The organism is Quyinboa ferrireducens, from assembly GCF_042436675.1.
Classification (GTDB): domain Bacteria; phylum Bacteroidota; class Bacteroidia; order Bacteroidales; family UBA5342; genus JBHJHP01.
On record NZ_JBHMVA010000003.1, the window covers coordinates 1 to 57,671 of the forward strand.

Consider the following 57,671-nt stretch of genomic DNA (forward strand, 5'->3'; position numbering starts at 1 on the left):
GGGGCTATTCCTGAATAACATGCAAAGCTTTTAGCATTATTTATCCGGGTAAAATTTTCAGTATAGATAATGATATATTTGGCCAGTACAGGACCAATACCTCTTACACTTTGAATAAGTTTATAGTTATTATCCCATTCTGAAGATGATTGAATAACTTCTTCTATTTTGGTCTCTATAAGCTCTATTTCTGTGTTCAGGTGTTCTATCATGCGCTCTTGTGATTCTTTAATTAAAGTTGTTTCACCATTAAAAAATGTATGAAAGAAACTTTTGCTAATGAAAAACCAATGGAAATACTCTTAGAAGCAATCAAACAACCTATTCAACAATGCTTTTTAAGTGCAGAGTTATGCAGCAATGTGCTTCTTCCATTAAAATATAAAATCAGACTTTTAGGTTCGCAATTATAATTCCGAACATTTATGCAGAACATTGCTGTTACTTTTGCTTCAATGAAAAACATAATTATGAAAAGAAGTAAAATCGGAATTAATACCTCCTTGTCACCGCTCGATTGCATCGCATGGTCTGGCCGCAGGATGATAAAACAACGAATTAGAAAAGTTTTGTTTCTGTTGACAGCAATTTTAATTTTCACAGGTTGCAATAGTTCTACAACTAACAAACCAACTTTAAATGATTATAAAAATGGAGAAAAATGGATTTGGAAATGGAGTCGTTCTGTTGAGGGAGAAGTTCGTGCACAAGGAGAAGATTTTCAGGAAGTAGTAGAATATAATGGAGATTTAGGCTTTTGGAATGGCGTTGATACCGTCCCTATTTCGAAAATTTTAGACCAAAAGCAAAGCAGTACACCATTTCGTGACTGGCCTTTATATGTAGGAAAAAAATGGAAATACGAATCGGAATGGAAAAATAATGAAGGAACCGAAGGAAAAACCAGTCAGGATGTTCAGGTCGTTTCATTTGATGAATTAAATGTTGCAGCCGGGAGATTCATGGCTTACAGAATAGAATACAAGGGACTGGTAGTAAATTCCAGAGGTTACAAAGGCGAAATGTCCGATACGTGGTGGTATTCCCCTGATGTAAAAACATATATCAAACATGTCAACGATGATGGATATGGTATTTACACAAATGAATTAACTTATTATTCAAAATCACGAGATAGTTTAGTTACAATTTTAGACACCATCTGGAGAACGGAACAGTATCCTATTCGAATAAGAGATTCTCTTGGAAAGGTGTATGGTTATGAATCTGTAGAGTTTCAAAAACAAAATAAAATATATCATAAGAACCATGATATTAATGAAAAGAAGGTACTTGAAATTTTGGATACGCGAGGATGGCCAGATAAAAATATTATTGGGAAACTGGGGAATTTAACCATCTGCAACGTCCTACAGCATTCAGAACTTGAGGTTAGAATAAAGTACCTGCCAGTGATGCGAAAAGCCGTTAAAGAGAAACAACTAGATCCAGGATTATTGGCACGGGCAAAAGACAGATTAGCTACAGACCGAGGCGATCTTCAAATATACGGGGGGCAGATGAAATACTACCCGGAAACAAAAAGTTTTAATGTATGGCCTGTACTCGACCCAATAAATGTAGATAAAAGAAGAGCTGAAATCGGACTTGAACCTATCGCAGAATTTCTTAAAGACAGATTTGATTTTGAATGGAATCCTGAGGAACAAATTAAAAGAACAGAAGAATTTAAAAAGGAAAAACAGCGCACGGATTAAAATCTTAACAACACCTTTTAAACATCAGATATGATGAAGACCATTTACATACAATTATTTTTGATACTTATTTCTATAAATACTTCTGGGCAAAACATATCGGTTGAAACAGACATGCTGAGCCCCATTAAAATCGAAAATGCTATTATTATTGACGGAAACCTAAATGAACCAATCTGGCAGGAAACAATCCTTACAAAACAATCGTACGATGAAAATGGTCAATACAATAACACGGAAGCATATTTTACATATGATGCAGACAATCTTTATGCCGGCTTTATATGTAAGGTGAACAACCCTTCTGAATTGAATAAAAAACATCTGGATAAGGATAATCAATTCATGTTAAGTAATGATTGGATTGCCTTTTGTGTCGACACGTATCACGATGGAATCAATGCCTATGCCTTTCTTTCAGATGCTGCCGGCAATGAATTGGATGGTTCATTGAACCCACCAACCAGGGATTTGTCCTTTTCCTTTTCTTCAAAATGGACCTCTGCCGTTAAAATAAATCAGGATAGATACACTGTAGAAATGAAAATTCCACTTGAGAATCTGCCTCTGAGATGGAATAAAGACAGTGTTTCCATGGCTATACAAATTATCCGAAATGATAAACAAAACAAGCGAATGGTTCAATGGCCAGCCACCAGGGATATAGGAAAGTTTCAAACTATAGTTCTGCATGAAATAAATCAAACACATCCACAAAATTTGTCAGGTGTGAATATTTCAGAGAGGTTGGCTTATAAAGAATCGAAAATTGATGTGTCCACCATGTTAGGAAGATGCCAGGGAGGTGATGCTTCCGTAATGGACTATTTAATCTTCAAGAAGAGAGATATTCACGGGACTGAACATCCCAGAATGCTTTATTATAATATGCAACCCGAAAGGGTTAGGAGAATGTTTGAAAATACCTCGTATTTCAAAAATCTGAATACGGATATCGATTTCGAAACCCTGTTGGAAAGATCCCAGTCCACGGCATTTATTGTATTGCGAAATGACACCATTCTATACGAAAACTATTTTAATGGCTTTAATAAAGATTCAATCTTCACATCCTTTTCGGTTGCCAAATCATTTGTCAGCACATTGGTAGGATTGGCTATTTCAGATAGGTTTATTAAAAGCGAAGATGATAAAATAACCGAGTACCTGCCAGAGTTGATGAAAAAAGATATCCGTTTTTCAAAAATTGCCATCAAAGATTTGTTAAGTATGAGTTCAGGATTAGCCTATTCACATGATGGATTTCCCTCTGATGATGAGTTTACTTATCAATCTCCCGATTTAAGAAATGCAGTTTTAGAACATGTTCGAATCTCAGATCAACCCGGCAAACATTGGCTTTACAATAACTATAACCCCCTATTATTGGGAATGATTCTGGAACGAACGACTGGCAAGTCGGTTTCAAAATATGCCGAAGAAAGACTCTGGAAGAAAATGGGAGGAAGCAATGCCAGTTGGAGTCTGGATGAGCACGGTTTTGAGAAAATGGAAAGCGGTATCAACTGCCATGCTCACGATTATGCACGATTCGCTTTGCTTTTTTTGAATAACGGTAAATACAATGGTAAACAAATAATACCTGAAAGCTGGGTTCAAAAAGCCACACAACCCCTGGAAAGGCCAAAGGAATATTATGATTATCTTATAGAAAATAATACGTATTACAACTATCTTTGGTGGGGTAAATTTCGAAACGGACAGAAGAATGCCAATGACTTTTTCGGTATGGGAAATAAGGGCGAATATGTATATATATGTCCACAGAAGAAACTTACGATAATCAGATTGGGATTTGAATATGGTTTCACTCCTGCATCAATGTCCTGGCCGGAAATGTTTTATGAATTTGCATCCGATTTTAAATGACGTAATATTGCATTAAAGAATAATAACGTTACCGCAACAGCAATACGAAATAGCGTTGGATCTTGAATGAAATATTAGGATCTGAGTTATATAAAGATATAACAAGAATGTTTGGAATTGAAAATTATCTTGGATTTATCGCTGCTGGGATTATTTTAAACCTGACACCAGGAACAGATACTATGTATATTTTAACGCGAAGTATATCACAAGGTCGAAAAGCTGGTATTTATTCAGTGCTTGGAATAACAACAGGTGGATTGATTCATACAGTTTTTGCTTCCCTTGGATTATCAATAATATTAGCAGAATCTGCAACAGCTTTTGCCGTTGTAAAATATATTGGAGTAACTTATCTGGTTTATTTAGGGATAAAAATGATTCTTGACAAAAAAAACTCATTCGATAATGATAATCAGAAAATTGAACAACTTAATTTAAAAAAGATTTATAGACAAGGAGTAATAACAAATGTGCTAAATCCTAAAGTCGCTCTATTCTTTTTAGCCTTACTTCCTCAATTCATTAATCCTGATTATGCATCGGGGACTTTACCGTTTATGATACTTGGAGTTACATTCATGACAACCGGAACTTTATGGTGTTTGTTTTTAGCCTTCACAGCTTCACTGATAACAAAGACTTTGAGAGAAAATGATAAAACAGGAATGGTTATGCAAAAAATAAGCGGACTGATTTTTATTGGATTAGGCATTAAACTACTAGCACAGAAACAATAAAAAGTGCTGCAATATACATTTTGCTAAGAAATCATCTGTAAATACTCACAGATTACATGAGATATGAAAATCGCATTAGACGAACATTCATAAACAGAATTGAATAGTTAAAATTAGTCATAGACTACGGCGTACAACGCACAATATAACGTATTATACTATTTCACAGAAATATACAAAGCTTCTTGAATCACATCGTAGAAAAATTAGTTTAAATTCGTGAAAATATTAACCATAATGAATCATAACCTGAGAAGATTTTGATAAATAAGTTGACAAAGACATCGTTAGCAACCCAACAAATATACATAGCGACGTTGCCTGTTATACTCATTGGCCTGGGGATGACAGGAGGTTGTTTAATTGCAGGTGGATCATGCTATGAGATTCCTGCATGGAGACTTTATTCGGGCATTGCATTTGGTGGGATTATTGCGTTATCTATTGGATTTGTTGGTATTATAGGTTTGATCAGAAAAATTCCTGACTGGAGTGTAATTTGGATAGCGATTTCTGTTATTGGATTCTTGGTGCTGATAAATTATGTTTCTACCTTAGGCTTCGCATCTTTTCCTGAGATATTAGTGTTATTGATTTCGGTCGCGACCGGACTGACTATTTTTTACATAATTTCTATAAAATCGTGGCAAATAGCGGGATTATTTGGGATTGGACTTTCCACTGCCCTGTCCCTGATATTGCTTTTTATGATTACCAATATTTCACATAATGAGATTAAAATTGGATATTTAATAGTTGCATGTGTTGCAAGTGGGTTTATTTATCTGTACTTGAAAAGCAATAATCAAATTAAGATAATCACCCTTTTTGTGTTCATGTTTTTTAACAGCCTTCTTATTTTTATATTTGATAAGAGTATGCTAAAATTAAATCATGATAGTCAGTTACTGTACCTAATTATATTTTCAAATGGGTTACTTTTTAGCGGTATAATTTTTCATCATGCAATTGGGTTCATAAACAGATTGATAAGAAAAAAGTAACCAGAGACAACACAAAACCTTAAAGCATAACAGTTATTTAAACTTTAAAAAGTCTATTTTCTCTGTTTGCTCTTTTAGTTTGAATTAATTCCTCTCAATAAATGCGACAGCTATAACATAAAAAACTACAACATGACTCAATATTTGAAAACCGATTGGGATTTGGAATCAGAAAGTCTTGTAGATGTATTTGACGAATTACCTCTATGGGCTGCACCATTTGGACTAAAATTACTTGATGGAATTCATTACAAAAAAGGAATTAAAGTTCTGGATATTGGTTTTGGCACCGGATTTCCATTAACTGAGATTGCCATGCGGTTAGGTAAAGACTCTAAAATATATGGAATTGATCCATGGGATGCAGCAGCTGACAGAGCCGAGAAAAAAATTGACTTTTATGGCATCAGGAATATTGAAATTATTCGTGGAATTGCAGAGGATATTCCTCTAAAGAATAACTCAATTGATTTAATTGTCAGTAATAACGGATTGAATAATGTGACAGATATAAACAGGTCCTTATACGAATGCGCCCGTATCATAAAAAAAGGTGGACAATTTATTCAAACCATGAATTTGAACAGTACTATGATTGAGTTTTATTCAACCATGGAAAAAATATTGACTGATCTTAAACTTGATAATTGTTTAGAATCAATGCAACAACAAATTTACAAAAAACGTAAACCGCTTGATCAATATATTGAATTAATTAAATCATATGAATTTACTATTAGCTCGGTGGTTCACGATAAATTTGAATACAGATTTGTTGATGGAACAACCATGCTGAACCACTACTTCATCCGACTCGCGTTTATTGATGGATGGAAAGAAATTTTACCTGAAGACAGACAAGAAGAAATATTTTTACTGGTAGAAAATGAATTAAATCTAAAAGCGCATAAAGATGGGATTCTAAAACTAAGCGTTCCTTTTGTTGTGATTGATTGTTATAAAAAATAATTGAACATTTATAAGGTCTAATGCTGGTCATTAATCTTAGTGATTGTATCAGCCATAATCATATTACTAAAAACTAAATAAGATATATGCATGAAAATTGCATTTTAAATAAACTCCTAAGTAGACAAAAAACATCAAATCAGAAAGCTTCAAACAATTAAATTAAATTCAAATCGCCAGCATTCTAAAAAACGTGTAAATAATTAAAATTCAGTATTTTAACAACTATTCGCTTACCAGATATTTTCCATCATCAGTCTCTAACACAGCGAATTGACAAACCATCACTCCAGTGTCCCCCTCTGCCTACATAAACTGAACTGGCATTAACATCTATAATATCATCACCGTTTAAATCCAAATCATTGTTAAAGAACCACCAGGATCCTGTAACAGGATCATTAAAATTTGAAGTTGATCCTTCCCAGAACTTGGCATACTTCCCCAGACCATAAAATTCAGAATCCAGGCGATATCCAGCGGAGAGTACAGAAAAACCATAGGTATCTATACCACTTATACCGGTTCCCCACCCTTCTACAGATTTTAGATATTTACCTATGTTACTCCAGGTATAATTTGATTGTTCATCAACAATAGTTCTTTCACCACCCTTATCAGCAGAAATGAGGTTTGCTAATTCTTCCCATTCAGCATTTGAAGGCAAATGCCAACCATCAGGACAAGCTGTAAAAGCTGCTGGTGCATTATACAAAACACCATATTTTTTATACATCTCTGTTGCCTTTGCATTACTCACACTTGTACCATAATAGTCATATACCGTATAATACGGATCATGGTTGGATGTATCCATTGGTACTTCATTCGGGGGGCTGATGGTTGGGAGGTAAGCTAAATTTTCAGCCATCCAAACCTGATTTCCAATCTTAACGATTCTGTAAGTATGTCCGTCTCGTTCGTCTGTGAAATAATCTTCCACAGTAAACTTAAGTGGTGCATTTTTAATGTAACTCCCATCGGCCTTTCTCGCATAAACATCGAGTACATTTTCAACGTCTTCGTCATCTGCGGGAGTCCAAATTGTTTCAGCAATCCCTTCTCCGTCTGTTAAAACGAATTCATCAGCAGTCGTCCCTGATCCGGTTTCCGGGACAAAATATACCCTGACATTGGCGACTCCACTGCCCATGTTGCTTAATACTCTTACCTTAACAGATACCGGATCAAAGATGCTTAGGGATTGTATAGTATTGTCAACCATTTCCATTTCATAGGGTGTAACATAAATATCCTTTTTTGATATTTGAAACGTTTTACTAACATTCAGTAAATTCTTCTTAAAAATAGTATAGTTTAAACCAATCTTAGATGCTGCACCAAATCCCATGCTTAAGTCCCAGTCCCTTGTGTCAGCTGTGGAAAATCCTCCCTTAATTTCACCGTATGCACTGTTTTCAACATATGGTCCTTTTACAGCATATACGTAAAAGGTAGGTTCATAGACCAATGATAATTTTATTTCTCCTCCAACCTGAACGCCTAAGGAGTTATTTACAACTGAATAATTATCAGAGGTTAGCTCGTAAAATGGATTGAACTCATCATTTTCATAAATGGCTCCAAAATCACAGGTGTAATTTGCAACAGAATGATAATTATAATCCAAACCTATATTTGCGGAGCTTTCAAATTTCAGATAAACCTTATGTAAAACCTCTACAACCAAAACTCCAAAAGGTGTAACGGTTATTGTTTCAAATATAGGAACTTCCTTTTTTAAACTTGCCCCTTTAGAGGCTCCACTTATTGACACATTGGTTTCAAAATTGATTGCGGTATTATATGAAGTTAATTTCACGGAGTTTAAATTCCATCCACTAATATCATGCATGTACTGAAAATTTGGAATAATATTAACTGTTCCGTTTGCTATTTTTAAATTTATATTCTCATTTCCGTTTTCAACTTTGAATTCAACGTTGGTTATATTCAGGTTAATACCATCACCTTCAAGTCTTTGAACACCCTGTGCAATATATTCATGTTTTGAATTATTGATTGTTGCACTTTTTAAATCCGAATTAACCGGCAGGCTAAAACTTACCGTTGAATTTTCATAAAGATCTTCCAGTGTTGCCTGTTCCGTTTTCAAAGTAACACTGTTCCCGTTTTTTTCTGATCCCAGAACTTTTCGAAGATACCCTGAGCCTTGTTGGCTTAATAATATATCTCCCGCTGAAAAGTCAGGCGGATCAGCGTCAAACTGAAAAATATATATACCTTCTGCCAGCTGTGCGGAATCGCTTAGCAAATCAGGACTTAGATCATCCACCAAAACAACATAGTCTGAAATGCCATCCTGACTGGAGTTATTCACATTTTTATCTTTTTCACATGAAACCAGTACCAGTAAAGATATTGCCACAGTTAAACTAAGTAGTTCAGATCCTTTTTTTAAATACATCATATTCAATTAAAATTCAAAAAATAAAATATCACTATGTGAAAATGGGAATCACATACACAAATAACTTAATAAAGATTTATTAATATCCTTTGAGAACGTTTAACGCAAAACTTTGTTCAGAATTATTCTAAACAAGGACATATTAGTATCTTTATGTATAAACTACATTTCTTTCAGGAATTTCAAAAATTCACAGTTCTTTTCAGAATCACAATATTGGTATATATTTGACCACAAACAAAACGTCGGATATTTTCATGAAGATTGATAAATTTATACTTGCAATCATTGTAGCCATTGTTCTGGCCTGGTTTTTTCCACAACCTGCCGGTCCCAACAGTGGCATTCCACTGAACCTTATTGCCGGCATTGGTATTTCTCTGATCTTTTTTTTTTACGGACTTAAGCTAAGCCCGCATCAAATTAAAACCGGACTGCGAAACTGGAAACTGCACATTCTGGTTCAACTTACCACCTTCCTTATTTTTCCTCTGGTTGTTCTGCTGTTTTATCCGTTTATCAATACAGAAAACGGACATACCATCTGGCTTGCATTTTTGTTTTTAGGTGCATTGCCATCAACCGTTTCATCTTCTGTGGTAATGGTATCCATAGCCAGGGGAAATATTCCTGCAGCTATTTTTAATGCAAGCATTTCCGGCCTTATTGGAATTGTGATCACACCTTTGTGGATGGGGCTGTTCATGCAACAATCAACAGTTGACTTCAATCTTGGAGAAATCTACATCAGACTAATTACACAAATCCTGCTTCCGGTTGCATTGGGGCTCGCCCTCCACCGGTTCTGGGGGAAATTTGCACGTAAACATTCAAGATACCTCACATTATTTGATAAATCTGTTATCCTGCTGATCATTTATAAAAGCTTCTCAGAATCCTTCGAAAATAATGTTTTCAGTTCTATTAATGTTTATGATCTTTTACTCATTATGGGAGCTGTCATAGTACTCTTCTTCGGCATCTTTTTTCTCACAGGTTATATATCGAAACTGCTACATTTCGATCTGGAAGACAGGATAACCGCACAGTTTAGTGGCACAAAAAAATCATTGGTTCACGGCACCGTATTTGCAAAAATTCTGTTTCAGAATTCTGCTTCAACCGGCATCTTTTTATTACCCATCATGTTGTTTCATCCTGTTCAGTTGCTGATTATCAGTTTTATTGCATCAAGGCATGGAAAGAGGGAAATATAGCAAACAAAAAATCCCCGTTAAAAAACGAGGATTTTTGCTTTATAAGGACCGAACCTATCTTATTTTCTGTGCTACCTCCACGTTCAGTTTTCTGCCATTTACGCTCTGACGTTTGAACGATTTAATAACTGTTGCTTCAAATTTATTATCCACTTCAAAAAAGGCATATTTCTTTTTAATATCTATTTCACCGATTTCGATATTGCGTACCTGAGTAAAATCGTTGATCATACCAATCAGCTTTGCCGGGTTCAGTTTATCGATAGCCCCCACATTAAGAAATAAACGCGACATATTGGAACTGCTCCGCTTACCTCCTTTGGCTCCTTTCCCTCTTCTTCTCTCACTCTTTCCGCCTTCACTTCTCTCCTCCTTTACACCCGCATTCAAATCCGGAGCATTTTTATAGTACTCCAGAAAACGGTTAAATTCCACAGAAAGAAAGCGTTTGATCAGATCCTCACGACTTAACCACTCCAGTTTTTTATACACTACAGGAAGATATTTGTCTATCTGCTGATCGTCAACTGTAATATTCTCTACAGTATCAACCAGATTGAACAGTTGCTTTTCGCAAATGGCCCGACCACCCGGTACCATTTTATGCTCCATCTGCTTATTCAGGATGCGCTCTATCTGCTTAATCTTTCCTTTCTCACGGGTATGAATGATAGAAACTGAAACCCCGTTCTTCCCTGCTCTTCCTGTTCTACCACTACGATGAACATATACTTCCGGATCATCCGGTAAATTATAGTTGATCACATGAGTCAGATCGTTTACATCGAGTCCACGCGCTGCCACATCGGTAGCAACCAGCATATGCAGATGTCCCTGCCTGAATTTATTCATTACGAGATCACGTTGCGGCTGAGACAAATCGCCATGCAATGCATCAGCATTGTACCCATCGTTGATCAAATGATCTGCTACATCCTTTGTTTCCTGACGGGTACGGCAAAAAACAATCCCGTAAATTTTAGGATTCATATCTGCAATCCGTTTTAACGCTGCATAACGGTCACGGGCATGAACCATGTAATACTCATGGATCACATTTTCAGCTCCTGCATTTTTCTTGCCAACAGAAAATTCAATGGCATCTGTCATATATTTCTTTGCGATCCGACTGATCTCGACAGGCATCGTGGCAGAAAACAATAAAGTTTGTTTTTCAGGGGGAGTGGTTTTTAATATCTCATCCAGATCTTCCTTGAAGCCCATGTTGAGCATTTCGTCAGCTTCATCGAAAACCACCCACTGAATAATATCTACTTTCAGCACACCGCGGTTAATCAGATCAAGGGTACGTCCGGGGGTTCCTACCACAATCTGGGCTCCACTTTTAATTGATTTTATTTGCGGACCAATTGGTGCACCTCCGTAAACCGATACAATATCAAGTCCGGGAACATACTTTGAAAAATTCGCCATGTCACTGGCGATCTGAATACATAATTCGCGTGTAGGGCACAGAATAAGTGCCTGAACGGTTTTTAGTTCTGTATGAACCAAATGAATAATCGGCAAACCAAAAGCGGCGGTCTTACCGGTACCGGTCTGGGCCAATGCTACAATATCCTGATCCGAGTTTAACAGATGCGGGATCGTCTTTGCCTGAATAGGCGTTGGGGTAACAAAACCAAGTTCTTCAATCGCACGTAGAACATTTGGCTCCAGCCCCGATTCTAAAAATGTCATATATATTTTTGAATTAAACAGCCTTCTCTAAGACTGCGGAATGGATTAAATCTCAGGCGCTTCAACATTGAACTCTATACGATGGTCACCCCTGAAATTTGAGCCGCAAAGGTAAGCTTATTATTTGAACCTGCAACAGTTTATTTTTTAAGACTTAAGATTAAAGAAACAAGACACAAGATTATATGATTCACTGGAAATTTATTCTCTGGTAAAGACACGTTTAACTCGCTGCGAAATACTGGTAATCACTTCATAAGGGATGGTTTGCATCCAGTCTGCCACCGTATTAATATGCGGATCATCCCCAAAAAGAATGACTTCATCACCTGGTTTTATGTTGAGTCCGGTAACATTCAACATACTTAAATCCATACAAATATTGCCTACATACGGAACCTTATTACCGTTAATGACCGCATATCCTCTCCCATTCCCAAGCAAACGTGCCAGACCATCAGCATAACCAACCGGAATAACCGCAATTTCTGAATCGCGAGACAGAACGCCTTTTCTTCCGTACCCAACTGTTTCAGTTTTGGGAACGGCTTTTACCGCAGATACCATGGTTTTAAAAGTTCCAACCGGCTTCAGCTCATCATTTCCGGCTGCACTTACACCATACATTCCGATCCCGAGTCTTACCATATCGAACTGATATTCAAAAAATCGTTCTGTACCAGCAGAATTCAAAATATGCTTTAGAAATCCGTAACCAATACCATCTTCTATTTTCTCTGAATATTGTTTAAACAAATTAATTTGTTCCAACGTAAAAGCGTCCTTATCCGGTTCATCTGCAGCAGCCAAATGACTGAAAACGGAATGTACTTTTAAATAACTCTGTTCGTTTAAAATACTAATCAGTTTTTCAATATCTTCCGGTAAAAACCCCATCCTGTGCATCCCGGTATCCAGCTTAACATGAACAGGATAATTCATTTCGCCTAATGCCTTTGCCTCATTGATCAGAGCTTCCAGAATTTCGAAAGAATACACTTCGGGTTCCAGATGGTATTTAAAAAGTATATCAAGACTTTGCATTTCAGGCGCCATAACCACAATAGGTAATGTAACTCCTGCGTTTCGCAATTCCACGCCTTCATCAGCAACGGCAACAGCCAGGTAATTAACACCATGGAATTGTAGGTGACGTGCTACCTCAAACGAACCGGAACCATATGCAAAGGCTTTAACCATAGCCATTATCCTTGTCTCTGGTTTTAATAATCGTTTGAAAACAGTAATATTCTGAACAAGGCGGTTCAGGTTGATTTCCAGTGTTGTCTTATGTACTTTATAAGCCAGATGCTCCGCCACGGTCTCAAATTCAAAACGTCTGGCACCTTTAATAAGAATGGCCTCACCACTAAACTGGTACTGTTCAATATCGTTGAGAAAGTCTCCGGTAGATTTGTAAAAATGGCCTGGAATCGTAAATAATCCGGAATGATCCGAAATGGATTCTCCCACACCAATCAACAGGTCTATGCCTTTCTCAACCAATAATTTATTGACCTCATCATACAAATCTTCCGGTTGTTTACCTGACTGAACAATATCAGACAGGATCACCCTTTTAAGGCTATTTCCACTCCCTACCTGTTGTAGCAGAAAATCCAAAGCAATGGCCAGCGATCCAATATCTGAATTATAAGAATCGTTAATCAGGATAGAATTTTTAACCCCCTGTTTCAACTCCATACGCATAGCTACCGGTTCAAGACGTGAAAATGCATCATTGAACTCCTTCGGGTCATAGCCGGAAGCGTGAATCGTAAAAAAACATGTGATGGCATTTTCAATAGATGCCTTGTCTGTATAAGGAATTACAATTTCGTGATTAAGCCTGCCTTTAAAGTTTAAAACCGACTTGCTATCTACAGTCCGAACCGAAACAGAAGCACCGTAACTACTGTGATAAGACCATGCATAATATCCTGTAAAATTATTAAGCAACAACTTCTGAAGCGGCACACAATCTGCAGGTACAACCTTTACTTCCGCATGTCTGAAAAGCACCAGTTTCTCACGGGTTTTCTCTTCATAAGATCCAAAATTTTCCTGGTGCGGCTCGCCAATATTCGTAAGCACTGCCACATCGGGCGCAATAATTTCTTCCAGCCGCTCCATCTCACCAGGCTGAGAAATACCTGCTTCAATAATGTTAATATCGCTCCCCTGTTCCGCATTGATAAGCGAAAGCGCTACACCAAGCTGGGAGTTATAACTTCTTGGTGATCTGTACACGTTATATTTTGTGCTCAACAGCTGAAACAGCCATTCTTTTACCACCGTTTTACCGTTGCTTCCGGTTATGGCGATAACCTTTCCATGAAGTTGTTTTCGCTGATATAAAGCGAGATCCTGTAAAGCTTTCAGGGTATCCTCCACCAACAAATATGTAATATTCTTAGTTGATGGCTTTTCCGAAACGACAAACAGAGTCACTCCTTTTTCCAACAGATCCGGAAGATATTTATGTCCGTTATTTTTGCTGGTTTTCAAGGCAAAAAACAAGGCACCGACAGTATTACTGACAATCCTGCTGTCCGTAAGAACTGAGGTAACATTGGCGGCAGCATCTCCATAAATTTCACCGCCTGTAATTTGTGCAATATCTTTTATTGAAAGGTTGATCATACCTGTGATAAACGTTCGTTCAAGATACGTTTTTCTGCGTAAAAATCAAGATGCGGAAAGTGGTTTTCCAGATCGTGTGCCTTTTGTAACACATTTTCCAGAAACGTTATATAAGTTTCACTGTTAGGATTAAACGGTTTGTGCTCAACAGCTTTAACAATCTCTTCAACCTTTTTCACCACCTGACGAGCATCGCGGCTCAGCCACTTATCAGAAAAACGTTGCCAGATATATTCCACGGTTTGATCGTTCATATGCAGCATATCGGATGCATAAAATCTGTAATCCCTCAGTTCATCCATCACCAGTTCGTATGACGGAAAATAACTGGCCGAATCGAACCATTCGCACAGTTGTTCTACAGCCAGTAACAAAACAGCTTTACTGAGTTGACTCCCATGAGCCCCATCTTTCCAGTGACGAACCGGACTAACAGTAAACACCACTTTTAATGCCGGATTAAACACATTCAATTTTACCAATAGATCTTTATACTGAGCCACTATTTCTTCCTGGTTCAAGCGATAACGGTTAAATTGTGATGCGGGAATTTTGTGGCAGTTTGAAACCACCAATCCGGTTTGCTGATGTTCAAATACCCACGATGTTCCAAAGGTTATAAATAAGCATTCTGCGCTTTTAAGAAACTCCGATGCCCTCAGGCGCTCTTCCTCTGTTTTTTGCAGGCAGGCTTCTTTGGTTTCAGCAGAAAATATACTGTGATGGTAAAAACTGTGCCACATTCCATCGTGTTCAATTATTGCGGATTCAGGTAACGGATCATCGGAAATCATGAACCCAAGAGCACTCGCAACAGAATACGGATTATATATAACACCAAACGGATTGACAACGGCAGGAAACTTACTTTTCACAAAACGTTCACCCACACTGGTTGCAAAGCATGATCCCATAAACATTACCGGATGATGATGTTCAAGCCGCTGAAAGGGCTCAGGAATGGTGACCTTTGTGAGCAGTTCCATTATTCTACATTTCCAATCACCTTCATCAGCTCATCCAGATTTGGGGTAAGAATAATCTCGGTGCGTCTGTTTTTCTGACGGGCTTCGGGAGTGTTAGCCGGATCAAGTGGCACATATTTACTGCGACCTGCAGCAGTTATATTTTTAGGATCAATACCAGGATTTTTAAGCAGGATACGAACAATGGCAGTAGCTCGTTTCACACTCAGGTCCCAGTTATCCAAAATCTGTCCTGTTCCGTTATATGGCACATCATCAGTATGGCCTTCAATCATCACCCTGATGTCAGGATTATTTGCCAACACTTCTGCAAGCTTATTCAAAGCTGCCACACCATTTGGATCCACATCCCACTTACCTGACTGGAATAACAGTTTTTCATCGAGGGACACGTATAACAATCCATCTTTCATGTGTACCTGAAGACCTTTGCCGTGGTAGCCCTTTAATGCTTCCATGACTCTACTCTGCAGACTGTTCATGATAGAATCCTTCTGATGCAGAATGCGCTCCATTTCAAGAATACGCGCATTTCTGGCTTCAATATCTTTCTGAGCCTGTTCCAGATTAGCCACGGCATTTTCAAGGTTCTTCCGCTTTTCAGAAAGCGCCTGCTGTGTGGAATTCAATGCATCTTCCCTGGCCTGAAGATCGTTCTGCAAATTTTGCAACTGTTTCAGTAACTGGGTCATTTCGGCAGTATTTCCTGATGAAGACGACTCATACGCGCTAATCAGGTCATCATATTGTTTCCTGCTCTGATCCAGGCTGTATTGCAGATCGTGAACTTTTTTAGCTAATCGCAATGTATCAGCGACCAGCAGATCCACTTCATTTGTCAGACTGGCATTCTGAGCATTCAGTTCTTTATTGGCTACAGTCATTTCCCTGTTTTCACGGTTCAAACGACTGTTTTGAGCAGCAAAGTTTTTGTTCTGCTCTTCCATGTCCTTGAAGGATTTCAACGGGATACAACTGCTGATCAGTATTGTAGCAGTAAAAAATAAAATTACGTTACGAAGTTTCATCAGTTTTGAGTTTTGATTTACAAATTAACTAAAATAACGATGCCGGGCCCGAATTTAGTGTGTTCAAACTATGACCAAATTATTAACAAAGTAGCTAGCAGTGAGTAATAAGTAATAAGTTGAAAGTTGTAAGTTGTAAGTTGAAAGTGATAAGTTATACTGTCTTGATTCTTGGTTCTTGCATCTTGGTTCTATTATAAAACTATCGCTTTATAATGTCCCGGGGTTACTTTAGAATTCAAAACCATAATCCCCATATGGAATAGATTAAAGGAAACGCGCACGGAAGAATGACCTTTTATCCTCAACCAGCTATCATACATATCATGCGACCAGTAAATATCATCAGCAACAACAATACAATTTTCAGTACAATATGGCAGAATCTGTTCAAAATAACGTTCAAGAGCCTCACCGGTATGATTCCCGTCGATAAATACAAAATCAACTTTTTTAAGCAGCTTTAGTGCCGGCAGAAGTTTATTATCAAACGTATCTTCAATAAGTGTAATATTGGTTAGGTTCAGTTTTTTCCAAAGATCAGCAGCTTCTTTTGCGCAGGCGTGACAGGCTTCGATGGTTACAACCTGTGCTTTAGGGTTTGCCGAAGCAAGATAGGCAGTTGTCAGGCCCAGTGAAGTCCCCAGTTCCAGTATGGTTGAAGATTTCATATGGTTGATCAAACGAAACAACATTTCCTGCTGCCCGGTGGATTTTACAGATTTGAATACAACTTCACAAACCGGACACAAATATCTGCTGTAACCACCGGCGCCAAAATCCTCTACCTCAATCTCCCTCTTTATCCTCAGCATTCTGTTTTTCTCCTTTCTGAGTTCCAGAAATGCATAAAACGAATGATCACCATGAATGGCATCCTTCAATAGATTGTACGCAAACGGAGACTGCACCCCGAAACCTTTGTTGTTCCGAATGGCAGTGACAAGATGTATTATAAAAGATCGTATTCTGAAAGAGGTGTTTCCCATTACGTATGATCTTTAATAACTGTGACAACTACAGACCGTTTATCACGTGGTCCGTCAAATTCACACAGAAAAATATTCTGCCAGGTTGAAAGCCCCAACTTGCCATTTATAATTGGAATCATCTCTGAAGGACCAACCAATCCCGCTTTTAAATGAGAGTCTCCATTGTTGTCTTGTGCGTCGTGTTCCCAAACGCCATGTGGTATTAGTTTACGTAATAAAGTTACGACATCATTTTGTACAGAATCGTCCCAGTTTTCCTGAATCATAATACCGGCTGTAGCTCCCTGGACATAGACAGAAACCAATCCTTGCTCAATGTCCGATTGACGGACAATCTCCTCCACCTGACGGGTAATGTCAAACAGTCCCTCGTGCACATTGGTAGATATGGTAAATAATTGTTGCATACCTGTTTAGTGAACACAAAGATAAGTATGTCAGTGATATTAACAACACTGACAGCCATATCATCATTTAATCCGTGAAATCATGGTTCCGCGAACTGATACAATGAAACCGAAACTATTAAATGGATTATGAAAACTTACTTTACCACAGAAACCCTTACTGCATTGAGCCCCTTGAGCCCTTTTTCTACTTCGAAAGTAACAACATTGCCTTCCTTAATCTCTTCATTCAGGTTATTGGCATGAACAAAAATTTTCTCCTGGGTCTCCTTATCCTTTAAAAAGCCATAACCTTTGGAATCATTAAAAAAGATAACAATACCCTTGCGAACGGGATCAGGACGATTCGACTCATCCATCTTTGGCGTACTTATCTCAATATCGTCCAGTTCTACTTCGGTCTTTTTATCCGGATCAGGTGGTGTGGACGTAATTTGTCCATTCTCATCCACATAGGCAATCATATCATCAAGACTGTTTTTCTTATCACCTTCTTTTCTGGCCAGTCTCTTTTTTTCTTTGTCTTTTCTTTTCTTTTCTTTTTTGTTTCTGACTTCTTTTTTGTTAAAGGTTTCCTGTGATCTTCCCATAAATAATTTTTAAAATGATTATTGATTTAAACTTTTTCTGTTTTTAAATTCTGCTATTAAATCTTCAAATACCTGCTTAACGGTTGATATGCGGTCTACTTTTTCGGCATTAGCACCGGTAAAGGCAAATCCGTCTTTCATATTTCCATGATAAGCTGCCAAAAGAGCGTCTGCAATACAGTATGATGTTGTTTTAGGATCGCAGGTTTTTATGCAATTATATTTGCATGATTTTGGCCTGCGCAAGCCTGCATATGCATCATCAAGAAAATTGTTATTAATTGTACGTCCCGGCAAGCCAACAGGACTTTTTATAATCCGGATATCTGCTTCCCTTGCGTTAATAAATGTATTTTTAAAATCAATGGATGCATCGCACTCCTCAGTGGCAACAAATCTCGTTCCCAACTGAACTGCCGAAGCTCCTCTTTCCATGATTTGATACATATCTTCGCCCGAATAAATGCCTCCGGCCGCTATAACCGGAATATCCACATTATATTTTTCCTTCATGTCCCTGGTCACAACTAACACATCTGACACCAGGTTTTCAAGGGACTGGTTTTCATCGCTTATAACATCAGGTTTAAACCCCAGATGTCCTCCTGCCTTTGGCCCCTCCACTACAAGAGCATCAGGAAGGTAATCGTAATTCTGCTTCCATTTTGAACACAAAATAGATGCTGCCCGTCCCGAAGAGACAATAGGCACCAGTTTGGTTTTAATTCCTTCACCAAGGTATTTGGGAAGGTCAAGCGGCAAACCGGCACCGGAAAAAATAATATCAATACCCTCCTCAATGGAAGTTCGTACCATATCAGAAAAGTTTGTGATCACCGACATGATATTTACACCAAGTATTCCCCGGGTTCTCTCCTTCGCCTTACGTATTTCATTCCGAATGGCTTCAATATGTTTATTTTTAAGGTTAATACTACTATTATCTTCTATAAAACCTATTCCAACAGTAGCTATTACACCTATACCCCCCATATTAGCCACGGCTGATGCCAGGCCGGATAATGAAATACCAATACCCATTCCGCCCTGAATGATTGGAATGGGTATTCTTAAATCTCCTATATTAAATGCTTTCAACGTAATCTTAATTAGCCGATCTTACATTTAACGCTACAAGGCCTTTTTCGCCCCGTTTTGTATCAAAAGTTACTTCCTGTTCATTCTGTAAACCACTATATGGACTATCAAGACCTGAGCGATGTACAAAAATGTCACCATCATTCTCAGACTCAATGAAACCAAAACCTTTGATATCATCGTACCACTTTACTTTTCCTTTCTGCATAATTATCAATTCTTAAAAACTTGTTTTCTTTGGTTTTGCTTCATTTACAATCAAATCTCTGGCCTTAAATGACGAGCCATTTAATCCATCAATTGCTTTTTTAGCTTCTTCATTGTCTTCCATGGTCACAAAACCAAAACCTTTGCTCCGGCCATTATACTTGTCGATAATAACTTTTGCTTCACTAACCGATCCGAATTCATTAAATAACTGTTCTAAATCGTCCTCATTTACCTTAAAATCAAGGTTTCCAACATAAATGTTCATTTTTTCTTCTTTAAATGTGTAAACTGACAGCGGATCAGAAAAATGGAATAATCTAAAGCTAAAAATCCTGTTTTAAAAGATATTCAGGTTATAACATCATAACCAAATGTATAAATCTGTTGTCAAAAAATATACGGATTCAAAAAGGTGAACTGAAATTGACTAAGAGCTAAATGGAAATTAGAAAATGAAAGTACAAATTTTCAAACCTGAAATCTTGACAAATGTACGTTTAATATTTAAGGTGTGTATTATTTCTTTTTGTTTTTTAACGTAATATCAGATTTACAGCACATTAGCCTTATGTAAAAATATATTTATGTCGGTAATTTTATTATTTTGCAGCATGAATTACATTGATATTAACCGAAAATTATGGAATGAACGAACCAAAGTTCATTTCGGATCAGCATTCTACGACAATGAATCATTTCTGCAGGGCAGAAATAGTCTGAACAGCATTGAGCTTGATTTGCTTGGTGATATTGCCGGAAAGAAAATTTTGCATCTGCAATGTCATTTCGGACAGGATACACTGTCACTTGCAAGGATGGGCGCTAATGTTACCGGTGTTGATTTATCGGACGTGGCCATTGAGAAAGCAAGAGAACTGAGCAAGAGCACCAATTTAAGAGCCGAATTTATTTGTTGTGATATTTATGACCTCCCAAATCACCTTAACAAAACTTTCGATATTGTATTTACCAGTTACGGCACCATTGGATGGTTGCCTGATATTGAGCGTTGGGCTGGAATTATTAATCGCTACCTTAAACCTGGAGGATCTTTCTTATTGGCAGAATTCCATCCGGTAGTATGGATGTTCAGTTATGATTTTAAGTCGGTAGAATATGGTTATTTTAACACCGGTTCTATTCTTGAAACCGAAAAAGGATCATATACTGACGGCAGTGAGGCCCTCGAACTGGAATCTGTTTCGTGGAACCACACTCTTTCTGATGTATTTACAGCTTTAAAACTAAATGGCATATCAATAAAAATTTTCAGAGAATTTGATTACTCGCCTTATGATTGTTTTCAAAACACAGTTGAAACTGAACCCGGAAAGTTTATGATCCGGGGACTTGAGGGTAAATTGCCAATGGTTTATGCGTTAAAAGGAGTCAAATCAAAAACATAAAAAAAACCGTCTGAAAATTCAGACGGTTTTAATTTTTTAAGAGTGTTGGAATTAACGGCGAATTCCAAGTTCTTTGATAATTGCACGGTAACGTTCAATATCTTTTGATTTTAAATAATCAAGCAGACGACGACGTTTACCAACGAGTTTTTTCAAAGAACGTTCAGTAGCAAAGTCTTTTTTATTGATCTTTAAATGTTCTGTTAAGTGGGAAATACGGTATGAAAATAATGCTATCTGCGCCTCTGGGCTGCCAGTATCAGAATTAGACTTTCCGTGAGTCCCGAAGATCTCTTGCTTTTTCTCTGGTGTCAAATAACTCATAATTAATTATTTATTTAATCGGAGCGCAAAATAACACATTTTTTCTGTGATTCACAAACATTTAGACTTCAATATGTTCAAAAATTTATTTTTATCCCTTCTTACAAATAGATTAGCACATATCGCACAACAGCAATCCCGTTTTTTTATCTTTTCACGTCTTTTAATTCTATTCCTTTAAGTCCTAAATAGGCCAGATGCAGCAGGATAATTCCCACACCTACAAAACTGGGATAGCTCCATGGCCAGGCAGTAAAGCTTGAAGGTAAAAAGCCTATATCCAATGGATTATGCTTACCCAGATGCATATAGTTAGCGCCGGTTGCCCAATCCAGGAAAAAGATGAACAACGCATATCCTGCCAGACTGGCAATTGAGACCAGAAATTCCCTGTAGGTGTGTTTAAATTCCAAACCTATTTGCATAAAAATCGGGATAATGAAAAGGAAATAATGCCTGATGAGATAATGAATAAACGGGAAACTCATTGGAGCATCATGTATAAAACTTGGATTCACAAAAGATATAAACCCTGCGCATAATGACCAATATGAAAAGAAGCGGAATAAATAGTATCTCCGGGTTAGGATCAGAACAGGCATCAGAATGGATAACGAAGCACAAAGGTGCAGAGGGAATCGTTCAAAATACGGTTCTACTTTAAAAGCCCAGATTAACGTCCAGTAAAATGTTTCGATAACCATATAACCCGTAATAAATCTTACCATAAACTTGCGGTTTCCGGCTAGTTTCTTTATTCCTTTTTTGTTCAGTATCATTAATAAAACCAAAACAACAACACCAGCCAGGGTCAGCAAATGAATTTTTCCATACATTGGAATCAGAATATCACTATGTTCTGCCGGATTAAAAAAGCTTTGCATACGATTTGTATTAGATTAAAATAGCCTCACAATATAATGATTATATGAATACCTTCCGTGTAGCTATCTGATATACTGTATCTTTTGCTCAAAACAGATGCTTGGCAACACAAGACAATTCAAAAAACTTTCAACATATCCTTATTGCCGTATTTTCCATATTTAATGCATGATATAAAATTGATTTACAGATCTATAACAAATTTTTAACTGTAATTCATACTCTAAATTTAGCCATATGGGTTTTTCATATTAAATTTGCACCTGATTTGCTATTAGAGAGAAAGGAACAACACTATGAATATTGTAATTGCAGGAGCCGGACAAGTAGGTACTCACCTTGCAAAAATGTTATCCACAGAACGTCATGACATCGTTCTTTTGGATCAGAAAGAAGAACATTTAAAACCACTGGATGCCAATTTCGACCTCATGACACATGCAGGTAGTCCGGTATCGATTTACGATTTAAAAGACAGCAACATAAAAAATGCTGATCTTTTTATCGCGGTAACACCATATGAATCTGAAAATATAACTTCCTGTATTCTGGCAAAAGACCTTGGTGCAAAAATGACGGTTGCCAGAATTGACAACAATGATTATGTACAGCCTGAAAATATAGAACGCTTCAAACGATTTGGCGTTGATTCACTCATTTATCCTGAGATGCTGGCAGCACGCGAGATTGTGCAGTCATTGCGTATGCCGGGCATTCGTCAGTTGTTTGATTTTTCTGATGGGGAACTGATTCTTATCGGACTTAAGATTCGGGGAAATGCACCGATTGTAAATAAACCACTTGCTTATCTTGATGCACGTGATGAGAATTACCGGATTCTGGCTATCACGAGAGGTTATGACACCATTATACCAACCGGAGATGATGAAATTGAAGACGGCGACATTGTTTATTTTATTACGACAAAAGCACAACTTCCGGTTGTAAAAGAACGGGCCGGTAAAAAGAATTTCGATGTAAGAAATGTGATGATCATGGGAGGATCACGCATCGGAATTAAAACGGCGCAGTTTGTTCCCGACTATTACAATGTAAAAATTGTGGAAATTGATAAAGCCCGCAGTTTTAAAATTGTGGATAAACTTGACAGAGCGCTTGTGATAAATGGCGACGGACGCGACATGGACCTTCTAAGGGAAGAAGGGATAGATAAAATGGATGCATTTGTAGCGCTAACAGGAAATGCGGAAACCAATATTCTGTCATGTATGCTTGCAAAACAAATGGGCGTTAAAAAGACGGTTGCCGAAGTAGAAAACATTGATTATTTTGGATTAGCTGAAAACTTCGGCGTAGGAACAATTATCAATAAAAAGCGTATTGCCGCTAGCCATATATACCAGCTTACATTGAATGCTGAGGTATCTCATGTTAAATGTCTCACAGCATCCGATGCCGAAGTTATGGAATTAGTGGCTACAGATGGTTCAAAAATAACACGGGGTAAATTAAATGAAATGAAACTTCCACGCGATGTAAATATCGGAGCCGTTATTCGAAACGGAGAGATTTTTATTGCACATGGAGATCTTCAGATTCTGACCGGTGATCAGGTAATTGTTTTCTGTCTGCCATCCGGTATCAGAAAAATTGAAAAACTTTTCTAATCCATACTGGCCTGATGATAAATTACAAGTTGATTTTCCGGGTTCTTGGTCTACTTTTGGTGGTAGAAGCATTTTTTATGTTTGTTACCGCGGGAGTGGCCTTATTTTATAAGGAACCGGATATCACTTCTCATATTAAGGCGGCCATTATAACCGGTGGGACGGGAATAATTTTTGGTATCCTGGGGAGACATGCAGGAAAAAAAATCGGAAAGCGGGAAGGTTATATCATTGTAAGTCTTGTATGGATCGTTTTTTCATTTTTTGGTCTTCTCCCATTCTACATTGGCGGTTACATCCCTTCTTTTACTGACAGTTTTTTCGAAACCATGTCAGGTTTTACCACTACCGGATCTTCCATATTAAACGACATTGAAGCCCTGCCACATGGCATCCTTTTTTGGCGAAGTATTATTCAGTGGCTGGGCGGTATGGGAATTATAGTGTTATCACTTGCGGTACTTCCTTTTCTCGGAGTTGGCGGAATGCAGCTTTTTGCTGCAGAAGTTCCGGGTCCAACTCCCGACAAGCTGCATCCTAAGATTACATCAACAGCTAAAAGACTGTGGGGAATTTATCTGGCATTAACCATTGCAGAGACAGTACTTCTGGCATTTGGAGGAATGGATGTTTTCGATTCTGTTTGTCATTCCTTTACAACAATGGCAACGGGCGGCTATTCAACCAAACAGGCCAGCATAGCATACTGGGAATCACCATATATTCAATATGTTATTACTCTCTTCATGTTCCTTGCAGGAACCAATTTCACCCTTACATATTTTGCCATAAAACTGAAGCCCAAAAAGGTCTTTAAGAATGAAGAATTCCGGTTCTATCTTGGTTTTGTGATCCTTTTTACACTCGTTATCGGTGCAGGTTTAATGTATAAGCACGGACTTGGTTTAGAACGGGCATTCAGGGATTCGCTTTTTCAGGTGGTTTCTATCATAACAACCACTGGTTATGCTACAGCAGATTACCTGACATGGTTTCCATTGCTTTCGATCCTGATATTTATTCTGATGTTCTTTGGAGGAAGTGCCGGGTCAACAGGTGGTGGCATAAAAATCGTACGTATTGTCATGCTGATTAAAAACAGTTCATACGAATTAAAAAGGTTGATCCATCCCAACGCAATTATTCCGGCAAGATATAATTCAAGGGTGGTGGCACCTGAAATTGTAACCAATGTACTGGCGTTTTTCGTATTCTACGTCATAAGTATTATTGTTAGTATCGTCGTGCTTTCTGCTCTGGGAATTGATTTTGAAACCAGTGTTGGCGCTGTGGTAACCTGTATCGGAAACATTGGTCCTGGTATCGGGGATGTTGGACCGGCTGCTAATTTTGCCTATATTCCTGACTTTGGAAAATGGTACCTATCATTCCTAATGCTCCTTGGACGTCTTGAACTATTTACAATCATTGTAATGTTCAGCGCAGCTTTCTGGAAAAAATAGCACTTTAAGATATAAGATACAAGGCATAAGAATCAAGATTTTCATGCTATAACTCCCAACTTTCAACTTATTTGTCTTTTACCTTTCTCAATACTGAGCCTTACTCTTTTAAGCCTAACCATAAGTCCGGGCGAACAACCTTTTTCCATATTGGCATCGACAACAGACAGTAGTTCATTTTTAAATTCGGGCATCAGGAGATAAATGTTATAGAGATATTCCAGGGAATGGACCCGAATTGCTGTTGGTATATCATTGGTCATCAACCATGTCATGCATTTATCAATCAGATAACCACCTTCCTCTTCCAACACAGGACAACGCAAAACAAATTTCATCAGATGCCTTATTGTGCCGTCAATCTCTTCACCGGATTCATTCAATTCCTTATAAACTTCCGGCAAAATTGGGTCTAGTAATTCAGGATGATCTTCTGTTGCATGGTCCAGTACCCATGCGGAACGCCACGAAAGTTTTGGTTCCCGTCGTTTAACAAATCCCCATAACTGATTGAATAATTCAGGATCATCAACAGCTCTTTTGCTGAGTTCCGGAACAGCGGACAAAATCAGGTCCGTTTTCATGAAATCTTCAAGCCGATCCAACTCAGAAGTCATGGGCAAAAGCTTTTAAACGTTTCTCCAAATCTTCAAACTGATCTTCCGTAACAAAAGCCGTACAGGCCCTTATACCCTGTTGTCTGCTTCCGGTTGTATCCAGAGAAATGGAACTGATTCCGTAGTAGATCAGCTTATGAGCCAGTTCACCACCAGTCATATTTTTATATCCAATCGTAAAGTAAAAGCCATCAGCCAGTTCCTGATCCAAATCTTTATCATAAACCAGATGAAATCCATTATCCAGAAACATTTTTTTCATCACCCCTGCCCTTTTACCGTATACCTTTACATCGTCCAGAAATCTGAAACGACCTTCATTAGCCGCTTTCAGCATAGCCGTTAAACCATACTGAGCCGAATGTGAAGTTCCGGCAGTCAGCGCATACAGGATACGCGTTACATACGTTGCACCAAATGAGGCTACGCCGTAACGCTCATTCAGCAACTTATATTTGCGCTCATACAACAGATCTGATATAGCCGTAAGCGCCACACGTTGCCCGGCATAACTAAATACCTTTGAGCTGGACATATGAATAATATAGTTTGACGTATATTTAGCGACAGTTAACTGATATGGGGGTTCATACGGATTGCCCAGGTCTTTTCTGAAATCCATTCCGAAATAAGCGAGATCCTCAATAATTATGACATTGCACTCATCCGCTTTTTTTGCTATGATCCGAAGTTCATCCTCGGTAAAACATATCCACGACGGATTATTCGGATTGGAATAGATGATACAGGCAACTTTGCCATCGCGCAACATATCATCCAGCTTATCAGCAAGATATTTCCCACGATACCGGTACACATCAAAGGTGCGATATTTAATACCCATTACCTGTAACTGCTGCTTCTGAACAGGAAATCCCGGATCAATAAACAATACATGATCCTTGCCCGGCATTGCCTGAGTAGCGGTCATAAATGAAATGTAGGTTCCCTGCATTGTGCCCACAACCGGTACAATATGATTAGGTGAAATTACCACATCCAGGAATGCTTCAAAAAACCGCGAAGCTTCCTTTTTCAGCTCAGGATGTCCCTCCAGCATTGGGTATTTCGATGCCACTCCCTTTTTAAGAGCTTCTATCTCCGCATTAATACCAATCTCAGGTGGCGGCAGACTTGGAACGCCCATTTCCATCCGGACATATTTTTCCCCGGTATAGGTCTCTGTTTTATTAACCAGAGAAACGATTTCACGAATAGTTGCCTTACCTAAATCTTTTATTGCAAGTTCATCTGCTATTTCTTCAATGGTTTCCTGTGGTATTAAGCTGTGTGTCATTATTATTTTTTTGGTCATTAAAAATACAAAACACGGATAGATAACCTAATGATAATTGTTATAAAAACTGAATTCGATTTAATATTACCAATTCAGGATAAAATACGTAATTTTGATAGTGTCAAAAAAAACCTCACGCCATGAAAAGACTTTTATTCATAACATTAATCGTAATCACATTAATATCAATTTCCTGTGAAAATCAAACCAATGAAAAATCCGCTAATATTGAATTTATTTCAGTTCAGCCGGGCGGATGCAATCTCCGGAATTTAGGTGCAGATATTAAAAGCACATTGATGGAAGAACCTGACACACTTCACTTTTCACTTATCGGGGATACGTTACATGCCTTTGTCGGCATAAATTATATTTGTTGCGCCCCGTTTATCACAGAGTCAGAATTCAATAACGACACGATATTCATCAGCATTACTGACACCTGTGACCTTACCGAGGGAAATTGTTATTGCCGCTGCAGGTGCTATTATACCTGGGAATTTGAATTCAAAGGTTTTGAACCCAAAACATATAATTATCTCATAACATTATATAATCCCGTTCCTGAAGAAACCCTTATCTTCAGAAAGGGATCTGTTTATCTGAATTAACCTTTATTACTCTACCAGTGTTTTAAGGAAACTCCGAACCGCATTATAATTATCCACTTTGTATTTGGCCTGCGTATTTACAATGCCAACTTTTATAGTGACCGCATTTTCCGGCAGACGTTCAAACAGATACTCATCTGTCCAGTCGTCACCTGCACCCAATATAAAATCGAATTCTTCCTGGGCATTAAACAATAACTTTTCTGCAGCACGTCCTTTATTTACACCACTGTTCTTTATTTCAATCACTTTGCTTCCTTCCATTATTTCCAGGCTCAGATTTGCAATCATACTGGTAAGTTCATCTTTTATCTCAAGAGCACGCATAGCTCCTAATTCATGATCTGCTTTCCTGTAATGCCAAACCAGAGAATAATTCTTCTCTTCTATAAATGATCCCGGGGTTCTGTCCACATACAATTCCATGACCGGTCTGATAAAGGACTTCCAGTCGTTATCCATCTGTTCAATAATTTCCCAAACTCCACCTGGTTTTCTAATCCAAACACCATGCTCGGTTATCAAAGTATAATTATGGCTATCGAACCATTCTGTAAATACTTCCTTATCACGGCCACTGATCAGTACAACCTGATTTTTAGGATCGGCTGCGAGTTTATCCAAAATTTCGTAAACCTCTTTTTCAGGACTGGCTTGCCTTGGATTTTTCTTAAAACCTACAAGTGTACCGTCATAATCCAGAAATATGACGCGTTTCAAGGCTTTATCATAGTCCTTTTTGATGGATTTAATAATAGGATCACTGAGTTTTTTAGCCAGATATTTTTCTCTATAACTTGCCGTATTAATAAGCGATTCCAGAAAATCATTTGCCCAGCGTTCCACATTATAACGTCTTAAACGTTCTTTCAGCATGATATTACGCTCAATCTGCTCTTCTTCAGGCATATTCAAAGCCTCATAAATGGTATCAGCTATCTGTTCAAAATTATTTGGGTTAATTATAAGGGCCTCACCAAGCTCCTTGGTAGCGCCGGCCATTTCACTTAGTATCAATACGCCTTTGTTATCCGTCCGGGTAGCAATATATTCTTTAGCCACAAGGTTCATTCCGTCCCTTACAGGCGTAATCAAAGCTATAGCACTTGAATTGTAAAGTTCTATAAGACTTTCAAAAGGAAATGAACGGTAAAAATACCAGATTGGAGTCCAGTTCACCTTTGAATACTTTCCGTTTATCCTTCCAACCAATTCATCAATTTCACTTTTCATTTCCTGGTAATGTTCCACTTCAACTCTTGATGGAACAGCTAAAAGTATTAATGTGACCTTACCGGTATATTCAGGATGTTTCTCGAGAAACCTTTCAAATGCATGCAACCTGTTTGGAATACCTTTTGAATAATCGAGTCTGTCAATGGAGAGTATAAGCTTTCGCCCCTGCTCCAGCAACAGGTATTTTTCCAGTTCCTGACGAATCTCTGTTTTATCATGAACCGATTTCATGATGCTACGTTCTGCGGCCTTACTGAATTTTTCAAAGTCAATTCCCATTGGAAAGGCGTCCACCTTGGTAATACGATCTCCCAGGTTTATCTGGTTCATTTGCACATCGTAGCCCAGCAAACGTCTGACACAACTGGTAAAATGTCGCTGGTAGTCATACGTATGGAACCCTATAAGGTCAGCACCCAACATCCCTTCGATAAGATCTTCACGCCAGGGCAGAATCCTGAATATCTCATATGACGGGAAAGGTATATGAAGGAAGAAACCAATAGAAATATCGGGGCGCTTTTCTTTAATAATTTTTGGTAATAACATAAGGTGATAATCATGTACCCATACTTTATCTACCCCTTCAAGATTCTGCATAATTACATCCGCAAACTTTTGGTTTACATCTTTGTATGCATCCCAAAATTCCTGGTTGTATTCCGTATATTGGGCAAAGTAATGGAACAGAGGCCAGATTGTGCTGTTACTGAAACCGTCATAATAATCATCCATATCTTTCTGATCCAGATAAACAGGAATACAATTATCATACTTCAGAAGTTTCTCAATTTCAGCCTTTTGTTCGGGTGTTACATCTTCATTATTAAAACCCGGCCAGCCAATCCATTCACCTTCACTGGATTTATACACTGATTTCATCCCGGTTGCAAGTCCTCCAACACTCGGTTTTGTTGAAATTTTGTCCTCTTCGATTGTAATCTGACTAGGTAATCTGTTTGAAACAATTAATATTTTACTCATATATATGTAGTTGTATTTTTTTCTTTAAAATACGGGGATTCCTTGAAATACTAAAGGTTTTTGATTTATTTTACTGCGTACTCTTACAAATATATTAAAAATGGACAACTTAAACTACGGAATAGTTGGCAACTGCCGTAGCGCCGCACTCATTTCGGAGCATGCATCATTGGATTGGTTCTGTCTTCCGGCATTCAATTCTTCTTCTGTTTTCGCATCCTTACTTGATGAAAATAAGGGTGGTACGTTTAAAATCATTACTGATGATTCATACGCGATTTCACAGAAATACTTAAAAAATACTAATATTTTATCCACACGGTTTGATAATGGGGAAAACATCTTTGAAGTAATTGATTTCATGCCAAGGTATAAAAATGAATCTTCGGAAGGTTATTACAGTCCCCCTGACATAATCCGATTTATAAAACACATTAAAGGGACACCTGAATTTAAGGTTAATTATAATCCAAGGCTTGAATATGCAAAACATCCTACAAAAACGTATATTCACGATGGGTATGTAAAAAGCCATACACTAAAAGGGACCTACGACTCTCTTTACCTCTATTCTGATATAGATTTCAACAGCATTTTGAATGGAGAAACCATAACAGTTACTTCTGATGCTTATTTTCTTGTTTCCTATAACCAAAAGATTTTACCACAATCCGTTCAACGAAGTTATCTTAAGTTGCAACGTACTAAAGTATACTGGCTGAATTGGTCAGAGCGGACTATGCTATATACAAACTATAACGATGAAATTATCCGCAGTGCCCTGGTTTTAAAATTACTTAGTTATGATAAAACAGGAGCTGTGATAGCTGCTCTTACCACTTCATTACCTGAAACTATAGGTGAGATAAGAAACTGGGACTATCGTTTTTGCTGGATCAGGGATGCCTCCATGGTTATAAAAGTCATGGCTGGTCTTGGTCACATGAATGTTGCGCAGAAGTACCTGAATTTTATCATTGATGTGATATCAGACAAAGACGATAAAATACAGATTATGTATGGTATTAACGGGGAAAAGAAACTAACCGAAACTACGCTTGATTATTTGGATGGATATGCGGGCTCAAAACCGGTAAGAATTGGAAATGATGCCTATAAGCAGAAGCAGCATGATATTTACGGTGTTTTAATGGACGTTATATATCAGCAGTTCAAGCTTTATGAAACATCTTTACAAAACAGCGAAGAATTATGGACAATAACCCGAAGTATTCTAAGAAGCGTTGAACGAAACTGGAAGAAACCGGATCGCGGAATATGGGAAATCAGAAATGAACAACGTCATTTCACCTTTTCAAAAGTACTTTGCTGGGTTGCTGTTGACAGAGGACTTAAAATTGCAAAACTTATTAAACAGAAGGAATATATTAAACCATGGGAAAAACTGCGTGACAGTATTGAAAAAGATATACACAAGAAAGCATGGAATGAGGAAATCGGTGCTTATACTCAATCTTACGGATCAAAAGAACTTGATGCTTCCACTCTGCTAATGGAGAGCTATGGATTTATTGACGCCAGACATCCCAGATATATATCAACTGTAAAAGCTACTCAAAACCAGCTGGTATTCAACGGACTGATGTACCGGTACAGAAATACGGATGATTTTGGAGTTCCTTCTTCCGCCTTTACCATATGTACGTTCTGGCTTATCAACAGTTTATATAAAATCGGAGAGAAAGTAGAAGCAAAAAAAATATTCGAAGAACTTCTCGGCCATAGCAATCATTTGGGGCTATACAGTGAAGATATTGATTTTAAAACAAAACGTCTCTTAGGAAACTTCCCTCAGGCGTATTCACATCTAGCATTAATAGAGACTGCCATAATGTTATCAGGAGAAGAAATTCACCTGGATACTATGAATGAATTATAACGAAAAAAACTAACAAAAATCATAAATTTGTATAATTGAGGGTTGTACTTTTGCCGCCTCTTTAAAATAATACTTTATACCTGATCGATATGATATTTGAGAATGGAAATGTGAGAGATGGATTTATGCATCATTTTAATACTGAAGAAAATATCTGCAATATTAAGGCTGTAGGAAATATATCAATCAGTGAATCTCTTGAAGCACTAAATAAAGTCATGAACCATCCTGAATTTCACGAAAACCTAAGATTTAACGTTGACCTGACCGAAATAAGATTTAACCCTTCCTATAACGAAATTGAAAGCATAAAAAACAGACTTATTAAACAAAAAGAAAGGCTTAAAAATAAAATCGCCCTGGTATCTGTAGGGTCAGTTTCAATACTTGTGTATCTGATCGCTCAATACGCAAAACACAATGGTTTAATAATAAAATCATTTACAACGTTTGAGAAGGCAAATGACTGGATCAATGATACTGAGGACTCTGTAACTCAGCAATAAGTTAGATTAAGTCATAAAAAACCCGGTCCTTTTGAACCGGGTCTCATTTTCAGGTCTTCTATTTCCTGATGTCTAACCGTAGAAACCTGCTAATTATAATTTGATTCTTACAAATCGCTCTTTGGGGGTCATTGAGATACCACATCTTGCCGGGGCTTCACCTTCGTAAGTATTTCCACAGGTTGTACAAACCATGTACAAATCAGATAATGAGTCTACATTGTTTCCGTTTAACGCATTCAGCGCTTTTTCATACAAGGCTTTATGTTTCTTCTCAACCTGATATGCATAGTTAAATGAGATCATTGCCAGATTAGCACTTTCAGCTGATGCATCCTTTATAAAATCAGGGTACATAGTAGCAATTTCGTAGGATTCACCAGAAATCGCATCACCGAGATTTTCCTTGGTTGTTTTAACTTCAAATTCCGGATTTACTACCGGTACCTCAGCAGCCATTTTTTCGAGTACGGCTTTATGGTTCCCTGCATGTATACTCTCAGCTTTAGAAGCCGCTCTGAACAGCAGGGCAATTTTAGGGTAACCTTCCTTGTCAGCTTTTTCTGCATAAGCTGCATACTTTGCACTTGCAGTAGTTTCACCTTTAAATGCATTTTGCAAATCCTTAACTGATTTCTGATAATTAACAGCCAGCGGTGCTTTGGCTTCAACTGTCAAATTCAATGACAGCATTATAAGAATAAAAAAAGAGATAAATCCTGTTTTCATAATTTTACATTTTATGTTTTTTACTGCTACAAATCTACAGCCAAGAGCATAAAAAGAACCTGAAAGGATTCTTAAGACTTACTTAAAATCAATAGGGGAAAATCAGGGTAAAAGCAGTTCCCTTTCCGGACTCACTATCAACTGAAACTATAATATTAAGCAGATCAGCAAAGCGTTTCACGATTGAAAGCCCCAATCCATTTCCGCTAATACTACTGCTTCGCGACTCATCAGTCCGGTAAAACCGTTCAAAAATCTTCTTTACTTCTTCCGGATTCATTCCTTTACCTTCATCCCTGATAGTTAATGAGAGTTGTTCTGAGCTTTCATGTGATGCAATATTGATGATCCCCTGTTCAGGCGAATACTTAACAGCATTGGTTAAAATATTTTCAATGATTTGTCCCAACATAAATGCATCAGTTCTTATAGTAATCGATTCCGGAATACTAATATCAAAAGTGAGATCCTTTTTATTAACGGGTTCCTCCAATCGCGAGATCACATCGTGAACCAGTTCAATGACAGAAAGTTCTTTAAAATTCAGTGTTTCTTTTCCACTTTCAAACCGGGCCAGAAGTAAAAGCTGTTCAACAAGACCGGACATCCGTTCAATTTCAGCCAATCCACTGCTAAGCTTATCTTCGTAATATGCCACTTCACGCGGTTTTCTGAGCATCAGCTCCATGGTTCCCTTCAAAACAGACAACGGAGTACGCAGTTCATGAGAAGCATCTGACGTAAATTGTTTTTCCCGTTCTATGACACCCTGAATCCTATCCAGCAAACCGTTAATCGTTTGGGTCAAAGTATATAGTTCATCTTTACGGACAGGCAATTCAATACGTTCCTTCAAATTTTCATGCGTAATTTTTTGCGCTGTATTCGTTAACTGATAAATAGGTTCAATACTCTTTCGGGCAATGTAGCTGGAAATTAAAAATAAAATGCCCAAAACAATAGGAAAAGCAAGTATTAATATAATTCTAAGGTTTCTCAAAACCATCAATGTATCCTCCAGGGGCATAGCAACTGAAATATAACCAAGTATTACTCCCTGGGTATTTTTAACCGGAACCTGCAGCTGATAAATTGGTGATCCGGAAATTTCATCTTTAAAGTTCAACTTTCCTGTTACATCCTTCTTAACATGCAGAGCCTCATTTACGAGATTTGGAGATCTTTTTACAACTGTTCCTGAACTGTCGGCATATTGAATAAAGGTCGGATTAACCTCAATCTGGCCGTGTTCGTTTTCCAACCATTCATTGGGATTGGTAAAGTAAATCTGATCACTCAAAACAACCACGCTATTGAAGAGCTCCAGGGATTCGGCGTTTAGGTCGCCATCCAAATGATTATAGACTGTGGAGTGCACCACAATGTAAATGGTAAGAAAAATTACGATGGATAGCATGGCCGAAGCCAGCATAAAATTTAGTGCTACACGGTTACTGTATTTGCTACCTTTCATTGTCTTTTATCAGGTATCCCACACCTCTTATGGTTCTAATGTAACTGGTCTTTCTGCCTTTATCAATCTTTTTACGCAATGCATTAATATAAACATCTATAACTGATGTATCATAATCAAAATGTATGTCCCATACATGTTCTATGATTCTGGTTCGCGAACAGACTTTTTCTTTACTGCGCATCAAAAATTCCAGCAATGCAAATTCTTTTTGTGTCAATGCAATCTCCTCTCCTTTCAGAAAAACCTGATGCGATTCTACATTCATTGCCACATCACCAACTTTTAAAACTGATGTTTCCGATTTATCTTTTCTCAGTTGAACCCTGATTCTGGCCAGTAATTCGTCAAAGGAGAATGGCTTTTTGATGTAATCGTTAGCTCCCATGTTCAGCGCAAAAACTGTATCATCCACAGTATCTCTGGCCGTCAAAAAAATAACAGGAACCTCCGAACCGCTCTTTCTGACCTGCCTGCATATCTCCAGCCCCGTAACTCCAGGAACCATCCAGTCCAGTAATAATATATCGTATTCGCCATCATTTGTCAGTGCAAGCTCCAGACCTTTATTGCCTTCATAAGCTACATCAACAGCATATGATTCTTCCTCCAAACCCTCTTTAAGTAGATTTGCAATTCCGGGTTCATCTTCAACAATCAGTATTCGCATTCAGATTTAATTTTATGCACAATTCAGATTAAAACCCCAGGTTTAATTCAACGCCAGCAGCATGTTTAAAAACCAGTTCTCCTCCATAATATCCGGTTCTTGCAATCGCTAAAACAGAAGCAAAAAACAGAACCATTGACAAAACTTTCAAAATACCTGAATATTTCTTCAAATATACAACAACTATTCTGTATAGTGCCGTAATGCTAACTAACCATATTGTTAACTCTGCTGCTGATTCATGGATTTCGAGTGCCTGCTTCAGCATACCTTCTTCAGCAATGCCACTTCCTGCCAGTTCGCCGGATAAAAGAGCTGCAACAGTTCCTAAAGCACCTAAAATCAACAAAGTAAATCCAGCCCAGGTAAAAAACTCCTTTTTAAAGAACAGGCTTACGATGTCAAATACAAAGCCAACAATAAGTAGAGCGATTGGAAAATGTACAATCATTGGATGCAAGTGAGTTGTGTCAATCATAACTTTGAATTTAATTTAACTGGTTCAAAATTAGAACCGGACTGCTTAAATGAAGGTAAGACTTTCCTTAAAATTCGCTTAAAAAACTGTCTTATACTGTTCTTAACAGGTACACTAACAACTTAGCATGTAAATTCCACAGCTCTGCAAGTAAAATTTATTATAATTGTAGTTATACCTTTATTTTGTTGGTGAATTATAAAAAAACACCAAATGAAACCATCTAAAAAAGCAAAATTCTGGATTACCTATCATGTTGGCCTGCTGTTTTTCAGCTTGTTAGCAGCCATGATTCTAAAATCGGTTCAATACCATAATGCATTTCATCCAACTGCTTTAGCCTCTTTCTTTACAATATTCATTTTGTGTATTTCGCTGGGGTACCTGACCATTTATCTCGTAAATCATTCAAAAAAATATTCCCATAAAGAATTGCGCAAAAAGATCATTCCGGGACTCCTGATTTTTTACCTTGCAGCCTTCATTATTGCCAATATTGCAATTACCATTGGCGTATCAGTATGGTATTTTTTTACAGGAGAAAGCTTTCATGGATTCTGGAACCACATGGTACATCAGGAACTTAGTTTTGGCAACGCAAACTTATTGATATGGTTGCTATTTTTCACCCTTGCCTTTTTCTTTATATTATGGCGAAAGTCATCGAAAAAAGAACAACAACTACGCGAAGAAAATCTACGGTTTCAGTATCGGACTTTAAAAGCCCAGGTCAATCCGCATTTCTTATTTAACAGTCTGAATACACTATCAGAGCTGGTTTACAGCGATGCAAAAAAAGCAGACAGCTACATCCAAAAGTTATCACAAATCTATCGTTACATCATTGAAAACGAAACGAATGATCTTGTTCCTTTAAAAAAAGAACTGGCGTTTGTGGATAAATATTTTGCTCTTCAAAAAGAACGGGACAATGGAAAAATTGAACTGCATTCAACCATCTTCGATGCAGACCAATATCAGGTCATTCCTGTCTCGGTTCAGATGCTGATCGAAAATGCATTAAAACACAATGCAGTATCAATGGATCAGCCACTGATCATTGAACTCAATGTTGAAAATGATGTGATTTGCGTTAAAAACAATATTCAACGTAAATCTACCATGCAGGAATCTACCGGCACAGGACTGAAGAATCTGAAAGAACGTGTACATTTGATCCTGAATAAAACGATGACTTATAAAGAAGAGCAAAATCAATTCGTGGTCTATCTGCCACTAAAAAAGACTGATAATGAACGTTCTGATCATTGAAGATGAAAAACCTGCTGTCGATAAGCTGAAACGCATGCTGGCTGAAGCTGACCCGGAAATCAAAATTCTGGATCAGTTAAGTTCTGTTGAATCTGCTTCCAACTGGCTTTTAGCTCATTCTGCTCCGGAATTGATATTCATGGATATCCAACTGGAAGATGGTACCTGCTTCGAAATATTTGAAAATGTAGAAATTGATACGCCGGTAATTTTCACCACTGCATACGATGAGTTTTCTCTTAAAGCTTTCAAGGTAAATAGCGTTGATTACCTCCTAAAGCCCATTGATCCAACCGAATTAAATCATGCGTTGGATAAATTCAAAAAAATCCATCAAACCCAACCGAAACTAAACAGTATTCAATCACTTCTCACAAAATTGCAACCCAGAACAAAAGAACGTTTTCTGATCAAAACCGGCGATTACTTCCATTCGGTACCCGCATCAGATATTGTCTGTTTTTACATAATGGAACGGTGCAATTTTATCTTTACAACCACGGGCAAAAACTACCCCATAGATTATTCACTCGAAAAAATAGAAACACAGGTGGATAATTATCGCTTTTTTCGCGTGAACCGAAATTACATCGTGAATTATCAAACCATTAAAGATGTGCTTGCATTTTCCAACAGCCGCTTAAAAATTACACTCAAATCATCTCCAACAGAAGAAGATATTATTGTCAGCAGGGAACGCGTTGCAGCATTTAAGGACTGGATGGACCGATAAAGCAATTTCATAACATTTCAGTATTGAAGGACTCTGTAAAATATTTTATATTTGTGGTTCATTCAGAATGAGGTAATGAACAGGTTTAAAAAATATATTGGGTTACTGTTTATTCTACTGTCGGGAATTTTAATTTCCGCACACGAACTGATTCCACATCATCACCATTTTGATTCGGTTTATTCGCACACATCTGAATCACCCTTTAAAAACATTGATGATAATCAGCATAGTGATCACGAGGATTCTTCCACCCATTGTCACGCGTTCAATGATTCGTTTGTTGACCGTATTTTAACAGCACGTTATAATTTTGTACAACCTGAATTTGTTTTTATTGCCCTTATAAATACGGAGACTGAGATTCAACCGGACATATGTAGAACCAACATATTTGCATTTAATCCGGTCGATTTCAAACAGCATAATTTCCCCGATTCCGACCCACTGCGTGGTCCGCCACAATTCATCTGATTTTTACATATTACCAAATGTGATAGCAAAATTTCGCGTTTTCTGCTATTTACCCCACGCATAAAGGGTGAAGCAGAAAACTAAAGATTGTAGTTACTAACAGGTAATCTAAATCGCCTTCATCAAAGGTGTTACAGGACTCTTCCGTCGTATTCAAACGGATCAATTCTGCCATATTATTAATCTTACAAATCAGATGATGTATGATCAATCGTATTATATCATTTTCAATTAAAAATAAAGCCCTGATCGGACTAATGACCGTTGGCCTGATCCTGGGTGGCGTTTATTCGGTGACCCGTATTCCCCTGGATGCCGTACCTGATATTACCAATAACCAGGTTCAGGTCATCACAACAGCGCCAAATCTGGGAACCGAAGACATAGAACAATTTATTACTTATCAGGTGGAACTGGCTGTTGCCAATCTGCCCGGTGTAACCGAGATCCGTTCAGTTTCCCGGTTTGGATTATCGGTCGTTACCATTGTATTTAAAGATAACATGGGAACTTACCTGCCGCGCCAGCTGGTAAGTGAAGCGCTGAATGATGTAAAAGAAAAAATACCAAAAGGCTTTAGTCAGCCATTTATTGCCCCCATCAGCACAGGGCTCGGAGAAATCTACCAGTATACGCTTCAGGCTGAACCGGGTTTTGACACAGCCTATAATGACATGGATCTACGCACCATGCAGGAATGGATTGTAAAACGACAGATGGCCATGGTGCCAGGTGTGGTTGAGGTAAACTCATTTGGTGGCCGCGGCAGACAATTTGAAGTGGCTGTAAATCCGGATCAGTTACGCAGCATGGGCCTGACCATCACTGATATTTTTAACGCACTGGAAGCCAACAACCAAAACACCGGTGGCGCCTATATCGAAAAAAATCACAAAGCCAACTTTATTCGTGGCGAAGGCCTGATGCGTTCGCCGAATGACATAAAAAATACGCTGGTTAAATCCATTGACGGACATCCTGTTTTTATAAGAGATGTAGCCGAAGTAAAATATGGCAGTTTTGTCCGCTTTGGGGCATTCACTCAAAACGGAAAAGGTGAATCCGTTGGCGGCATAGTGATGATGTTGAAAGGTGAAAACTCCAACAATGTCATTCGTGATGTGAAAGAACGGATTGAATTGATTCAAAAGTCACTACCTGAAGGTGTCACCATACAACCGTTCCTGGACAGAAGCCGCTTAATCAAACACACCACTTCAACCGTTGCCGAAAACCTCACCATTGGTGCACTGATTGTGATCTTTGTTCTGGTCATCTTCCTTGGCAACCTCAGAGGTGGACTTATTGTAGCCTCTACCATTCCGTTGTCCCTGCTCTTTGCATTTATCATGATGTATCTGTTTGGGGTATGGGCAAACCTGATGAGTCTTGGAGCCATTGACTTCGGTATTCTGGTGGATGGTGCTGTCATCATTTTGGAAAGCATGATCTACTACCTTCATAAAAAGAAATTCATCGGCACAACACTGACGGCTTCCAAACGGAATAAAATTGCTGAAAGCTCGGCGAATAAAATGATGAATTCTGCATTTTTCGGCCAGTTGATCATCCTGATCGTCTTTATCCCGGTTATGGCGCTCCAGGGTGTGGAAGGAAAAATGTTCAAGCCCATGGCCATGACTTTCGGTTTTGCTGTACTGGGAGTTGTCATCCTTTGCCTGACTTATATTCCCATGATGGCTTCACTGTTTTTACAACCACCCAAAAATGATAAAAAAACATGGGGCGAGAAAGTGGTTAAGCGACTGGAAGAAGCTTACAAGCCCATAATATCGTGGTCCATTCGTAAAACAAAACTCATCACAGTTTCAGCAGTCCTCCTCCTAATTGCCGGTGGATTTGTTTTCAGCCGCATGGGCGCGGAGTTTATTCCTCAACTGGATGAAGGCGATTTTGCCTTTCATGCCTTTTTAAAACCGGGTACATCACTCACAGAGGTAAAAGATGCATCCACGCGTATTGAAAAACTGGTGCTTAAGGAATTTCCGGATGAGGTAGCTTCCATTCAAAGCCGGATTGGCGTGGCTGATGTTCCCACAGATCCCATGCCGATGGACATTGCCGACATTTTTGTGATCCTGAAACCACAGGAAAACTGGAGCAAAGCATCCTCAAAACAGGAACTCATGGACAAAATTAAAGAAGCCGTTGCAGTATTTCCGGGCATTAATTATGAGTTCACCCAGCCCATTGAGATGCGCTTTAACGAACTACTGACAGGTGTACGGGAAGATGTAGCCATCAAGTTGTACGGTGATGATCTGGATGTGCTGGCCGATAAGGTACAGGAGATAGCGGGTCTGGTATCGGGCATTGAAGGCATTGCCGGCATAAAAGCAGAGGCTACCCGCGGTTTACCGCAGATTACGGTTCATTATGACCGGAATAAACTTGGTCAGTACGGACTTAACATCGATGAACTGAATACGGCGGTACAAACGGCTTTCAGTGGCGGCGTGGCCGGCGTTATATACGAGGGTGAACGCATGTTCGACCTGGTAGTACGCCTGGATGAAGCACACCGGAAAAGCATTGATCACATACGGAATTTATATGTCAACCTGCCGGATGGCAACCAGATCCCACTTAAAGAAGTGGCTGAGATCAGCTATCAGCCGGGTCCAATGCAGATCAGCCGCGACAATACAAACCGTCGAACGTATGTCGGCATTAACGTGGAAGGCCGTGATGTAAAGTCGCTGGTGAACGAAATCCGCAGCACGCTGGATGAACAACTGGATCTGCCTCCCGGATATTACATTCGTTACGACGGCGCCTTCGAAAACCTGGAACGGGCAACTAAACGCTTAACGCTGGTGGTTCCGCTGGTACTGGCGCTAATCTTTCTGCTGGTCTTTTTTGCTGTAAAATCGTTTAAACAAACGCTTATGATTTATGCTGCCATTCCATTTGCTGCCATTGGTGGAATCTTCACCCTCTGGTTTCGTGGCATGCCACTGAGTATTTCTGCCGGTGTGGGTTTTATCGTTCTTTTCGGTATTGCCGTATTAAACGGGCTGGTTTTAATCAGCAGCTTCAACGAACTCAAGGCAAAAGGTAAATTTGGCTTGAACGACATCATTAAAAAAGGTACGGTAAGACGCATCAGGCCTATTCTGCTAACTGCATCTACAGACATCCTTGGGTTTCTCCCTATGGCTGTTTCAACATCTGCCGGAGCCGAGGTTCAACGTCCGCTGGCCACAGTGGTCATTGGTGGAATGCTTACCTCTACCCTTTTGACCCTGATAGTGTTACCGGTTCTTTATAAAATGGTGGAAACCGGTAAGCACAGGCTGGAGGGGCCATTTAACGGGTTGAACACAAAAGCAATACCTGTCGTTTTAGTTACCGGACTGATCCTGATAGCCAGTCCGGTCTCGGCCCAGACTCAAACGCTTTCTCTTCAGGATGCTATTGAAAGAGCCTATGCGGTATATCCTTCGGTGAAAACAGCTGACATGGAAATTCAAAAGCAAAAAGCGCTGAAATCCACCGCCTACGATTTAGGATCAACCTCGGTTTACACCGGACGGGAAGAGACCAAAAGCGGAATACCGGGAATTCAAAACCGGATTGGTGTAGGACAAAACGACATCGATCTTTTTGCTGTACCGGCAAAAACAAAACTGGCGAATGAACGCATTCAACTTGCCGAAACACAGAAAGAAATTGCGGTGCAGACCCTAAAACAGCAGGTAAGTTTAGCCTGGTATGCCGCACTGAATGCAAAAAAAGAATGGTTGCTTTACCAGGAACTGGATACTGTTTTTGAAGGTTTTCTTAAAGCAGCGGAACTGCGCTATAAAACCGAACAAACCTCTAAGATTGAATACCTTGCGGCTTCTTCAAAGTACAGTGAATTACGACTGAATAAAAAAACTGCAGAAAGTGATTACAACGCTGCCTTGCAATCGCTGAATCAATACCTTTTGCTGGAAGAACCATTTGTGGTAATCGCTGAAACACCATTTAAGAAACCAGAGGTATTTTCTGAAGATTCTATTCAAAGTAATCCGATACTGAATGCCCTGAGTGCAAAAACGGAGGTCAGTAAAGCTGAATGGAAAGCAGAAAAGTCAGCATTGCTCCCCAAACTTGATCTGAGTTATAAGCTTCAAAGCATTGACGGGGGAAATGGATTTTACGGCTGGGAGGCCGGCATTTCTGTTCCACTGATGGTCTTTTCGCAACACGGTAAAAACAAAGCTGCAGAACTGGATTACAAGATGGCCGGTCAGGATTACAAGATGAACCGCTTAAAGCTTCAGGCTGCCTATAATGAAAAATTTAGCAGGTATAACAGCCTTTCCGAGGTTCTTTCCTACTACCAAAACGAAGCACTTCCATTGGCAGCCGAACAGATCTCTGCCGCAAAACTGGGTTACAGACTTGGAAGCATTGATTATGTCCAGTTTATTCAGAACGTGGAAGCGGCTTATAAAACCAGACGGACTTACATTCAAAAACAAGCTGAGGCATTGCGATTACAAACAGAATTAAACTATTTAACCGGAAAATAAAACAAGATGAAACAGATATATTTTTTTCTCACAGGACTGGCATTCTTAAGCATTTCATGCGGTCCGGTTCAAAAAGAAAGCCACGAAGAAGAACATCATCACGAAGCTGAAGGTGTGGTTGTGTTAACAACGCAACAGCAAAACGCCCTTGACCTGAAGCTGGGTCATATTCAAATGCGCAATCTGACCACTGTGGTTAAAACCAACGGTCAGCTGATGGTACCACCATCAGGTAGCGCTGAAGTCACTGCACTGTTTGGCGGCAACGTGAAAGAAATCGCTGTTTTTCATGGCGATAAGGTAAAAAAAGGACAATTACTGGCCCGGTTGATCCATCCGGATTACATCACCATACAGGAAAATTTTGCAGAAGCTGCCAGTAACCTTGAGTTTCAGAAAAAGGAGCTTGAACGACAACAGGAACTCTATGATAACAATGTAGGTTCAGGAAAGGCATTGCAACAGGCCTCCTCCAATTACAACATCACCAAGGCAAAATACGAAGGACTCAAATCGCGGCTCGATCTGTTGAATATTGATCCTGACGATGTGCTGAACGGAAAAATATCGGGGTCCATTCGTATCCTGTCTCCCATAAATGGTTTTGTAAACAAGGTCAATATCAAATCCGGATCATACGTTGATACCAGAGATATTATGTTTGAGATCACCGACAATGCCGACATTCATGCAGATTTCCTGGTATATGAAAAAGATGTGCCACGTGTTAAACCGGGACAGAAGATTCATTTCGATGTGGCCAATCAAACCGGGAAAGAATACCTGGCTACTATTTTTGCAGTAGGGAAAGTGTTTGAACCGGAAACCAGGGCCGTACACATACATGCCACACTGGATGAACCTGATGAAAGCCTGATTCCCGGGCTGTACATTTCCGGACATATTCATACCGATGCACAAAGCACACCTGCTCTTCCCAACGATGCCATTGTAAGTGAAGGGACCAAATCCTTTATTTTTATAAAAGCAGATGAGGATGGCGATTCACACGAAGAGAAAGGCACGGAATTTAAGATGATTGAAGTTGTTGCAGGACGTCAGGACGGGGACTTCACCGCTATAAAACTGATTGATTCTGTTCCTGAAAATGCAGAGGTAGTTCTGAATGCCGCTTACTATTTGCTTGCTGATATGAATAAGGAAGAAACGGAACATGAACATTGATTAAAACTAAGGTTGTCCAGGATGTAACTGCATTCTGGGCAACCCTGGTTGTATCCTGCATCTTCGTCGTACAGATTAAAATCCATATTATGGGCTAAAACCCAATTGGATTTGTTTTCAACTATTTCTGTTAAATTAATTTGGCAGATTCCATACATTATTTTTCTGCATCCAGCGGAATTGTAAAATAAAACGCAGAACCTACACCAACTTCACTTTCCACCCATATTTTGCCGCCTAACATTTCCAGGTAAGCCTTTGCAATAGATAATCCCAATCCTGAACCCTCATAGACTTGTTTATCTTCAATATCAGCCTGTACAAATCGCTCAAATATGGCTTCAATTCTTTTAGGAGAAATACCAATGCCAGTATCCTTTACATAAAACTTCAGTTCATTCTGCTTATTAGTATCATCTATTGAATACCCAAATTCAATGCTACCGGAATGGGTGTACTTAATCGCATTTTTAATAAGGTTTGTGAGAATGGAATTTAATTTTTCTTTGTCTGAAGTAAAACTGAGCTTTTGGGCGGGCAATTTATTAAGAGATAGCTGAATTCCTTTAATTCTGGCTTCCGGCAAGAAAAACTCATACTGCTCATCCAACAGATCATTCAAATCTATTTCTGAAAAGGAAAGTTCGACCTGACCTGACTCAATTTTTGAAATATCAATTATATCATTAATTGTGTTTAACATCCTATCACCACTTTTTTCAATGATGCTAATGTATTCCCTTTGTTTTTCTCCGCTAAGGTCGGGTTCTTTTAATAACTCTGTGAATCCAAGAATTCCATTCATAGGAGTACGAATTTCATGGCTCATGTTTGCCAAAAATGCTGACTTTAGCAGATCGCTCTCCTGCGCCTTCTCCTTGGCTTTTATGGCATCTAATTCGAGCCGTTTTCTGTCCGTAATATCGAGAAAGACAACAATTGCGGCAATCTGTTCTTCTTTTCTGTTAAATATTGGAGCAGCATTTGCCCAGACGTATCTGTCCTCACTGTTATCTCTTCTTACAATAAACTCTTTACTACTTTTTTCTCCAAATAAAACAGCACGGGCTAATGGAACTTCATCAGTTTTATAAGGCGTACCGTCAAAATGAAGTATTTGCCAGCTCGAAACATACTTGTCTATATCAATTTCCTTTACAATTTCGTCGTACGATTTATCTCTTATCAATAATCCTGCATTATTAACATATCTGAGTTTTCCATCCGGATAATCTGCAATTGCAATACCTGCCTGGCTGTTATCAAGTGCTGCCATCAACATGGATTCGTTTTCTTCTGCTTTCTCTTTAGCTTTTATCAGCTCATTCTCACGGTTCACAAGTTCAGTAACATTCCGGTGTATGCCTAAAATGTACTGCGTGGATCCCAGATCAAGAAAACTACCGTTTATATCCACATTAATAACAGATTTGTCACTTCTTAACAGCTTTGTTCGTGCGGAACTTCCTTTTTTTCTGTCTTTGATAATTTGTTCAAACAAATTAGTGTCAGAACCCTCAGCTCTTAAATCAAAAACTTTTAATTGTAATAATTCCTGTTGAGTATAACCGGTCATTTCACAGAATGACTTATTTACGAACACATATGTTCCATCTAAATCTGTAAGCGCAATGCCGTCCATTGCCTGTTCTGATATTGCTTTAAAACGGATTTCGTTCTTTTCAGCCTTTTCCTTGGCCTGGATTAAGTCTTCCTGCTGTTTAACACTTTCGGTAATATCCCTGTTGATCCCGATCATACGTACAGGCTTTTCATTTTTATCGCGAATAACAATACCATCTGCTTTTAAATGCACGATTGTCTTGTCCGGATGAACAACCCTGAAAGTGGTATTAAACTGCTTTCTACCTTCAAGTGCTAGTCTTAGTTCTGCTAATGTTGCTGCCTTATCTTCAGTATGTAATCCGGATTCCCAGGCCTGAAGACTATTAGTAAACTTACCCGCACTCAGACCATATAATTCATACATCCTTTTATTCCAGACCAATGTATTGTTTCCAATATCATAATCCCATATTCCCAATTTGCCTGAATCCACAGCCAGATTTAAACGGTAATCACTTCCTTCTGCCCTTTCTTTTGCTTTAATTAATTCTTTCTCTGCTAAATTTTTATCGCTAACGTCAGAAAATGCAACAGCAAATTTTCCCTTTTCGGTTCGGTAAGCAATACCATCAAAATACTTTTTATTGTAGTCTGAATAGAAACTGTATTTTTTTGTTATTCCGGTTAAGGCTACTTCTCCAAATATTTTAAGCCATTCATGGAACTCCTTCCCGGGGAGAATATCACTTGCATTCTTTCCTACAATGTCTTTATATGAAACATTGAGATATTCTTCATATTTATGATTTACCAGCACAGTGATATAATCTACAGCTTTTCCTTGTCTATTACATTTTATTTCATGTAAAGCAAATCCCTGCTCCATGTTTTCAAACAATTGACGAAATTTATTCTCACTCCTTTCCATGGACTTTTCGGCATTGTATCTTCTCAAGGCAACAGATATCATATGCGCATAAGATTTAAGCATTTTAACGGAAGGCGTCGTCTGGCCTTTTTTAAAAGCAAGTGTAGTGGTCCCATATAACTCTCCTTCAATAACATGCGCTATTGGAAAAATCAGGTCAATACCAGTTGAGGCACGAATTGTTTTGTCCACAAACTCAGGAATAACTCCGAAGGAAACCTCTGTAAAGCTTTTACTAGTGGTAACCGTGTTGTTAACAATCGTTTGATATGCTTCGTCATCAACCGGAGAAACAGTTTGCAATACCTTTTTTCCTGCAATTTTAAGAATTGTACTTAAAACTCCTGTTTCTGCTTCAATATGGAGAAGTTGAAGTTCCTTTTTCTCAGCATGATAATAACCAAATGAAGCAAGTAAAGCTCCGGTATGTTTGATTATCCCTTTGAGCAGTATTTTGCTGAATTCATCAAGCGTATTTATATCCGCTAAAGGAATTGCTAAGGAATTCAGAAATAGCAGATCTGAATTATGCTCAATGGTCTTTGTTTCAGCAATTTTGTATTGAGTAACATTTTTGCCAATCCAGTACACCTTTTTCTCATTCTGAACCAAAGTTGCATTCCAATCAATATATATTACTGAACCGTCTTTACATAAACACCTGTTTTGGAAACATGCTGAAGTCCTTTTTTCCGAAAATGCGTCAACCTGTTGTTTATATTCTTCCTGGTCGTCAGGATGTAGGATCATGGGAAAAGGTTGTGATAGCAATTCCTTTTCAGAATATCCGGTTAGTTTTTCCCATGCAGGGTTAAGATATTTAAAACTACCATCATAACCCGTGGTACACATTAAATCTTGCGAAAGTTTTAAAAAGAGCGTATTTTGATTGGAACTGTCCAAATTATTCATGCAGGAATGAATTGGTGTATATAACAAATATAGTAAATTAATGCACCAATCTATGTTAACCTGATTTAGATCTAAAATCAGATTGAAAAAGTTAGAATAAAAAATAAACTCCGAATGCTTAACTTTAACCATCCTTAAGAAAACCTGAAGCAAATCTTTAGAATCTCTTTAGATTTTCTTTGTTATTTTGAAGTATGAAAATCTTAGTGATTGAAGATGAGATTGATCTGTTACTTGCCATCAATAATTTCCTGGTAAAAGAAGAATACATATGCGAACTGGCAGAGAACTATTCAAAGGCAGAAGAAAAGCTTTTTATTTATGAATACGATCTGATCCTTTTAGACATCTCCCTACCCGATGGCAATGGGTTGGACCTTCTTCGGATCATCAAACAAAAGCAAATAAAATCGGGTATTATTATTGTTTCAGCCAAAGATTCTCTGGATGATAAAGTCACGGGGCTGGATTTGGGTGCAGATGATTATCTGACCAAACCCTTTCAGTTTTCTGAACTTAATTCACGAATAAAAGCCGTATTACGCAGAAAACACTTCAATGGTTCGGATACCATTTCGTTTAATGAAATAACCATTAGTACCACCGGCAAAACAATAACCGTGGGTAATAATACAGTGGTTTTTACAAAAAAAGAGTTTGAGTTGCTGCTGTATTTTATGGTGAATAAGAACCGGGTGCTAACCAAGGAATCCATTGCTGAACACCTATGGGGTGATAAAATAGACCTTGCGGACAGCTTTGACTTTATTTATACACACCTCAACAATATCCGCAGAAAGATTAAAAACGCAGGAGGTACCGACTATATCCAAACGGTATACGGAATGGGCTATAAATTTTCAGAAAAGTAAAAACACCTCATAAAAAATGAATACCCGTACATCCCGAAATATAAAATTCCTGACAAAAGTAAACAGGAACTTTTTCATTATACTTACGATGGTTCTGATCCTGATTTCTCTAACGGGCTATTTTATACTGCGCATCACCATTATACGCGGAGCTAAAGAAAATTTGCTTTATAAAGCAGATGCGATTGAAAAACTGATCAACGAAACAGGTTCTCTCCCCAACCTGGAGCCGGGTATAGAAACTAAACAGATATCTCATATCGAGACGACACAACCGGAATTCAACGTAATTTATATTTACAACCAACAGGAAGATGAAATGGAACCATTTCTGGAATATTCCACACAGGTTGAAATAAACGGAAAATACTATGCAATCAAGCTTCGCCAGGCAACTTTTGAATTTGAAGATCTCATTATCATATTAACCATAACCTTATTTATCCTGCTTTTAACTGCGTTTTTAATCTCATATTTCATCAGTAAAAAAGTCAATAAAACCATATGGGCTCAGTTCGAAGATAATCTGTATGCCATAGAACAATATAACTTCTCAGATAAATATCAGCTAACACTTAAAAAAACGCACATCGAAGAATTTGACCGGTTGAACAATGTCGTTGAGAATCTAACAGGAAAATTAAGATCTGATTATGATACATTGAAAGAGTTTACAGAAAATGCATCTCACGAATTACAGACTCCTTTGGCAACAATAAGTCTGAATCTTGAAGAGATTTTGCAACAGGATATGGATTCAGAATCGTTTAAAAAAATTGCTACTGCAATGCATGCCATTAAAAAACTTTCCAGGCTGAATCAGAGTCTTTTATTACTTGCTAAAATTGAGAATCAACAATTTACAACAAAATCAACGGTTGATTTCAATGTGCTGATAAAACAAAAGACAGAAGAATTTTCAGTTTTATTTGATACCAGGTCCATTGAAATTACACTTCATGAAACAGGAAAATTCATGCATGAAATCAATGATCATCTTGCAGATATTTTATTCAACAATCTCTTTTCAAATGCCGTAAATCACAACTACAAAAATGGAAAAATCGTGATCAGCATCAGCGATCAACAGCTAAAAATATGTAATACGGGAGAACCTAATACGCTTACAAACAACACTATCTTCAACCGATTTTCCAAGGGGAATTCAAAGTCGTATGGTTTAGGCTTATCCATTGTGAAAAAGATTTGCGATACGCATGGACTTACAATAAAATATGTAAAAAATGATATGCACTGTTTCTTAATTGAAAAGTCAAACACCGTCAAATCATGAAATACATTTATCTGATATTCATACTATTGCTTTCCGCAACTTATACTAATTCACAAACACGGAATTTGTCATATTATCTGGAAAAGGCAAAGGAGAACAGCCCTCTTATTCACGAAACCAGAAACATGAATAAACTGCTTGACCTGAATATGGATCAGATACAAGCCGTATTAAGCAAACCGGAAGTCACTGCAGACATTAACGTATTGTTTGCTCCCATAATTAATCACGATGGAGTATCTGATAAATTTCAGTGGGTTTCGTCAGGAGCTAATAATTACTCGGGGTATGACCTGGCAGGAACAGATGGAGGGCAATACCAGGCTGTTGTAACCGTAAAACAACCTTTGTTCAACAAATCAAAACTTGATGCCTATCAAAATGACAACACCGTCTCTCATCAAATCAATGAGAATAAAATTGCATTGTCGGTGCATGAGGTTGAACAAATAGTTGGATACCAGTATCTGTTATGCATTCGCAGTCAAAAAGAAAAGAAGATACAATTAACACTAATTCGTGTTCTTAAGGACCAGAAAAATACCTTACAAAAGCTGGTGGACAATGGGGTATATAAACAGACAGATCTGATGCTGCTTGATATCGAACTCAAAAATTACGTCATTGAATACACGAATCAGATATCAGCTTATCAGCAAAACCTCTACGATCTAAACCTTCTTTGTGGTATTAATGATACAACGATGGTCAGCCTGACCGATACGGTTTATCATTTGCAACCTGATATCGAAGAACAGTCCGCATTTCTTACATCGTACAGACTTGATAGCATGAAATTATTAACTGAGCAGGATCTGTATGATCTGAAATACAAACCTCAGATAGATCTGTTTGGCAGTGCCGGTATGAACGCAGTTTATTTACCAGGTATAAACCGTCTTGGGTTTAGTACAGGATTATCATTTTCCATAACACTCTTTGATGGGAACCAACGTCATACAGAACATAATAAAACCCAAATACACCTGGAGTCTCTTCAATTCCAAAAGGAACAGTTTTTATCGAAATACCGGATGCAAAACAACGGGATACTGAACCGGATCAGGCTAAACAGAGAGCAACAACAACTTTTAGATGAACAGATCACACAATACAAAACGATCATAGACGCTTACAGCAAGGAGCTGTCTCAGGGAGAAGCATCCATTATGGATATAAAAAATATATACCGTGATATGGCTTCAAAAGAAAAGGATATGCTTGGCTTAAAAACTGAAGAACAATTTTTGATCAATGCATATAATTACTGGAACTATTAAAAACAAGATAATGAAAAACCTATATAAACTGATTCTTTTAATAGTGACTATAACAGTGATTCCGGCCTGCAAAAATACGTCGAAACAACCGGATAATTCACAACAGACTGTTAATGTAAAAGTCACCCGGATCAGGCAAGTGGATATCATAAAATACGCAGAGTATTACGGGAACACTGAGTATCTGAACAAAAACCGCCTAACTGCTCCCGTAACCGGATACATTACAGAGAATAAGTTATTCTTTGGGAAGAAGGTGCATCAAAATGATCTGCTGTTCAAACTTGAAACACGGGAACAAAAAGCGTTGGAAAATTCATCACCTGCAAAACACATTGAAGTCCGTTCAAATGCAGATGGTTACATCTCGGAATTAAAGTTTAACAATACAGATGATTTTGTTTCTGAAGGTGAAATGCTTTGTGTTGTTACAGAAGACTCTCAACCTGTAATCAGGGTTAATGTTCCTTTTGAGAAAGCCGGGAAAATAAAAAAAGATGATAATTGCGAGATAATCCTTGCGGATCAATCCATTATCTCAGGAAATGTTTACCGGATAATCCCAATGATTGAGGGTCAGAATCAAACTCAGGAAATAATGATAAAACCACAGACTAACAGAACCTTACCTGAAAACTTAAATGTAACGATCCGTTTTATTGATGTACAGCATAAAGCCGCGACAGTTCTTCCCAAACAGGCTGTAATGACCAATGAAACACAAAGTGAATTCTGGGTGATGAAGGTTTCTGGCTCAACCGCATTTAAGATACCTGTGAACAAAGGTATAGAAACGGATAGTCTTATTGAAATAACTGAACCGGAATTCAACGACACTGATCTGATCATAACAGAAGGTAGTTACGAACTACCCGACAGTAGCAGTGTACATATTACGAAGTAAAAACATGGAAAAAATATTTGTAAAATATAAAAGTCCGGTTACTGTCATTTTAATTCTTCTGCTGATTGGCGGCGTGTATTCATTTACGCACCTTAAAACATCCCTATTCCCGAATATTACTTTTCCCAAGATAAAGATCATCGCCGAAAACGGAGAACAACCGGTGGATAAAATGATGGTGACCGTTACCAAACCCCTTGAAGATGCTGTAAAAAAAGTAGAAAATCTCAGTTTGATCAGAAGCACAACCAGCATGGGAAGCTGCGAAATCTCGGCATTTATGGACTGGGGATCAGATATTAACCTGGATAAACAGCAGGTAGAATCGAGGATCAACCAGATCAGGGATCTGTTACCTGCTGACCTGCATCTCACCATCGAAAAGATGAATCCTTCCATTTTACCGGTTATGGGTTATTCTTTGCAATCGGAGACTAAAAACCAGATTGAACTTAAAATGCTGGCCAATTATGTGATCAAACCATATTTATCAAGAATAAGCGGTGTTTCGTCGGTTGAGGTTATCGGAGGCAAGGATAAAGAGTACAGAATTGTACTGAATCAGCAAAAACTTAGACAACTTAACATTAGTCCGGCGGATATTGAAACGGCGATCCAAAATACGGGTTTTATTTCGTCAAACGGATACACCAACGATTATAACCGGCTTTATTTAACGGTAACAGATGCAACCATAAAAAACAAGGATCAGCTTGAAAAGCTGGTCATATTTGACGACGCCAAACGAAAAGTTACCGTTTCTGACGTTGCAACCGTTGAGATTGCTGAAAAAAATGAATACATAAAAATAAAAGCTGACGGACATAACGTCCCTCTTTTAGCGGTATTAAAACAACCTCAAAGTAACCTGATTGATGTTGCTGACCATGTTCAGGTCCAGGTTAAGGAGCTCAATAAATTACTTCCAAAAGGCGTTGTTCTGAAACCTTACTATAATCAGTCAGAATTCGTAAGAACCAGTATCCGGAGCATTATCGACGTACTTTGGATCGGACTTTTGCTGGCCATCGTAGTTGTGATTATTTTTCTACGATCGGCAAAAGCGAGCACAGTCATCCTGATCACAATTCCGCTTACACTCGGACTAACATTTACAGTACTAAATGCCATTGGTTTTGATCTGAACCTGATGACCATAGGCGCCATAGCTGCGTCCATCGGGCTGATAATTGATGATGCCATAATCGTGGTTGAGCAGATTCACCGAACACGGGAAGAGCATCCGGGGGAAAAATCCAAAAAACTTGTCGGAAAAGCTATCTCATTTTTGTTTCCTTCCATGGTTGGTTCATCACTCAGTACTATTGTTATTTTAATCCCATTTGAACTCATGTCGGGAGTAGCGGGAACCTATTTTAAAGTCCTGACCCAAACCATGATCATAACGCTCTTGTGTTCATTTCTGATTACATGGATTGGTTTGCCTGTAATTTATCTGTTGATTATCAGGCATCCTCTGGACAAAAACAAGATAAAACCTCATAAAGAAAAGACACATAAATGGATCCGGTTCTTTATTAAGCGTCCGTACATAAGTGTTGGATTTGTACTCTTGCTCATTATTGCTGTTATTGAGATTATTCCAAAACTTTCAACTGGTTTTCTGCCTGAAATGGACGAAGGATCAATTGTTTTGGATTATAACTCTCCTCCCGGAACATCTCTAAAAGAGACAGATCGTATCCTCAATGAAGTAGATCGCATAATAGAATCAGTTCCTGAGGTTAAAACCTATTCGCGAAGAACGGGAACGCAAATGGGATTTTTTATTACTGAACCCAATCGCGGAGATTACCTCATTGAGCTGGAAAAGAACAGAAAGAAAACAACGGATGAAGTTTCTGATGAGATCCGAACCCAAATAGAAGCAACACTACCCATGCTTACGGTTGATTTTGGACAGGTAATTACGGATATGCTGGGTGATTTAATGAGCAGTGTTCAACCTATTGAAATTAAAATATTCGGTAGCGATCATATTAAACTGAAAGAGCTTTCAAAACAGGTGGCTGATTCTGTGGAGAAAGTTCAGGGTACGGCAGATGTTTTTGACGGTATCGTCGTCGCCGGTCCGGTCATCAGGATTCACCCGAAAGAAAGCGCACTCAAACAATTCGGTATGAGTACAACAGATTTTCAGCAACAAATGGAAATGCACATGGCCGGAGTTGTAGTTGGCAGTATACCCGAAAAAGAACAACTTACCGATATCAGAATGATATTCCCCGGAAATAATCAGACATCTGTTGAGAGCATGAAACATTTTAACATCAGTACGCCTGACGGACAATTGCTTCCCGTTACAAGGTTTGCTGATTTTAGTATTGAAAGCGGCGTTTCGGAAATTGAACGCGAAAACCTGCAAACCATGGGTGTTGTAACTGCCCGTTTGAACAACAGGGACCTGGGAAGTGTGATGAGTGATATTCAGGCTAAACTGAAAGGTATTGCGCTTCCTCAGTCGTATCAGATTGTTTATGGTGGTTCATTCGCAGAACAGCAAAAATCTTTTTCTGAATTACTGTTAATATTGCTTTTGGGCGGACTGCTCGTATTCACTGTAATGTTATTTATGTTCAGGAATGTAAGAATTGCTTTTGCCGTCATATTCATCAGTATATTGGGTATTTCAGGGAGTCTTGCAGCTCTTTTTATCAGCGGAACGCCATTGAATGTTGGCAGTTACACCGGCCTTATCATGATCATTGGGATCATTGGTGAGAACTCCATCTTTACCATTCAACAGTTCTTCAGTGAGCTCAAAAAAGCATCGTTCGACAACGCACTTTATTATGCCATATCCACCCGCCTTCGTCCTAAATTAATGACAGCGTCCGGTGCTATAGTTGCACTTACACCCCTGGCCTTAGGTTTAGGAACCGGAGCCCAAATGCATCAGCCCCTGGCAATTGCTGTTATCGGAGGTTTGGTTATGGCTTTGCCCTTGTTATTGATTGTACTTCCATCCCTGTTAAAACTGATTATTAAACATTAATTCATATTTGTAACTCATGAAATTTCTTTACGTTATCCTTTTTCTGTTTTGTGTTGGAATTGTATCTGCCCAGAAAGATTCGGCACAAATAAAGAAACACAACTTTATGACTTATTCTTCTCTTCAGTTCATGTACCAGAACGGACATGTTTTTGCAACCAATGATTTTTTAAGAGGTGCAAACATTGAAGCTGAGAAGATTAATGCCTACCAGGCCTTTGCACTGAAATTAGCCACCCAGACAACCGGAGAAAAACTGTGGCAGCAAATTTTTAATTATCCGTATTGGGGAGCCGGAATCTATACCGCCGACTTTTATAATCCTGAGGAGATTGGTAATCCAATTGCCATATACGGCTTTTTCAACGGCCCTTTTCACCGCTGGGAAAATCTCACGTTTAATTACGAAATTGGCTTTGGAGCAACGTTTAACTGGAAATCGTTTAATCCGGTTACCAATCAGTACAATGTGGCCATCGGTGCAGGTGAATCATTTTTACTGGATGCTGGAATGAACCTGGAATACTATCTGACGGACAAGATTGCTTTAAATGCAGGTTTCAGCCTCACCCACTTTTCAAATGGTGGTATGAAAAAACCAAATTTCGGATTGAACACCATTGCGCCCAGAATAAGCATTAAATATGATCTCCATGAAAGACCTGAGTTTATTCACCGGGAAGTGCCGGATTTTAAACCCAACAGTGAATGGCTGATCTCATTTTATGGTGGAGCCAAAAACGTGGTATTCGATAATGTAGATATCAATATTATGGAAAAGTATGAAGGCGTATTTTTCCCTGAGATAGGCTTTTCATTGGGCTATAACCGTCAAATCAGCTACAAGTCAAAAATTGGCGCTGGTATGTCTTTTTCCTATGATGGTTCTATTGCGACTCAGGTAGCAGTAAACAATAATGAACTTGAAGCAGTAGACGGACCTTTTACCGATAAACTCATGATCAGTATTTATCCAACATATGAACTGGTTGCGAATCGTTTGTCGCTGGTTCTGCAGCCATCCTTCTATCTGTATCGTAAACATATTGATAATTTAACACCTGTATTTCATCAAAAGGTCGGACTTAAATATTACCTGACGGACAAAATATTTGCAGGTATTACATTAAGAGCGTATAAGTTCCACGTGTCTGATTTTGTAGAATGGAATTTAGGATACCGGTTTTACAGGAAGTAACAACACTTCAAATTTCCTTTAGAATCAAGCTTTAAATTTGAGCATTACAAACTAAAATACAAATTATGAAATCAGTCACATTAACGATTGCCTTACTGTCAGCCCTAATGCTAAATGCTTGTGGTCAGCCAAATGTAAAAGTACCTGAACAGGTTAAAGCAGCATTTGCAAAAAAATTCCCCAACGCAAAACATGTTGAGTGGGGAAAAGAATCAGAAACGGAATGGGAAGCTGAATTCAGAATAAACGGAATGGAATATTCTGCCAATTATGATACTTCAGGAAAATGGCTCGAAACTGAATCAGAAATCAGCAAAAAAGATCTTCCTGAAAGTATAAAAAACACTATAACAAAAGATTTCAGCGGGTATAAAACGGACGAAGCCGAAATTTCAGAAACACGCGATGGCGTATTTTACGAAATAAAACTGGAAAGGAAGGGTGAAGCTCTGGAAATAGTTTTTAATAAAAGCGGTAAAGTTATCAAACAAAAGAAAATAGATGAAAACGATGAAGATAATGATTAATCGTTGCCCCTTAAAACCTGAACTTTTTGCATTGTTGACATTTGCTTTACTTTCATTCCATGCCAAATCGTTGGCTCAGGTTAAGGATAGCACTACAATAAAATCACTTATTAAAACCGAAATATTGCCTGCTTCTCTAATTGGAGCAGGTAGTATTATCAGTGGTAGTCTGTTTGAAAAGAATATGCAGACTAACCTCCGAAACACCGTAGGGAATGGCTATGAGTTCAGGATAGACGATTACATGCAATATGCCCCTGTTGCAGAACTTTACCTGGCTGATCTATGCGGCGTAAAAGCAAAAAACCATTGGTTTGATCAAACGAAATATCTTATTATATCCAATGTTATTACAGCATCAATTACACATGGTCTTAAATTTCTGACCCTAAAAACACGTCCAACGGGAGCCAGATTTTCTTTTCCTTCGGGTCACACAACTCTTGCATTTACCAACGCTACCGTATTATACCACGAATTCAACGAAACATCACCACTTCTGGCTTACAGTGGTTTTGCCTTCTCAACAGCAACAGCTTCATTCCGAATGATCAATAATAAACACTGGTTATCGGATGTTATGGTGGGAGCCGGAATTGGTTTACTGGTTACACATTTGGTATATCATTTTGAGCCATTAAAAAATTTCAATCCCTTAAAAAAGGATATAAAGATTACTATTATTCCTCTGTTTGATGATCACAATCCGGGACTTTACGCAGTATACAGTTTCTAATTGAACCATAAACCCTATTCCGATTTTTTACTCTGTATTGCTTTCAACATTTAGGTGATTTCTAAAAAAGTGTTAATTTTGAATTTAGCATTATTTAAATACACCAGCAAAAGATGAATATTGAAAGTTTACTTGACTATAATCCCATTCTACTGGCATTAGGAGCTACACTGTTTACCTGGGCGCTTACAGCACTTGGCGCCATGATGGTATTCTTTTTTAAATCGATAAATAAAAGAGTGCTGAACTCCATGCTTGGTTTTGCTGCAGGAGTTATGATTGCAGCCAGCTTCTGGTCCTTGTTGAAACCTGCCATAGAAATGTCTGAAGCCAATGGCGGATCATCGTGGGCACCGGCAGTTATAGGTTTTTTGGCTGGTGGAGCTTTTCTGCTGATT

At 38.4% G+C, this 57,671-nt stretch carries 48 protein-coding genes (1 of these 48 running past the window's edge); 26 read left to right on the plus strand and 22 right to left on the minus strand.

The window, feature by feature from the left end; all coding sequences use genetic code 11:
• On the minus strand, window positions 1-212 hold a 212-nt coding region (locus tag ACE01N_RS06175), incomplete at its 3' end, for a transposase (RefSeq protein WP_380585894.1).
• A 48-nt stretch (window positions 213-260) separates the two neighbouring features.
• On the opposite strand from ACE01N_RS06175, the gene ACE01N_RS06180 reads away from it, so the two are divergent.
• The 5 genes from ACE01N_RS06180 to ACE01N_RS06200 all read left to right on the plus strand — a co-directional run bounded on the left by ACE01N_RS06180 (window position 261) and on the right by ACE01N_RS06200 (window position 6,321).
• Window positions 261-413, plus strand: coding sequence for a hypothetical protein (locus ACE01N_RS06180; RefSeq protein WP_380585896.1), 153 nt, complete (start codon window positions 261-263; stop codon window positions 411-413).
• A 57-nt stretch (window positions 414-470) separates the two neighbouring features.
• On the plus strand, window positions 471-1,718 hold the full coding sequence (locus ACE01N_RS06185; RefSeq protein WP_380585898.1) for a DUF6624 domain-containing protein: 1,248 nt from the start codon (window positions 471-473) through the stop codon (window positions 1,716-1,718).
• Between the two features lie 30 nt (window positions 1,719-1,748).
• Window positions 1,749-3,608, plus strand: coding sequence for a serine hydrolase (locus tag ACE01N_RS06190; RefSeq protein ID WP_380585900.1), 1,860 nt, complete (start codon window positions 1,749-1,751; stop codon window positions 3,606-3,608).
• Between the two features lie 62 nt (window positions 3,609-3,670).
• Entirely contained in the window at window positions 3,671-4,348 is a 678-nt protein-coding gene (locus tag ACE01N_RS06195; protein WP_380585902.1) for a LysE family translocator, read from the plus strand.
• A gap of 1,136 nt (window positions 4,349-5,484) precedes the next feature.
• On the plus strand, window positions 5,485-6,321 hold the full coding sequence (locus ACE01N_RS06200) for a class I SAM-dependent methyltransferase (RefSeq protein WP_380585904.1): 837 nt from the start codon (window positions 5,485-5,487) through the stop codon (window positions 6,319-6,321).
• 253 nt (window positions 6,322-6,574) lie between these two features.
• Here ACE01N_RS06200 and ACE01N_RS06205 read toward each other — a convergent pair whose 3' ends face one another.
• Window positions 6,575-8,752: an FISUMP domain-containing protein gene (locus ACE01N_RS06205; protein ID WP_380585906.1), complete on the minus strand. Its 2,178-nt coding sequence runs from the start codon at window positions 8,750-8,752 to the stop codon at window positions 6,575-6,577.
• A 257-nt stretch (window positions 8,753-9,009) separates the two neighbouring features.
• On the opposite strand from ACE01N_RS06205, the gene ACE01N_RS06210 reads away from it, so the two are divergent.
• Entirely contained in the window at window positions 9,010-9,969 is a 960-nt protein-coding gene (locus ACE01N_RS06210) for a bile acid:sodium symporter family protein (RefSeq protein ID WP_380585908.1), read from the plus strand.
• Between the two features lie 54 nt (window positions 9,970-10,023).
• Here the strand turns inward: ACE01N_RS06210 and ACE01N_RS06215 are convergent, their stop codons facing one another.
• The 10 genes from ACE01N_RS06215 to ACE01N_RS06260 form a co-directional block, all read right to left on the minus strand.
• Window positions 10,024-11,670, minus strand: a complete 1,647-nt coding sequence (locus ACE01N_RS06215; RefSeq protein WP_375728527.1) for a DEAD/DEAH box helicase — start codon at window positions 11,668-11,670, stop codon at window positions 10,024-10,026.
• A gap of 201 nt (window positions 11,671-11,871) precedes the next feature.
• Complete coding sequence (locus ACE01N_RS06220) at window positions 11,872-14,313, minus strand: bifunctional UDP-N-acetylmuramoyl-tripeptide:D-alanyl-D-alanine ligase/alanine racemase (RefSeq protein ID WP_380585911.1); 2,442 nt, start codon at window positions 14,311-14,313, stop codon at window positions 11,872-11,874.
• Window positions 14,310-15,299 carry a GSCFA domain-containing protein gene (locus ACE01N_RS06225; RefSeq protein ID WP_380585912.1) on the minus strand — a complete coding sequence of 330 codons (990 nt, stop codon included), beginning with the start codon at window positions 15,297-15,299 and terminating at the stop codon, window positions 14,310-14,312. Before ACE01N_RS06225 ends, ACE01N_RS06220 begins: the two co-directional genes overlap by 4 nt.
• On the minus strand, window positions 15,299-16,327 hold the full coding sequence (locus ACE01N_RS06230) for an OmpA/MotB family protein (protein ID WP_380585914.1): 1,029 nt from the start codon (window positions 16,325-16,327) through the stop codon (window positions 15,299-15,301). Before ACE01N_RS06230 ends, ACE01N_RS06225 begins: the two co-directional genes overlap by 1 nt.
• 194 nt (window positions 16,328-16,521) lie before the next feature.
• Window positions 16,522-17,316, minus strand: a complete 795-nt coding sequence (locus ACE01N_RS06235) for an O-methyltransferase (RefSeq protein WP_380585916.1) — start codon at window positions 17,314-17,316, stop codon at window positions 16,522-16,524.
• Window positions 17,316-17,726, minus strand: coding sequence for a secondary thiamine-phosphate synthase enzyme YjbQ (locus ACE01N_RS06240; protein WP_380585918.1), 411 nt, complete (start codon window positions 17,724-17,726; stop codon window positions 17,316-17,318). The genes ACE01N_RS06235 and ACE01N_RS06240 overlap by 1 nt, the downstream gene beginning before the upstream one ends.
• Before the next feature lie 137 nt (window positions 17,727-17,863).
• Window positions 17,864-18,316, minus strand: a complete 453-nt coding sequence (locus ACE01N_RS06245) for a cold-shock protein (RefSeq protein ID WP_375728521.1) — start codon at window positions 18,314-18,316, stop codon at window positions 17,864-17,866.
• An 18-nt stretch (window positions 18,317-18,334) separates the two neighbouring features.
• Window positions 18,335-19,414 (minus strand): NAD(P)H-dependent flavin oxidoreductase, encoded by a 1,080-nt coding sequence (locus ACE01N_RS06250; RefSeq protein ID WP_380585921.1) that lies wholly within the window; start codon window positions 19,412-19,414, stop codon window positions 18,335-18,337.
• Between the two features lie 7 nt (window positions 19,415-19,421).
• Window positions 19,422-19,622: a cold-shock protein gene (locus tag ACE01N_RS06255; protein ID WP_375728519.1), complete on the minus strand. Its 201-nt coding sequence runs from the start codon at window positions 19,620-19,622 to the stop codon at window positions 19,422-19,424.
• 12 nt (window positions 19,623-19,634) lie between these two features.
• On the minus strand, window positions 19,635-19,889 hold the full coding sequence (locus ACE01N_RS06260) for an RNA recognition motif domain-containing protein (RefSeq protein WP_380585924.1): 255 nt from the start codon (window positions 19,887-19,889) through the stop codon (window positions 19,635-19,637).
• Between the two features lie 319 nt (window positions 19,890-20,208).
• Between ACE01N_RS06260 and ACE01N_RS06265 the strand changes: the two genes are divergently transcribed.
• Window positions 20,209-21,030 (plus strand): class I SAM-dependent methyltransferase, encoded by an 822-nt coding sequence (locus ACE01N_RS06265; protein ID WP_380585926.1) that lies wholly within the window; start codon window positions 20,209-20,211, stop codon window positions 21,028-21,030.
• A 51-nt stretch (window positions 21,031-21,081) separates the two neighbouring features.
• Here ACE01N_RS06265 and rpsO read toward each other — a convergent pair whose 3' ends face one another.
• Complete coding sequence (gene rpsO, locus ACE01N_RS06270) at window positions 21,082-21,354, minus strand: 30S ribosomal protein S15 (RefSeq protein WP_375728516.1); 273 nt, start codon at window positions 21,352-21,354, stop codon at window positions 21,082-21,084.
• Between the two features lie 146 nt (window positions 21,355-21,500).
• Window positions 21,501-22,238 carry a YwaF family protein gene (locus ACE01N_RS06275; protein ID WP_380585929.1) on the minus strand — a complete coding sequence of 246 codons (738 nt, stop codon included), beginning with the start codon at window positions 22,236-22,238 and terminating at the stop codon, window positions 21,501-21,503.
• Between the two features lie 297 nt (window positions 22,239-22,535).
• Here ACE01N_RS06275 and trkA point away from each other — a divergent pair, with 297 nt between their 5' ends.
• Together trkA and ACE01N_RS06285 are read left to right on the plus strand one after the other, a co-directional pair.
• Window positions 22,536-23,867, plus strand: coding sequence for a Trk system potassium transporter TrkA (trkA, locus tag ACE01N_RS06280; protein WP_375728514.1), 1,332 nt, complete (start codon window positions 22,536-22,538; stop codon window positions 23,865-23,867).
• A 14-nt stretch (window positions 23,868-23,881) separates the two neighbouring features.
• Window positions 23,882-25,330 (plus strand): TrkH family potassium uptake protein, encoded by a 1,449-nt coding sequence (locus ACE01N_RS06285; protein ID WP_375728513.1) that lies wholly within the window; start codon window positions 23,882-23,884, stop codon window positions 25,328-25,330.
• Between the two features lie 62 nt (window positions 25,331-25,392).
• Here the strand turns inward: ACE01N_RS06285 and ACE01N_RS06290 are convergent, their stop codons facing one another.
• Both ACE01N_RS06290 and ACE01N_RS06295 read right to left on the minus strand, forming a co-directional pair.
• Entirely contained in the window at window positions 25,393-25,947 is a 555-nt protein-coding gene (locus ACE01N_RS06290; protein WP_380585931.1) for a hypothetical protein, read from the minus strand.
• Window positions 25,937-27,244: an aminotransferase class I/II-fold pyridoxal phosphate-dependent enzyme gene (locus ACE01N_RS06295; RefSeq protein ID WP_380585933.1), complete on the minus strand. Its 1,308-nt coding sequence runs from the start codon at window positions 27,242-27,244 to the stop codon at window positions 25,937-25,939. Before ACE01N_RS06295 ends, ACE01N_RS06290 begins: the two co-directional genes overlap by 11 nt.
• Before the next feature lie 140 nt (window positions 27,245-27,384).
• On the opposite strand from ACE01N_RS06295, the gene ACE01N_RS06300 reads away from it, so the two are divergent.
• Complete coding sequence (locus ACE01N_RS06300; RefSeq protein WP_380585935.1) at window positions 27,385-27,855, plus strand: hypothetical protein; 471 nt, start codon at window positions 27,385-27,387, stop codon at window positions 27,853-27,855.
• 6 nt (window positions 27,856-27,861) lie between these two features.
• Here the strand turns inward: ACE01N_RS06300 and ACE01N_RS06305 are convergent, their stop codons facing one another.
• Entirely contained in the window at window positions 27,862-30,075 is a 2,214-nt protein-coding gene (locus ACE01N_RS06305; protein ID WP_380585937.1) for a bifunctional alpha,alpha-trehalose-phosphate synthase (UDP-forming)/trehalose-phosphatase, read from the minus strand.
• A gap of 100 nt (window positions 30,076-30,175) precedes the next feature.
• On the opposite strand from ACE01N_RS06305, the gene ACE01N_RS06310 reads away from it, so the two are divergent.
• Together ACE01N_RS06310 and ACE01N_RS06315 are read left to right on the plus strand one after the other, a co-directional pair.
• Window positions 30,176-31,975, plus strand: a complete 1,800-nt coding sequence (locus ACE01N_RS06310; protein WP_380585939.1) for a glycoside hydrolase family 15 protein — start codon at window positions 30,176-30,178, stop codon at window positions 31,973-31,975.
• Window positions 31,976-32,064: 89 nt separating this feature from the next.
• The gene (locus ACE01N_RS06315) at window positions 32,065-32,481 is read left to right on the plus strand and encodes a hypothetical protein (protein WP_380585941.1); all 417 of its coding nucleotides are present in this window, start codon (window positions 32,065-32,067) and stop codon (window positions 32,479-32,481) included.
• 93 nt (window positions 32,482-32,574) lie between these two features.
• Here the strand turns inward: ACE01N_RS06315 and ACE01N_RS06320 are convergent, their stop codons facing one another.
• The 4 genes from ACE01N_RS06320 to ACE01N_RS06335 all read right to left on the minus strand — a co-directional run bounded on the left by ACE01N_RS06320 (window position 32,575) and on the right by ACE01N_RS06335 (window position 35,832).
• Window positions 32,575-33,210: a rubrerythrin family protein gene (locus tag ACE01N_RS06320; RefSeq protein ID WP_380585943.1), complete on the minus strand. Its 636-nt coding sequence runs from the start codon at window positions 33,208-33,210 to the stop codon at window positions 32,575-32,577.
• An 88-nt stretch (window positions 33,211-33,298) separates the two neighbouring features.
• On the minus strand, window positions 33,299-34,684 hold the full coding sequence (locus ACE01N_RS06325) for a sensor histidine kinase (protein WP_380585945.1): 1,386 nt from the start codon (window positions 34,682-34,684) through the stop codon (window positions 33,299-33,301).
• Window positions 34,674-35,354, minus strand: coding sequence for a response regulator transcription factor (locus ACE01N_RS06330; RefSeq protein ID WP_380585947.1), 681 nt, complete (start codon window positions 35,352-35,354; stop codon window positions 34,674-34,676). Before ACE01N_RS06330 ends, ACE01N_RS06325 begins: the two co-directional genes overlap by 11 nt.
• A 28-nt stretch (window positions 35,355-35,382) precedes the next feature.
• On the minus strand, window positions 35,383-35,832 hold the full coding sequence (locus ACE01N_RS06335; RefSeq protein WP_380585949.1) for a DUF2231 domain-containing protein: 450 nt from the start codon (window positions 35,830-35,832) through the stop codon (window positions 35,383-35,385).
• A gap of 213 nt (window positions 35,833-36,045) precedes the next feature.
• Here ACE01N_RS06335 and ACE01N_RS06340 point away from each other — a divergent pair, with 213 nt between their 5' ends.
• The 5 genes from ACE01N_RS06340 to ACE01N_RS06360 all read left to right on the plus strand — a co-directional run bounded on the left by ACE01N_RS06340 (window position 36,046) and on the right by ACE01N_RS06360 (window position 44,040).
• Complete coding sequence (locus ACE01N_RS06340) at window positions 36,046-37,104, plus strand: sensor histidine kinase (protein ID WP_380585951.1); 1,059 nt, start codon at window positions 36,046-36,048, stop codon at window positions 37,102-37,104.
• Window positions 37,085-37,837 carry a LytR/AlgR family response regulator transcription factor gene (locus tag ACE01N_RS06345; RefSeq protein ID WP_380585953.1) on the plus strand — a complete coding sequence of 251 codons (753 nt, stop codon included), beginning with the start codon at window positions 37,085-37,087 and terminating at the stop codon, window positions 37,835-37,837. Before ACE01N_RS06340 ends, ACE01N_RS06345 begins: the two co-directional genes overlap by 20 nt.
• A gap of 75 nt (window positions 37,838-37,912) precedes the next feature.
• The gene (locus ACE01N_RS06350; protein WP_380585955.1) at window positions 37,913-38,311 is read left to right on the plus strand and encodes a hypothetical protein; all 399 of its coding nucleotides are present in this window, start codon (window positions 37,913-37,915) and stop codon (window positions 38,309-38,311) included.
• Window positions 38,312-38,514: 203 nt separating this feature from the next.
• A complete protein-coding gene (locus ACE01N_RS06355; RefSeq protein WP_380585957.1) occupies window positions 38,515-42,855 on the plus strand; it encodes a CusA/CzcA family heavy metal efflux RND transporter in 4,341 nt (1,446 codons plus the stop codon).
• 6 nt (window positions 42,856-42,861) lie between these two features.
• Entirely contained in the window at window positions 42,862-44,040 is a 1,179-nt protein-coding gene (locus ACE01N_RS06360) for an efflux RND transporter periplasmic adaptor subunit (protein ID WP_380585959.1), read from the plus strand.
• Between the two features lie 157 nt (window positions 44,041-44,197).
• On the opposite strand, the gene ACE01N_RS06365 is transcribed toward ACE01N_RS06360, so the two are convergent.
• Window positions 44,198-47,446 (minus strand): PAS domain S-box protein, encoded by a 3,249-nt coding sequence (locus ACE01N_RS06365; protein WP_380585961.1) that lies wholly within the window; start codon window positions 47,444-47,446, stop codon window positions 44,198-44,200.
• 194 nt (window positions 47,447-47,640) lie between these two features.
• On the opposite strand from ACE01N_RS06365, the gene ACE01N_RS06370 reads away from it, so the two are divergent.
• The 9 genes from ACE01N_RS06370 to ACE01N_RS06410 form a co-directional block, all read left to right on the plus strand.
• Window positions 47,641-48,318, plus strand: coding sequence for a response regulator transcription factor (locus ACE01N_RS06370; protein WP_380585963.1), 678 nt, complete (start codon window positions 47,641-47,643; stop codon window positions 48,316-48,318).
• A 16-nt stretch (window positions 48,319-48,334) separates the two neighbouring features.
• Window positions 48,335-49,612 carry a sensor histidine kinase gene (locus ACE01N_RS06375; protein ID WP_380585965.1) on the plus strand — a complete coding sequence of 426 codons (1,278 nt, stop codon included), beginning with the start codon at window positions 48,335-48,337 and terminating at the stop codon, window positions 49,610-49,612.
• Window positions 49,609-50,892 carry a TolC family protein gene (locus ACE01N_RS06380; protein WP_380585967.1) on the plus strand — a complete coding sequence of 428 codons (1,284 nt, stop codon included), beginning with the start codon at window positions 49,609-49,611 and terminating at the stop codon, window positions 50,890-50,892. The genes ACE01N_RS06375 and ACE01N_RS06380 overlap by 4 nt, the downstream gene beginning before the upstream one ends.
• A 10-nt stretch (window positions 50,893-50,902) precedes the next feature.
• A complete protein-coding gene (locus tag ACE01N_RS06385; protein ID WP_380585969.1) occupies window positions 50,903-51,796 on the plus strand; it encodes an efflux RND transporter periplasmic adaptor subunit in 894 nt (297 codons plus the stop codon).
• A gap of 4 nt (window positions 51,797-51,800) precedes the next feature.
• Window positions 51,801-54,812: an efflux RND transporter permease subunit gene (locus ACE01N_RS06390; RefSeq protein WP_380585971.1), complete on the plus strand. Its 3,012-nt coding sequence runs from the start codon at window positions 51,801-51,803 to the stop codon at window positions 54,810-54,812.
• A 16-nt stretch (window positions 54,813-54,828) separates the two neighbouring features.
• Window positions 54,829-56,010, plus strand: a complete 1,182-nt coding sequence (locus tag ACE01N_RS06395; protein WP_380585973.1) for an acyloxyacyl hydrolase — start codon at window positions 54,829-54,831, stop codon at window positions 56,008-56,010.
• A gap of 65 nt (window positions 56,011-56,075) precedes the next feature.
• Window positions 56,076-56,537: a PepSY-like domain-containing protein gene (locus ACE01N_RS06400; protein ID WP_380585975.1), complete on the plus strand. Its 462-nt coding sequence runs from the start codon at window positions 56,076-56,078 to the stop codon at window positions 56,535-56,537.
• Window positions 56,521-57,273 carry a phosphatase PAP2 family protein gene (locus ACE01N_RS06405; protein WP_380585977.1) on the plus strand — a complete coding sequence of 251 codons (753 nt, stop codon included), beginning with the start codon at window positions 56,521-56,523 and terminating at the stop codon, window positions 57,271-57,273. Before ACE01N_RS06400 ends, ACE01N_RS06405 begins: the two co-directional genes overlap by 17 nt.
• Before the next feature lie 113 nt (window positions 57,274-57,386).
• A protein-coding gene (locus ACE01N_RS06410) for a ZIP family metal transporter (RefSeq protein ID WP_380585979.1) crosses the window boundary here: on the plus strand, window positions 57,387-57,671 show its 5' portion. The gene runs 531 nt beyond the window's last position; the window shows 285 of its 816 coding nt (coding positions 1-285); the start codon lies at window positions 57,387-57,389; the stop codon falls past the right edge of the window.

Bases quoted from the DNA above. Each gene is read 5' to 3' on its own strand.
- ACE01N_RS06180 (WP_380585896.1), top strand. From the start codon at position 261: ATGAAAGAAACTTTTGCTAATGAAAAACCAATGGAAATACTCTTAGAA.
- ACE01N_RS06185 (WP_380585898.1), top strand. From the start codon at position 471: ATGAAAAGAAGTAAAATCGGAATTAATACCTCCTTGTCACCGCTCGAT.
- ACE01N_RS06190 (WP_380585900.1), top strand. From the start codon at position 1,749: ATGATGAAGACCATTTACATACAATTATTTTTGATACTTATTTCTATA.
- ACE01N_RS06200 (WP_380585904.1), top strand. From the start codon at position 5,485: ATGACTCAATATTTGAAAACCGATTGGGATTTGGAATCAGAAAGTCTT.
- ACE01N_RS06205 (WP_380585906.1), bottom strand. From the start codon at position 8,752: ATGATGTATTTAAAAAAAGGATCTGAACTACTTAGTTTAACTGTGGCA.
- ACE01N_RS06210 (WP_380585908.1), top strand. From the start codon at position 9,010: ATGAAGATTGATAAATTTATACTTGCAATCATTGTAGCCATTGTTCTG.
- ACE01N_RS06215 (WP_375728527.1), bottom strand. From the start codon at position 11,670: ATGACATTTTTAGAATCGGGGCTGGAGCCAAATGTTCTACGTGCGATT.
- ACE01N_RS06220 (WP_380585911.1), bottom strand. From the start codon at position 14,313: ATGATCAACCTTTCAATAAAAGATATTGCACAAATTACAGGCGGTGAA.
- ACE01N_RS06225 (WP_380585912.1), bottom strand. From the start codon at position 15,299: ATGGAACTGCTCACAAAGGTCACCATTCCTGAGCCCTTTCAGCGGCTT.
- ACE01N_RS06230 (WP_380585914.1), bottom strand. From the start codon at position 16,327: ATGAAACTTCGTAACGTAATTTTATTTTTTACTGCTACAATACTGATC.
- ACE01N_RS06235 (WP_380585916.1), bottom strand. From the start codon at position 17,316: ATGGGAAACACCTCTTTCAGAATACGATCTTTTATAATACATCTTGTC.
- ACE01N_RS06240 (WP_380585918.1), bottom strand. From the start codon at position 17,726: ATGCAACAATTATTTACCATATCTACCAATGTGCACGAGGGACTGTTT.
- ACE01N_RS06245 (WP_375728521.1), bottom strand. From the start codon at position 18,316: ATGGGAAGATCACAGGAAACCTTTAACAAAAAAGAAGTCAGAAACAAA.
- ACE01N_RS06255 (WP_375728519.1), bottom strand. From the start codon at position 19,622: ATGCAGAAAGGAAAAGTAAAGTGGTACGATGATATCAAAGGTTTTGGT.
- ACE01N_RS06260 (WP_380585924.1), bottom strand. From the start codon at position 19,889: ATGAACATTTATGTTGGAAACCTTGATTTTAAGGTAAATGAGGACGAT.
- ACE01N_RS06265 (WP_380585926.1), top strand. From the start codon at position 20,209: ATGTCGGTAATTTTATTATTTTGCAGCATGAATTACATTGATATTAAC.
- rpsO (WP_375728516.1), bottom strand. From the start codon at position 21,354: ATGAGTTATTTGACACCAGAGAAAAAGCAAGAGATCTTCGGGACTCAC.
- ACE01N_RS06275 (WP_380585929.1), bottom strand. From the start codon at position 22,238: ATGCAAAGCTTTTTTAATCCGGCAGAACATAGTGATATTCTGATTCCA.
- trkA (WP_375728514.1), top strand. From the start codon at position 22,536: ATGAATATTGTAATTGCAGGAGCCGGACAAGTAGGTACTCACCTTGCA.
- ACE01N_RS06285 (WP_375728513.1), top strand. From the start codon at position 23,882: ATGATAAATTACAAGTTGATTTTCCGGGTTCTTGGTCTACTTTTGGTG.
- ACE01N_RS06290 (WP_380585931.1), bottom strand. From the start codon at position 25,947: ATGACTTCTGAGTTGGATCGGCTTGAAGATTTCATGAAAACGGACCTG.
- ACE01N_RS06295 (WP_380585933.1), bottom strand. From the start codon at position 27,244: ATGACACACAGCTTAATACCACAGGAAACCATTGAAGAAATAGCAGAT.
- ACE01N_RS06300 (WP_380585935.1), top strand. From the start codon at position 27,385: ATGAAAAGACTTTTATTCATAACATTAATCGTAATCACATTAATATCA.
- ACE01N_RS06305 (WP_380585937.1), bottom strand. From the start codon at position 30,075: ATGAGTAAAATATTAATTGTTTCAAACAGATTACCTAGTCAGATTACA.
- ACE01N_RS06310 (WP_380585939.1), top strand. From the start codon at position 30,176: ATGGACAACTTAAACTACGGAATAGTTGGCAACTGCCGTAGCGCCGCA.
- ACE01N_RS06315 (WP_380585941.1), top strand. From the start codon at position 32,065: ATGATATTTGAGAATGGAAATGTGAGAGATGGATTTATGCATCATTTT.
- ACE01N_RS06320 (WP_380585943.1), bottom strand. From the start codon at position 33,210: ATGAAAACAGGATTTATCTCTTTTTTTATTCTTATAATGCTGTCATTG.
- ACE01N_RS06325 (WP_380585945.1), bottom strand. From the start codon at position 34,684: ATGAAAGGTAGCAAATACAGTAACCGTGTAGCACTAAATTTTATGCTG.
- ACE01N_RS06330 (WP_380585947.1), bottom strand. From the start codon at position 35,354: ATGCGAATACTGATTGTTGAAGATGAACCCGGAATTGCAAATCTACTT.
- ACE01N_RS06335 (WP_380585949.1), bottom strand. From the start codon at position 35,832: ATGATTGACACAACTCACTTGCATCCAATGATTGTACATTTTCCAATC.
- ACE01N_RS06340 (WP_380585951.1), top strand. From the start codon at position 36,046: ATGAAACCATCTAAAAAAGCAAAATTCTGGATTACCTATCATGTTGGC.
- ACE01N_RS06345 (WP_380585953.1), top strand. From the start codon at position 37,085: ATGAACGTTCTGATCATTGAAGATGAAAAACCTGCTGTCGATAAGCTG.
- ACE01N_RS06350 (WP_380585955.1), top strand. From the start codon at position 37,913: ATGAACAGGTTTAAAAAATATATTGGGTTACTGTTTATTCTACTGTCG.
- ACE01N_RS06355 (WP_380585957.1), top strand. From the start codon at position 38,515: ATGATCAATCGTATTATATCATTTTCAATTAAAAATAAAGCCCTGATC.
- ACE01N_RS06360 (WP_380585959.1), top strand. From the start codon at position 42,862: ATGAAACAGATATATTTTTTTCTCACAGGACTGGCATTCTTAAGCATT.
- ACE01N_RS06365 (WP_380585961.1), bottom strand. From the start codon at position 47,446: ATGAATAATTTGGACAGTTCCAATCAAAATACGCTCTTTTTAAAACTT.
- ACE01N_RS06370 (WP_380585963.1), top strand. From the start codon at position 47,641: ATGAAAATCTTAGTGATTGAAGATGAGATTGATCTGTTACTTGCCATC.
- ACE01N_RS06375 (WP_380585965.1), top strand. From the start codon at position 48,335: ATGAATACCCGTACATCCCGAAATATAAAATTCCTGACAAAAGTAAAC.
- ACE01N_RS06380 (WP_380585967.1), top strand. From the start codon at position 49,609: ATGAAATACATTTATCTGATATTCATACTATTGCTTTCCGCAACTTAT.
- ACE01N_RS06385 (WP_380585969.1), top strand. From the start codon at position 50,903: ATGAAAAACCTATATAAACTGATTCTTTTAATAGTGACTATAACAGTG.
- ACE01N_RS06390 (WP_380585971.1), top strand. From the start codon at position 51,801: ATGGAAAAAATATTTGTAAAATATAAAAGTCCGGTTACTGTCATTTTA.
- ACE01N_RS06395 (WP_380585973.1), top strand. From the start codon at position 54,829: ATGAAATTTCTTTACGTTATCCTTTTTCTGTTTTGTGTTGGAATTGTA.
- ACE01N_RS06400 (WP_380585975.1), top strand. From the start codon at position 56,076: ATGAAATCAGTCACATTAACGATTGCCTTACTGTCAGCCCTAATGCTA.
- ACE01N_RS06405 (WP_380585977.1), top strand. From the start codon at position 56,521: ATGAAGATAATGATTAATCGTTGCCCCTTAAAACCTGAACTTTTTGCA.